The organism is Thermoflexibacter ruber, assembly GCF_900113045.1.
Lineage (GTDB): Bacteria > Bacteroidota > Bacteroidia > Cytophagales > Thermoflexibacteraceae > Thermoflexibacter > Thermoflexibacter ruber.
Window position 1 is genome coordinate 115343 of record NZ_FONY01000003.1, and the last position, 57671, is coordinate 173013.

A 57671-nucleotide genomic window follows, 5' to 3' on the forward strand; every position below is an offset into this window, starting at 1 on the left:
TGATTTCTGCCCATGCTACTTTTATCAAATACATTAAAGTCAAAGAGTTAGAACATCGTTAATCAATATACAACTACTAATGCGTATCCTTCATACTTTCTCTGCTGATATTTTGGCAGGCTCGGTCTTTTATGCTATTTCCTTAGCAGAGAAGCATACCGCCGAAGGTCATCAAGTCTTTTTGCTTTCAGATAGAGATGACCTACCCACTTCTGTACCACAATTTGCCTTGCCTATTGGGAATCGCAACCATTTTCAGCGATTTAAAAATATCCAGTTTATCAAAAAAATTATCAAAGAAAAAGATATTCAAGTAGTGCATGCTCATTCCAGAGCGGCAAGTTGGGTGAGTTATTTCGCTGTCTTAGGCACAAAAATTCCCCTGATTTCGACTATCCATGGCAGGCAACATATCCACGCCTCCGTCAAACTCTTTGATATTTATGGAGATAGACTGATAGCTATTTGTGAAAACTTACGTACTCACCTTATTAATGAAATAAAAATAAAGCCTGAAAAAATTTCCTTGCTAGCAAATGGTTTTGACTTGGATAATTTGGAAGCCTTCACGCAAGCCTATCAAATGCCTACTACGCCTTTCGAGGAGAGCGAACATAAGCCTCGCAAAGCAAAAGTAATTTCTTGGATAGGCAGACTCAACGGTGGGAAAGGTGAGATAGCCACTGAACTTTTACACCAAGTATTTCCGAAACTTTTAGAAAAATGTAATCTTCTAAATATTAATCTAATAGGAGGGAAACTTCATGAATTGCCTCTGCAAGGACAAAAGCAATTTCACCTCTTGAATGAAAAATTTGGCAATAGGGTGCGAGAAGTAGGCTTTATTAGCGATGTGCCTGCTTGGGTAAAAGGTTCTGATTTAGTCATAGGAGCGGGCAGAGTAGCGATTGAGGCATTGTATTTGCAGACCCCTTTGCTTGCTTTGGGAGAGGCTACTTGTCATGGCATCGTAGAGGAAAGTAATTTGCAGGAATGTTTAGCTTCTAACTTTGGTGATATTCTCCCCACCAAGCAAGCCCACAAGCACGACTACGATTGGATTTTCTCCGAACTCAGCACCTTTTTATATCCTCAAAACTACGAATCACGAACATCAAATATCAAACATCAAACATCGAACAACCAACATCTCATCAAAGACTGCTACGACATTAGAAAAATAGCTACTAATGTATTGGAAATTTATAAATCTGAAATAGCCAGAAAAGCACACCCTCGCTTTATCCCTATTTTGATGTACCATAAAATTCCCGACCAGCCCATAGCTTCGCCAAATAAAATTTTTGTAACGAAAAAGAATTTTGAAAAACATCTTCATTTTTTTAAGCTAAGAGGTTTAAAACCAATTACTTTTAAGGATTACAGAGATTTTAGAGAGGGCAAAATAGCGGCTACTGTTTTTCCTAAAAAACCTATTATCCTCACTTTTGACGACGGCTATGCGGATAACTACACCAACCTGTTGCCGCTCATGGAAAGGTACGGATACAAGGGAGTTTTATATTTGTTAGGAGATTTTGATGTCCGCTACAATTTTTGGGATGCAGACCAAGGCGACCACAAGGACGAAATCATGAGCAAAGAGCAAAAGCAAACTTTTGTAGCAAAGGGCTGGGAAATAGGCTCGCATACGCTTACCCATAGGCATTTGTCGCAACTTTGTGAGGTAGAGGTTTTTAATGAAATATCCCAAGCCAAAGCAAATTTGGAAAAAGAGTTACAAACAGAAATCATATCTTTTGCGTATCCTTATGGAGATTTGAGTGAAATGGTAAAGACCCAAGTCAGAAAATCAGGGCATTTGTTTGGCATTGCTACGGACTCAGGAGGTATGCACATCGAAGACGACCTTTTCCAAATCTTCCGAGTCAATATGTTCCCAGAGGAAAGTATTTTCCAACTGTATAAGAAAACATCATCTTGGTACAGAAGCTATTACAAGAAGAAAAGAGGGAGGTGAAATTGATTTAAATATATTTTATAAGTTTCTCTGATGCTAATATGGATTCATGCCTGATAGGCTTACAAAATTATCAGGTGTAAAATGTTTTTAATGCTTTTTTGCTATTTTTGTCTAAAATAAGTGGTAAAAAATACTATGGATACAGCCACAAGAGAATACCTACTTGCCAAAAAAGAAAAAGTAAGTAAACAATTTAAAAAGGTTATGCAAGAACTGTATGGGGAAAGATTGGCAAAAGTCATCTTATATGGCTCTTATGCCCGTGGCGACTTCCATGAAGAGTCGGACATAGACTTTTTGGTGGTGTTGAATGATGAATCAATAAATACATTTAGAGAAGTAAAGTTTGTAAATGAGCAAATTAACAAAATAGTCTTAGAATGGAGTATGGCTATCTCTTTTGTTCCTATGAATATAAAAAGATTTGAAAAAGCTAAAACACCATTATTGCATTTTATCAGGAAAGAAGGTAAAATTTTATGAAAGGAGAGGTAGCAAAAATTATGGCTCGTGCAGAAGATTTTTTAGTAGATGCGCAAGAAAACTATAAGATTGAGTGATATTTAGCAGTAGTAAATCGTGCTTATTATGCTATTTTTACCTCTGTTCAGGCATTACTTTTTCATGTTGATATTTTTCCAAAAACACATCAAGGTACGATGATTAAATTTAATGAGTTATTCATAAAAACTAACTTAATAGATTATCAGTACAGTCTTATTATCAATGAAGTATTTGAGGCAAGGCAGAACGCAGATTATGATTTTGAAGCACATATCTCTCCTAAAGAAGCAAAAGAACTGTTAGTAAAAGCGGAATTATTCCTAACAATGACCAAACAATATTTTGAAAATCAAAAAGAGTATTAGATTGCTATTTTCTTATTTTTGGTACAGAAGCTATTACAAGAGGAAAAGAGGGAGGTAAGAGATATAAATAAACCTTGCAAGATTTTTAATCCTTGCAAGGTGTAAAGCATTATTAGAAAATAAACAGCTATCTAATATATTGATTGATTATGTTTTCAAACAATTCTTGCTTGCCGCTAATTGGCTTAGGTTCGTTGGCAATCGCATGGTTTCGCAAGTCTTCTAAGGTCAGTTTTCCTTCCTCGAACTCCTTGCCTTTGCCACTGTCAAAAGAGGCATAGCGTTCCTGTCTCAGCTTTCTATAAGGAGATTTTTCCAAAATATTATGAGCAATCAGCAAAGCTCTTGCAAAAGCGTCCATGCCTCCAATGTGTGCATAGAACAAATCTTCTAAATCTGTGGAGTTTCGGCGGGTCTTAGCATCAAAGTTAATACCTCCGTTTTTAAAGCCGCCTGCTTCCAAGATGATGAGCATTGCCTCTGTAAGTTCAAACAAGTTAGTAGGGAATTGGTCGGTATCCCAGCCGTTTTGCTCATCGCCTCGGTTGGCATCTATGCTATCTAACATTCCTGCATCTGCAGCAACTTGCAATTCGTGGGCAAAGGTATGGTTAGCCAAAGTAGCATGGTTGGTTTCCAAGTTGAGTTTGAAGTCCTTGTCCAATCCATATTCTTTCAAGAAACCAATCACCGTAGCGGCATCATAGTCGTATTGGTGTTTGGTAGGTTCACAAGGTTTAGGCTCTACTAAAAATGTACCTGTGAAGCCATTTTTTCTGCCGTAGTCCCGTGCCATTTGCAAGAAGCGTCCCAAATGCTCTATTTCTCGCTTCATATTGGTATTGAGCAAAGACAAGTAGCCTTCTCTGCCTCCCCAAAATACATAACACGTCCCGCCTAATTCTACGGTAATGTCAATCATGTTTTTCACTTGCGCTCCTGCATAGGCTAATACATTGAAATCAGGATTGGTCGCCGCACCATTCATGTAGCGGGGGTGTGAGAATAAGTTAGCAGTTCCCCAAAGTAGTTTTACACCAGAGGCTTCTTGCTTTTCTTTGGCGTAATCTGTCATAATTCTCATTCTACGCTCCAATTCTAAGTAGCTTCCTCCTTCCTCTACCACATCTACATCGTGAAAGCAATAAAAAGGAATCCCCATTTTAGAAGCAAACTCAAAAGCGGCATCCATGCGGTCTTTGGCAAGTTCTACTGGGTCAGCCTTTACCGCCCACGGAAAGTTTTTTGTACCTACTCCAAAAGGGTCTGCTCCTGTGCCACAGAAAGAGTGCCAGTAGGCTACGGCAAAGCGCAAATGCTCTTTCATGGTTTTACCACCTACTACCTTGTTCTCGTCATAGTATTTGAATGCCAAAGGGTTGTCAGATTCTGCACCTTCATATTTCACTTTTTCTACGAAAGGGAAATAGACTTTATTTCCCAGAGTTACCTTGATAGCCATAAATTTAATATGTTAAGATTAAATAAATAATATTGTTAAAAAATATTAAACAATCGTTTGCATTGACTTTCTTTTAAAAAGCACTAAAACAAAATGTAGTGCTTTTGCTTCAAAAGGCATCAAAAATGCCTTCTGAACATTTCTCTCCGTAAAAGTAAAAGAAAAAAAATAAGGTGCAAAATTTTATGTTTGAATTTCAAATTAGAAAAGAGGGTAAAGTAATTTTTTACTAAATTATTTAGATATGCACCTGCATTGTTTTAGTTGAATGTGGACTATATTTCTCTAAAATTTTGTATTTTTGATAAAAATTACAATTCTATGCAAAAAGCAACTTTTAAACAATGTAATTTAGACCTTTTTATTAAATTTATTGTGGGAGATTAAATAGTTTAACTTTTTTATGTGTTCTTTTAATTCTATAGGAATGACCGCTTTGTAGTAAATCATAAGAAACAATTATCAAAGTCTCATGAGGGACATAACTAATGGATTATCAATTTTATGTGCCGTCCCTAATGGGACTTTGATAAACCTATTTGATTACTATTCACTACAAAGCTGTCGTGCCTACGGCACTGAATAAAAAAAAACGTTTTAATTTGATTATGTACTTAAAAAGTAAATATGAAATACATTTTAACTCTTGACCAAGGCACAACAAGTTGCAGGACTATCATTTACAATGACTTAGGAAAAACTATTGCTACCTCACAGTCAGAATATACGCAAATCTACCCCCAAGCAGGCTGGGTTGAGCATAATGCAGTAGAAATTTGGAATACCCAACTCCAAACTATCAAAGAGGCTGTCAGCCAAGCCAAGATTAGCTATACTGATATTGCAGCTATAGGCATTACTAACCAAAGAGAAACAACAGTAGTATGGGACAAAGACACAGGACAACCTCTTGGCAATGCAATAGTTTGGCAAGATAGACGCACTGCGGACATTTGCGACCAGCTCAAAGCAGAAAAAGGCATGATAGACTACGTAAGGCAAAATACAGGTCTGGTCATTGATGCTTATTTCTCTGCTACTAAAATCAAATGGATACTCGACCATTACCCTAATGCTCACAAAAAAGCAGAAAAAGGAGAGCTACTATTTGGAACGATAGATACTTGGCTTATCTGGCAACTTACTAAGGGCAAAGAACACGTCACTGACTACTCTAATGCCTCTCGTACCATGCTTTATAATATCGTAAAACTGGATTGGGACGGTAAAATGCTTGACGCACTCAAAATACCTAAAAGTATGTTACCCAAAGTAAAACCCTCCGCAGGATTTTTTGGGAAAACAGATAAAAGTATTTTTGACGGAGTAGAAATACCGATTACGGGGGTAGCAGGCGACCAACAAGCCGCACTTTTTGGGCAGGCTTGTTTCCAAGAAGGTATGGCAAAAAATACCTACGGCACAGGTTGTTTTATGCTGATGAACACTGGAAATCGCTTGTTCAACTCTCAATCAGGCTTAATCAGTACGATTGCATGGGGGATTGATGGGCAAATAGAATATGCCTTAGAAGGTAGTGTTTTCATTGCTGGCTCGGCAGTAAAATGGCTCAGAGATGGTTTAAAAATCATAGAACAAGCCCAAGACTCGGAGTATTTTGCAAAGAAAGTAAAATCTGCCGAGGGAGTATATGTAGTACCTGCCTTTGCTGGCTTAGGCACGCCCTATTGGGATATGTATGCACGTGGAGCGATTTTTGGACTGACTCAAGGTACGACCAAAAATCATCTTATCAGGGCGACTTTGGACTCTTTGGCTTATCAGACCAAAGATGTGCTAATGGCAATGCAAAAAGATACACATATTCAGTTGAAAGCCTTGCGTGTTGATGGCGGAGCTTCTGTCAATAACTTGCTTATGCAGTTCCAATCCGATATTTTAGGAACGGAAGTACAAAGACCTATGGACATAGAAAGCACGGCAAGAGGAGCAGCGTATTTGGCAGGAATAGGCGCAAAAATTTGGACAAAAGAACAAATTGCCGAACTTTGGGATATGGATAGGAGTTTTAAGCCTAAACTCAAACAACATGAAGTCGACAAAATCTACAAAGGCTGGCAGGAAGCAGTAAAACGTAGCATGGGGTGGACCAAAGAAGTGTGAAATTACAAAACTTTTAATCCTTGTTTTGATATTGAAAGCATTTTTATATACCTGTATCACTTTATTCTTGTTCTCTTCCTGTTCAGGTATCAAATACTTGAAAGAAAGAGAATATTTTTTAGAAGCTCAAAGTATTAAGGGCAACAAAGCTGTTCCTACTGAGGAGTTAGAAACATTTTTTAGACAAAAGCCCAATCGTAAACTTCCTTTGCTTGGTGAGCCTTATGTCGTTGCCTATTATTGGGGTAAAAAGAAGTATGACAAAAAAGTAGAGGAGTGGAAAAAAGCGTTAGATAGCTTAGAAAAAGAGTATGCTCGCTTGACTACCCTCAAAGACTCCATAGAGATAGAGCGGGGAGAAATCAGAGATAGGACATTAGAAAAAAAACGAGTCAAAAAGGAAAAGCAAATCAATGAATTAAAAGAAAGAATAGAAAAAGGAAACTGGCTGATGCGTTCTGTGGGAGATGCACCTACTTTTTTTGACAGTACGCTCATGGTCAAAACAGCCTCTCAAATGCAACTTTTTCTCAAACAAAAAGGCTTTTTCAAAGCTAAAGTAAAGCCTTCTTTTGCCGTAAAAAATAAAAGAGCTACTATCACCTATCATGTTGAGGAAAATACACCTAAAACCATTGGTAGGTTTGTTTTAGAAAGCCAAGATACAAGCTTGTTATACTTAGTAAAGCAAGACTCGCTAAATATGCTAATCAAGCAAGGAATGAGATTTGACGAGGGCAAACTCAGCGATGAGCGCGACCGACTAAGTAGAATGTTGCAAAATAAGGGATATATGAGTTTTAGCAAACAGTTTATCTATTTTGATGTAGATACGGTCAATGCTGGAATAGATTCTTTAGATATACGTATGGTCATCTTACCTAACGAACAGGACAGAGGGCATATCCAGTATAAAATTGCAGAAGTCAATATGATTACAGATGTAGGAGTAGAAAGCGAAGAGGGAAACAGGCGTAAGAATATTAGGTCGGAGCGAGAAAAAGAAGAATATAAAGGGATTTATTATCTTGCCTACAAGCATAAGTATTCTAAAAAGTTACTAAACTCAAGAATTAGAATACGACCCCATCAGATTTATACTCGTACAGACATAGAAGATACTCAGCGTGCCTTAGCAAGTTTAGATGTTTTCAAATTTGTAAATGTCAAACCCGACACAATCAACAATCAAGTCATTACTAATATATTTGCCAGCCCTGCTCCTATCAATGATGTGAGCATAGAAACAGGACTGAACATGGTACAAACCTTCCCAGGTCCTTTTATTGGTGTTACATTAAAGAATAGAAATACATTTAATGCTTGCGAAACTTTGGAAATACGAGGTAGATTTTCCTTAGAGGCACAGGCAGGTGTAATAGGCACAGGGCGAGGATACGTCGGGCAGGAGGCAAGCATCAATGCTACGCTCAATTTTCCTAAACTTTTATTTTTTGGAGAAAAATTTAATAATCGCGTAGGTGCATACCTCCCTCGTACTAAATTTTCCTTAGGTTATACAGATATTGACCGACCTGAGTACAGCCGCACTAATTTTAGAACTACACTCACTTATGATTGGACAAACAAGAAAAACTCTACTTTTTCTTTGAATCTTTTTGATATTACCGTAGTCAATACAGAAAGAGTAACCGATGCGTTTGTAAAATATATGCTAAACATTGCCTCTGGAGGCAATACTCTATTGAAAAGTTTTGACCGTCTATTTATTTCTAATATTTCTTTTAATTATACTTATTCTCAAAACAATAACTTTTATCTCAGGGGGTTAGCTGAACTTGGAGGTACTACGCTGAACCTACTGAATAAACAGTTTTTCAAAGAAGGTGAAATATTTGGACTGACAGCTTTTAGGTATGTCAAGTTTAATGCGGAACTTCGCCGTTACGTGCCTTTGCAAAGAAATAATGAGAGCAACTTGGTATTCCGCGCCAATGTAGGTGTAATTACTCCTTATGGAAAAATAGGGGGACAGCCCAATACTATTTTGCCTTATGAAAAATATTTTTTTACAGGAGGAACAAATAGCATCAGAGCATGGCGACCCAGACGTTTGGGACCGGGTAGTTTTGCTCAAATTAATGATAATGGTGAACTCTCAGATGCCATAGAGCAACCGGGCGAGCTACTACTGGAAATGAATATGGAATGGAGAAAAAAGTTATTTGGTTTTGTGCATGGGGCTTTCTTCGTAGATGCAGGCAATACGTGGATGATTACACAAAACTCACGGCAAGGTTCTCAATTCTTGTTACAAAATTTTTGGCGTGAGATTGCTGTCGGTACGGGACTTGGTTTGCGATTTGATTTTTCTTTAGTGATTATGCGCTTTGATTTTGGCATCAAAGTCTGGAATCCTGCCCTGCCCCTCAATCAAAGGTTTGTACTTACCCAATGGACTCCCAAAGAAACTACCTTTAACTTAGGAATCGGGTATCCTTTTTAGAGTGAGTTCCATTCATAGCAAAAAAGCCTATAAGGTCTGTTGCCTTATAGGTCTAAGTGCTTTTTATCTAACTCTTCATTTCTATTCGGTCTAAACGAGCCTCCAAAGAAGTCAATTTGGACAAAATATCGCTACCACTTTCGTTTTCCAACCATGAAGATAGTTTCCAAGTTACTTTCCAAATTTCCAAAATCTCATCATGTCGGAGATTAAAAGCAGGGTGTCTTTGGAAATTATCAGAAAGACAAGTAATGTAATTAGGATTTTCTTTGTTAGCAATACGCTTGATTTGCAAGCCATTAGGCTCAGAAGCGATTACGCATATATCTCCATTTTTGAGATAATCCCACTCTGTTCTATCACAGCGATAGCAAAAAACATAGTCCCCATCATGCAAAGTAGGCATCATACTATCCCCACTTACTTGGAGGGCATAATATTGCTTACCACTGAGCAAAGAGGAAGGTAGCTGTACAGCATCTAACTGCTCAAAATACTCTTGTGATTGATAGCCACTCAAAAAATTAGCCGCTGCACGGCGGTTTATCAGAGGTATCGTTTTGTTGCCCGCTAAGTCTTGGGTAGTTACTATCCATCTTTCTTGTGGCGTTTTGTTGCTTTCGCTTTTGAGCATCTCTCCTCTGCCTGTAAGTAGCCAATCTACGTTTACATCAGGATAATAATTAGCAATTTTGTTAAGTACCTCAAACCCGGGTTTGCTTTGTTGTTTTCCTTTTGTATAATTATTGATAACCGCAGGTTTTACGCCCAAAGAATCTGCGAATCTTTTTTCATTGCCATCTGCGAAATAGTCTATAATCGCAGTAAGCCTTTGACTAACAACATTTTGATTCATATATCTTATCTTTTTTTATATTAAAAATGTTGAATTCCTATCTTTAAAGAAGTCAAAAATAAAAATTAATTTAATATGAAAATATTTATTGAATTACGCTTGCTTTTATCAATTAATATTTATTAACTTTGTTACAGCAAAATAAATTAATATTTATTTATTTTCCAAATATAATTAGCAGAAATTTAAGAAATTAACGAAAGTTTCTTTTTTAATTTTTAAAAATTTATCTTTTTATCAATATTTAATCTCTATGGAAACTTTAAAAAATGATGTATTTTTCCAAAATTTTGTGGAAGAATTAGGAGATAAGCAGGTATTACTTATCAATAAAAATAAAAAAAATATTTTGGTGTGTTATGACTTGTTGGAAGGTATGCAGACAAAAAAGCATTTACCGCAAAGTATAATAACTAAGGAGGTAAATGCTTTAACAGGAGAGTTTTATGCAAAAATAGAGCGTGAAAATATCCTTTAAAACTGACTGAGGAAATTGGTTAAAAGGCGAACTCCGTAGCCTGTGGCACTTCTCGCTGAAGAATAGGGATTGTCTGTAAATGCTACGCCTGCAATATCCAAATGTACCCAAGCAGGGTGTTTATCTATAAATTTTTCTAAGAACTTAGCGGCGGTAACTGCTCCCGCAGGACGTCCTCCTAAATTTTTGACATCTGCCATGTCTGACTTTATCTGCTTGTCGTACTCTTCCCAAAGGGGCAATCTCCAAACTTTTTCTCCTGTCTGCTCTCCTATTTTGCTAAGTTGGATTGCCAATTCATCATTGTTGGTAAACATACCCGCCGCATGATAACCTAAGGCAACCACACATGCCCCAGTCAAGGTCGCTAAGTCTATGATAACATCTGGCTCAAAGTTTTTCTTTATATAAGCCAATCCGTCAGCTAAAATCACTCGCCCTTCTGCATCGGTATCCTCTATCTCTACGCTTAGCCCTGAGTAGGTTTTTATGATGGAACCAGGATAGATGGCTTTCCCACTCAGCATATTGTCAGTAGCAGGAACAACTCCTATCACATGCACAGGCAGGGCTAAGCGTGCCGCCGCCTCTACCGCACCTATGACTGCTGCTGCCCCTGCCATGTCGCACTTCATTTGCCACATTCCTTCTGACGGTTTGATAGAGATGCCTCCTGTATCAAAAGTTACCCCTTTGCCCACTAAGCCTACTTTCTTGGTAGTTTGTTTTTCAGGTTTATACTCCATGATAATAAAAGTAGGAGGTGTATCACTGCCTTGATTAATTGCCAGCAAGCCTCCTAAGCCAATCGCTTTGATTTCTTCTAAGTGTAAAACTTTTACACTAAAATTATATGCTTTCCCTGCCTCCTCAGCAAACTCAGCTAATTTTAATGAATTAAGGATATTGGGAGGAAGATTTACCAAATCAAATACTTTTTGTTGGGTAGAGGCGAGAATCACCCCCCTTTTAATTGCTTGTTGGGTTAAAGAATTTAGATGAGTAGGAAAAACAAAAGACACATTTTGAGGGAACTTAGCAGGCTTTTCTTCTTGCTTAAATTTGGCTATTTGATAAGTGGCTAATTCTGCTCCATTTGCACAAGCCTCTACGGCTGTGGCTACTTCCTGCTCCACTGCCTTTTCTACAACATAGTCAAGGTGTATGATGACCTCTTCGCCTAATTTTTCTTTCTGCTTGTGAAATACAAGTCTGATAGCATTTCTCAAAGTTTCTGTTTTGAAATTGTCTCCTAAACCTAACAGCAAGATTTTTTCACTTAGCCCTGCTTGGCTACCGTAGATAAGTAAGGTTTCCTCATTGCTTGCTTTGAAGTCTTGTGCTACGGCACTTGGCAAGCCAAAATTGGTAGTAAGACTTTCCAAATTTAATACTAAATCCTTTGTAGTCAAAGGAATAATGAGGGTATGCTTTTTATCCGCTTTTTCTATTACTTGAAAGTTCATATTTTTAAATCAATAAAGAATAAAGTATTTTACAAATATAGGCACATTGCAGGAACTTGCTCTTGCTTTTGTGTAATTCTTTTTGCCATAGCGGATTAAGGATTTCTTACAAAATCGCTTTTCCCTCCTTTTTTTTCTAATAATTTGATTTCTTTGATGAGAATATCATGCGAAAAAGCCTTGCACATATCGTAAATCGTCAAAGCCGCAATGCTTGCCCCTGTGAGAGCCTCCATTTCTACTCCTGTTTTAGCCGTGATAGTTGCTGTACAGTGGATAATTACTTCATTTTGAGTACTAACTTGTATAGTAATATGGCAATTTTCCAAGCCTAAACTATGGCAAAGCGGAATCAACTCTCCTGTTTTTTTCGCTCCCATGATGCCTGCGATTATGGCTGTTTGGAAAACACTTCCTTTTTTAGTATGTATATCATTATTAACCAAATGCCGTAAAATATCATCATTCAAAACGACAATAGCTTGTGCTTTGGCTATTCGCTTGGTAGCTTTTTTCTCGCTCACATCTACCATGTTAGGATTACCTGATTCGTCTAAGTGGGAAAAACTCATCTTTGATATTATTTTTTTAACATATTTTTACTTTTATACAAAAATAACTCTTTTCCTCTGATTTTAAGTAATCCTTTTTAATTTTGAATCCGAAAAACGCAATTAATCATTTATTTGTCAGTTTTTAGAAAACAGCAACAAACCAATCAAAAAATGCAAGAATCCAAAAGTAGTATCACTTTTGAGGTAACAGGTGGTACACCCTTAAAAGGAGAAATTACTCCTCAAGGAGCAAAAAATGAGGCTTTACAAATTCTATGTGCCGTTTTACTTACTCCCGAGACAGTAACTATTCATAACATACCCAATATCAGAGATGTGAATAAATTGATAGAACTTTTAACGGACTTGGGGGTAGAAGTCAAAAAAATAAGTGCAGATACTTATAGCTTTACAGCAAAACATGTAAATCTCAATTTTTTAGAAACCCCTGATTTCAAGCAAAAGGCAGCGGCTTTGCGTGGCTCTATTATGATTTTAGGTCCTCTTTTGGCTCGCTTTGGCAAGGCAAAAATGCCCAAACCGGGAGGCGACAAGATAGGACGACGAAGGCTGGATACGCACTTTCTTGGTTTCCAGAGATTAGGGGCAAGGTTTAACTATGATGCCGACGATAATTTTTATGAAATAGATGCCTCTCAGCTACAAGGTTGCTATATCCTTCTGGACGAGGCATCAGTAACAGGAACAGCCAATGTAGTGATGACGGCTGTATTGGCAAAAGGGAAAACAACTATTTATAATGCCGCTTGCGAGCCTTATCTCCAACAACTTTGCCTTATGTTGAACCGCATGGGTGCAAAAATTTCTGGGGTCGGCTCTAATTTGCTACACATAGAAGGGGTAGAGAGTTTAGGAGGAACTGAGCATACGATGTTACCTGATATGATTGAAATAGGTAGTTTTATTGGCATGGCGGCGATGACTGCCTCTGAAATCACGATTAAAAATGCACGCATAGACCAATTAGGTCTGATTCCTACGATTTTCCAACGCTTAGGAATCCAACTGGAGTTTCGCAATGATGACATCTATATTCCTGCTCAGGAGCATTACGAGATTGAAAAGTTCATAGATGGCTCTATTTTGACCATTGCCGATGCCCCTTGGCCTGGATTTACGCCAGACTTGCTTAGCATAGTTTTAGTAACTGCTACCCAAGCCAAAGGCACAGTACTTATTCATCAAAAAATGTTTGAAAGTCGTTTGTTTTTCGTAGATAAACTAATAGACATGGGTGCGCAGATTATTCTTTGCGACCCTCACAGAGCCACGGTCATTGGCTTAGACAGAACCTATCCGCTAAGGGCAATCTCTATGACCTCTCCCGACATTCGCGCAGGGGTTTCTCTGCTGATTGCCGCTATGTCAGCTAATGGCACGAGCATCATTCGCAATGCCGAGCAAATAGATAGAGGTTATCAAGAAATAGATACAAGGTTAAATGCCTTAGGTGCAAAAATTAAAAGGATATAGCTTGAAAGGCGAATTTAATTAGTTCAACTTTTTTGTGCGTTCTTTTAATTCCTACGGCACTGAATAAAAAAACGTTTTAATTTGCTCAATTACTTATAATCCCTCATTTGATTCATAAAACCCACAGCAGTTAGCAATGATTTGCAACTACTGTGGGTTTACACATAATTCCTACTAATAAATGTCCAATCCCACCAAGTCCTGCACATCTATCATGCCTATGGGCTTGCCGTTCTCTGCGACTACGATATTGTCTATTTCTTTCTTTTTAAAAATCTGATGCGCCTCTTGGAGCAGAGCAGAAGGGCTGATGGTAATAGGAAGATTGAATTGGAAGTCAGTGAGTTTCTTTTGCAATACGCTTTCACCCTGCTCTTGCAAGTTTCTTCTCAAATCTCCGTCAGTGAATACGCCAATAAGTTTTTGGTTTTCATCTATTATCGAAACCGCTCCAAATCCATGCTTGCTCATTTCTACCAAAGCGTCTAAAATCGTATCCGACAGGGAAATAGTGGGGTTGGCAGATTTCATTACTTCGCTTACTTTCATAGTCATCAGCTTAGTATGCTCTATGAATTGCTGAGTCCCAAGCGTAGTAAAGTTATTCTCTGTCAAGGCTTTCATCACCTTCCAAGGCACTGTACAAGTATGTACGCCTATATTGATAGCGTTTCTTACATGTTCGGCATGACGTACAGAAGAAAACATGATTTTAGAGTTGTAGCCGTAGTAATTTACTGCTTGTACGCACTGCTCTACCAAAGCAAGGGCATCATGTCCTTGGTCTTGCAAGCGACCGACCAATGGGCAAACGTAAGTTGCACCTGCGGCCATTGCCATATAAGCCTGTTGCAAGGTGTAAACCAAGTGAACATTGACCATCAAACCCTCATCTACTAATTTCTTGCAAGCCGCAACTCCATGCAAAGAAACAGGAATTTTAAATACAGTAGTTTTTGGGTCTAAACCCAAGCCCAACAAGCGATGTGCCTCATTGACAATTTCTTCCACACTTTCTCCTAAGGCTTCTATTTGCAGGATAGGCACCATCTTCGCCAATTTCAAAATCATGCCATCTATATCTGTTACACCTTCTCTGTGCATGAAAGTAGGCGTTGTCGTCAGTCCTGTCAAAAAGCCCAACTTGAATGCTTCCTCGATTTCTTTTATATCTACGGAGTCTAAATAAAGTTCCATGATTGGAGTAATAAATTATGAGTTGTAAGTTATAAGTTATTAAAAATGAATAACTGCTAAATAACCATTGACAATTAGATTTATCAATTAGTCATTATTGCTAAAAGTGCCGCAAAGTTAATGCGTATTTTTGAAAGATTAAATTTTGAAGGTGAAAGTTTTATCTTCCTTTACTTTGTATGCTGTACTCTCCATGCTTGGAGTATGCCGATAGCTGTTTTTACTTTGTCTTCAATAAATTGAAAATCTTTGCGTTGTAATACTTCTTTGGGAAAAAGTTGAGAACCCATGCCCACGCAGCTTACTCCTGCGCCAAACCATTCTTCTATGCTTTCTTGGGTAGGGCTAACTCCTCCTGTTACCATGACATTTGTCCAAGGCATGGGGGCTTTCAAAGCCTTCACAAAAGAAGGTTTAAATACTTCGCCGGGGAATACTTTGACTACTTCAGCTCCTAACTCCTCCGCTTTGGAGATTTCGCTTAGTGTGGCACAACCCGGTATCCATAAAATCTTTCTACGATTGCAAGTATAAGCCGTTTCAGGATGCAAAATAGGAGAAACTACAAAATTTGCTCCTAATTGAATATACAAGGCGGCAGTACTTGCGTCCATTATCGTACCTACCCCCATTATCATTTCAGGAAAGTTTTTTGTTGCATATTTGCTGAGTTCGGCAAAAACCTCATGGGCAAAATCATCTCTGTTAGTAAACTCAAAAATGCGAATTCCCCCTTGGTAACAGGCTTGTAATACGCCTTTACAGACCTCAATATCAGGGTGATAAAAAACAGGAATGATGCCTGTGGCTTCCATTTTTAAAAATACATCAATGCGTCTGAATCGTGCCATATATCTTGGATAATTAGTTTAGTGGAACAAAGGTAGAGAAATAATATCTTTTATTTACAAAATACCTAATTCAGACAACCTTTATTTTACACTTTCGTATAAGGAAATTTAAAAAAAATAATTATTTGTATAACCGTTTTCGCAAATAAAAATAGATATATATTTTTGATCAAAATCGCATAAACGAATATTAATAATATGTTAAATCAGCTTTTTTTATGATTAACTTTTCAAAAAAACTTACATTCTATTGAAAAAATCAAAACCTTTTTATTTAAAATATTGATTTTAAGCGCTTTAATTTTATATATTTTATTTTTAATAGATTTCAATAAAATTTGACAAAATAGAAGGGCAAATTAAATAGCTGTTTTTAAGCAACTTATGTTTTTAAGCTCTACTAAGCCTTACATGACAAAATCTTTACAAGCCTCCCCTCGATTTGCTTTGTATTAGAAAATTTGCAAATTTTGCAACGAAATATTTTAAATATTTCAAAAAATTATTCTTTAACTAAAACTTTTTTAAAAAGAATGAAAACAATCATGACTAAAGCCTTTATGTTAATCGCTGTATTAATGTTAGGCGTAGCAACTTTGGGTTCTGCAAATGGTGCATCTGTAGAAGAAACTGCGGCAGGTGATTTCAAATATGTAACTTATGTAGTGAAGAACAAGCAACAATTTGTATTCGCTTACGCAACTAAAAGCGTTCAAAGAGTATCTCTTGTTATTCGCGACATAGAAGGTAATGAATTACACAGAGATTTCTTCGTAGAAAAAGAAGTAGGTAGAGTGTATGACTTGAGCAAGTACGGTAACGGAACTTATATCTTAGAAGTGAAAACGGGTGATTTTTATGAGAGAAAAGAAATCGTTATCAACGTAGAGCCTTCTTTGGTTACAAGCGTAAATACTTTGGAAAATAAGAAAGTAGCTCTTACTTACAAAAACACTGCGGAATCTCCTGTATATATCTACATCAACAATGTAAACGGGGAAACTGTCTATGAAGAGTCTTCTGATTTGAAAAAATACAATCGCGTGTTTGACCTTGCTAACTTGCCTAATGGAGAATACGTTATCTTAGTAACAAATAACGAGAAAACTATTGGTCAAGTAGTAAAAATTAAGAAGTAAGGATTGGTTCAGGTTTAGTAATAAGGTGTAAAATCGCCTACTAAACAGTACTAACCTGAACCTTCTAATTTTTTTACACTTAATTGGTACTTACTGTCAGTGGAATATGAAAATGAAATTTTCCACTTTGAAAAAAGTCAAATTTCAGCGATGTCTAATTTACTAACTGTAAGCCTAAAAAAGAAGCCGCAATGCTCATCACAGCTATGGCAATAAGCATCAGAAAGCACTTAATAAGTACTAACCACCAAGCCTGTTTGTAGCAAGCAATAGAAGCGTAATAGTACCAACCCAACAGCACAGCTACATACCCCAAAATAACAAAAAAGCGAGAAGAAGTAGGCAAAGCAGTAAAAGCATAACCTTGAATAAATAGTGGAAGCACAAAAAGATTAGTTCCTGCAAGCAAGAAAAACAGCAAAATGGCATACCAAACTCCCTGAGCGCATAAGAAAAGTTGAATAATCAAATGCTCAGTCAGATATAACCTTTTAGTAAAATAAAGCACAAATACCAACAAGGTCAAATAAATAGGTGTACCATAAAATACTCCATAAAGAGCAACCCTACGCTCTATATCAGATTTGCTAACTACCCTTAGCTCATCATCATTGTGCCTAATCAGATTATCAACCGTATTGGTATAGCTAAAGGAACGATAAATACTATCCCTACCTACTTCTGAGTGTACTAACAAGCTAAGTTCTGCTGGGTTGCGTCGGTAACTTTCCCCATAAAGCGAATCTAAAAGATGCAATCTATTCTCAAAAACAGTACGGTCTTTGGCATAATTTGCTTCTATTCTTTTTTTCTCTACTGCCTCACTGTCCTCAAGAATACTAACATCTACCTGCTCCCATGAACCTGTGGCTATACTTACTGCAATAATCCCAATAGTCATAGCTGTCAAAAAATAAGACAAAGGAGGATAGTAAGGTTTTGTCTTCCCATTCAAATAGGCTACAATGGTACGACTTGGACGCAAGGCAAGGTGGACAAAATTTGTTATCAAACCTCTGTCATAAGATAATACAGCCAAAATCTCTCCCCAAATGTAATCAAAAGTAAACCTCCCTTGCTTGCGCTGTCCGCACTGAAGGCAATAGTTAGCATGAGTTTCATGTCCACAATTTGCGCATTTTCCTTCCAAACCAGCTTTGAAACCTTGTTTCGCACATTGCCAACTTACATAAACTCCTGCTACCAAGCCTCCGATAGCTACCAAGCCAATGAAAACCAAGTATATCACGCTTAGGCTTTGAGGAATTTCATTAGTTTTTGCAAGTAATTTATAAGTCCAAGAAACAAAAAGCACTACCCCCAAGCTCAAGCAAATCAGCCAAAGGGTCTGACTAAAAGTATATAGTTGAATAATCAAATGCTCCGTGAAAAGCAAGTTGCTTTTTCGGAAAATAAAAAAAGCTATCAAAGCAAAAAAGAAAGGTAATAGATACAAAATGCCATATTTGATTTTTTCAATATGCGCTTTTTCATCTTCTTTTTTGGACAGCATTTTCAGATTTTCTTGATGTTTTTTGCTGTCCAATAGCCAAAGATGTACTTTTTTGTGCAAGCTATCTCCCAAAGGTTGGGTAACGGCACTGTCCTCGTCCCGCAGACTGTCTAACTGCCTTGTCAGTTCACTGAGTTCTATTTGTTGAAGTTTTCTTTTTTTGTAATAGGCTGATTTTGTATCTTCTATTTCTTTTTCCACTGTTTTTACCTCAAAAACATAGTTTACTTTTTCTGCAAAGTGCTTGCCTATGTACTCCGCTCCAAAGACCAGCAAAAGAATCAAAATGGTAGTAGCCGTTAAAAAATAAGGCAGAGGAGGATAAAAAGTCTTGGTTTTGCCTTTGAGATAGTCGCTAAGGTTCTGGACAGGACGAGAAGTAAGATAGTAAAAGTTGTAGAAAAATCCTTTGTCATAGTTGAGCAGGGCAATCAGCTCGCCTAAAACATACGTAATAGTAAAACGACCTTGTTTGCGTTGCCCACAGTTTTCACAAAAAGCATCATGGGTTTCCCAACCACAATTTTCGCAATGATTGTCCTTTTTTTGAATGATTTGTTTGTTTTTAGCCATCTATCTACTCACTTTTTGACTCTTCCGACTTTTTAAGCATAGCGTAATTCATCAGTACGTTTCATGTGTTATCACATGAAAAGCTAAGTTTTGCACTAAAATTGTTAATGAATCACTTTTTTAAGCAAAACTAATAGAATAGCTGTAAAAATCAAATTTCTAATTTTTAAAGAAAACAAAGCGAACCTACCTCTTAATCACCTTAAAAGCCATATTCCTACCATGCCCTTGCATAATTGCCAAATTTATCCAAGAGAGGGCAAAATATTCCAAGAGTTGTACCTTGTCATCGCCTCCAAAGTCCCAACAAGTGCTAAATCCTGCATCGAGGGCTAATTGCTTGGCTATTTCTTTGCCCTTTGATGAACTCCCCGCTACGAACATATCTATGCCTTCTCCATGATAAATGGGGTTTTGCATATTTTCAAAACCTGTAGAGTTAAAACACTTTACTATTTCGCTTTCAGGCAGATAGCTTTTCAAAGCCTCAAAGGAATTGTTAAATCCATTGGGCTTAGTGCGTACAGAGTTCATCGCATCTATGATGAACTTTCCTTTGACAAACTCTCTGATTTGCTCTGCAATAGACTGACTCGCTTGTGGCACTGCTGCAATCAAAATAACTTCCGCTTCTTTGCTACTTTCTGCAATAGTATGCAGGCTTGTTTGAGGATTCTCTAAGAGGTGCTTATCCTCGAACTTAGCTAAGTCCCTCGTGCCAAGTAAAATTTGGTGTCCCGCTTTTGCCCATCTTGTAGCCAAAGCCCCACCTACATTTCCTGTTCCTATAATACTGATTTTCATATTTTTATACTATTTACATTAATGCTCCGTCCAAAGGTGCTATGATGCTTGGTAATTCTATTTCTCCCAATGTTTCTCTCAAATCTCTTTCTATCGTATTGCAAATCGAGGTCATAGGCACATCAGTACGCAAATTTTCAAAAGGAGCTTCGTTTACCTCGCCTACTTTGGCGATTGTCCCGAAAACAAAGCTGATGAAAACAGAAATAGGAATCATCATGCTGGTAATTCCTAATTTGTGAAAATCTCCAATCAAACAAAAAGGTAATAGAATCATAAAAGCATACAAAAATAATAAGGTAAAAAAGTGATACTGACGCAGTAAAGGCGTATTTTTTATCCTTTCACAACCGCCTTGATAGTTTGCCAAAGCCAATAACTGCCCTTCCATTTGAAAGCTATCAAACCCTCCTAAAGTCCCGTCTGCCATAGCAGTATAAATCTGTCTGCCCATCATGATTTGCAAGTAGTTAGGCTTGTTTTGGCTTGCCATAAGTTCCTTAAACTCGCGTTCTGATAAAAAAGGTTTGATTTCCTGCCAATTTTCTTGCTTTCTCAAATGCAATCGCAAGGCATGCACCCAAGCAATTTGCTTGTAAATCAATGATTTTTTAAAGTTTTCACTCCTATCTTTTTGATAATTGGCTTGGTGCGAATGACTATCCGTAAAAGTTACGACCAAGCGAGCCAATACCCGACTCGAATTGACAATACCTGCCCAAAGTTGGCGAGCTTCCCACCACCGTCCATAAGAGGAATTGTTGCGGAAGCCTAAAAATATCGCCAATGCACCACCCAAAGTTGCTGCAATGGAAAAAGGCAAAGCCATGCCTTGTATCTCTAAATGAACGAATAAAACCCATACCAAAATAGCTAAAGCGGTAGAAAAAAGTAGCTCATATCGCATATAGCTGACTACTTTTCGCGGGTCAAAAATTTTTCTTAAAAGCATATTTTTATTTTTTAAATTGGTAAGAAAACCCAAAAGTCAAAATGCTGTCTTGATTTTTTTGCCTTTCTGCTACAATGCTCTCATAGGTATAAATGAAATTACTTGAAAAACCCAACCCCTTCCAAAGCGGAATGTCTAAACCTACTTCTGCTTGCCACCGCAAATTATTGCTCTGCTCTACAGAAGGTTGGGCGTAAAAGTCGTAATGAAAAATTAACTTTCTGCGGGCTAACTGATGCCTTCCGAAAAGCCAAAAAGTAGTGCGCCAAGTCTGGATAAATTGATTTCCATTGTATTGGCTTGCGTTGAAAGTTGTTTTGACAAAGTCTGAACTTTCATAAATCCCTGATAGAGCTACTTTTAGCAAGTGCTTTTGATGCCTTATCACCTGCCAAGTAAGTCCAAGCCCTACGAAATAGCGAAAATCAATCTCTCGCCTAAAATTGGTGGAAAGAAAAGCTATCGCAAATGGGTAAACTTGGGCTTGTGGATTCAAGTAAAGAAAATTTCTGCTAAAAATATCTTCGTCAGCCTGCCTTTTAAAAAACTCTTGGTACAAGTACGAATTTTGACTTTTAAAAACTACCTTTTTCACTGGGGCAAAAGATACATCAGCTCTGCCCCGCCATGCCAACATTTCTACATTTCCTGTCTGCCAATTCCCCGAAAGAGAAAGCCTTGCTTGAAAAAGCATAGTATCGCTCTCATTGATTTGAGCAAAAGCAAAAGAAGGGAGAAGTAAGGTTATAACCAGTAGTTTTTTCATCTTAAGTAAATTTTTACTACAAAATTTTTGCATTTTCTTGTGAATCTTGTGTTCTTGTGGTTAAAAACAATATCTACCACAAGAACACAAATAGCACAAGGCTTTTGTGTTTTAGTAATCAACATCAAACCCCCAAAGCCTCAATCATCAACTTTGCCGCTGCCGCCCCACTAAACTGCTGTTGCCCTGTAATCAAGTTGCCATCTCGCACAGCAAAAGCCCTGAACATTCCCCCTGTGATAAAGTTGGTATTTGCTATTTTCTTGGCTTCTTCCTCAATCCAAAAAGGTTGAATTTTTTGCCCTACGAAGTTATCAGCAAATTTTTCCTCGTCATCTGCAAAGCCTGTCCATGTTTTTCCCTCTACCAAAAGTTTTCCATCGGAAGTTTTTGCCTTTAACAACACACAAGTAGCGTGGCAAACGATGCCTACTGCTTTCTTAGCTTCATAAAAAGCCACCACTAAACGATGTAATTTTTCATTGTCTATGAAAGTGTACATAGGACTTTGCCCACCTGTGAGGAAAATGCCGTCGTAGTCTGTTACTTTGATTTGGTCGATAGAAGGCGTATTTTCTACCAATTTAGCATGATGAGCCGATTTTTTAAAGCCTAAGGAAATCAAATCGTGAGCAGAGTAGCCGCTTGCATCCTCGGGGTCAGAAAAGCCATCAGCCACCAAAGTCCCACCTTCTGGAGAGTAAATATCTACTTGGTAGCCTTTTTCCACAAATTCCCAATAAGGGTGAGTCAGTTCTGCCCACCAAAAGCCAATATGCCAGCCTGTTTGCTTGCTCACAGAAGCATTGGCAGCGATTAGCGCAATTTTCTTAGGTTTTTCACTATTCAAAACATTCAATGATGCACTCATAGTAATTGTTATTTTAAATTTTTTAATGAAATATATGTACAAATATAAATGATATATTATCTTTGCACAAGTACATACTGTAAAGTACTATACTTACTTTTTAGATAGTAATATGCTTACTTTGAAGTAAGAATTTTGAAAGAATGAGTAAAACAAAGATGAGGTTAAAAGTTAAAATAAGTTAAATTTTAAAAATACTATGCCTAAGTTTGAATTTGGTGGAAAAGAGTATAACAACCCTGTGGAATTAGCCTTAGATGTAATCGGGGGGAAATACAAAATGCCTATCCTTTGGCGATTGAAAGACAAGGTTTGGCGTTATGGTGAATTGAAAAAAGATTTAGGAAAAATTACCCACAAAATGCTTACCGAGCAGTTGCGGGAATTAGAAAGCGATGGGCTTATTCATAGGAAGGTCTATCCTGAAATTCCTCCCAAAGTGGAATATTTTATCACAGAACTTGGGCAAAAAGCCATTCCTGCTATAGAAACGCTCAGAAAATTTGGGCATGACTTTTACGTGATTAAAAATGCGCAACCAAAAATAGAGAATAAAGACGATTAAACCATCTCCTTACTTGATTAGTCTAAATTAAAAAACCTTAAATTCCAATATGAAAGAAATACTTTTGATGCTGTTAATGGTATGTTTGTTTGTCAGTTGCAAAAAACAAGTAGCCGATGAGCCTACTCCCCAGAATAATACTCTCTATTTTCCCCCTTCTAACTCAGATACTTGGGAAAGCATTACCCCGCAGTCATTAGGCTGGAATACCAATGAAATTAATAGCCTATATTCCTTCTTGGAGCAGAAAAATACAAGAGCTTTTTTAGTGCTAAAAGATGGGAAAATAGTGTTAGAAAAATATTTTGGCAATGACATTCAAAACCGTCCTTTTACCAACAAAAGTCTTTGGTACTGGGCTTCGGCGGGCAAAACGCTGACCGCTTTTTTAGTAGGTAAAGCCCAAGAGGAAGGCTTTTTAAAAATTTCAGATAGAACTTCTCAATACTTAGGCAGGGGGTGGACAAGGCTGACTAATCAGCAAGAAGATGCTATTACTATTCGTCATCAGCTCACTATGACCTCTGGACTCAACGATAATGTAGCAGATAGGGACTGTACCAGACCCGAGTGCTTGCAATACCTCGCTCCTGCGGGGAGTAGGTGGGCGTATCACAATGCTCCTTATACACTTTTGGAAAAGGTGGTCAGTACGGCAACGAAACAATCCTTCAACAACTACTTCAACAAAGTTTTAGGAAATAAAATAGGCATGGAAGGCTCTTGGCTAAGTATAGACTTTAATAATGTCTATTTCAGTCCTCCTCGTGCTATGGCGAGGTTTGGTCTATTGATTTTAAATAAAGGAAAATGGGATAAAGAAGTCATTATGCAAGACCAAGAATTTTTTACCCAAATGATTAATACCTCTCAAAATCTCAATTTGTCTTACGGCTATCTATGGTGGCTCAATGGAAAAACAAGCACTATGATACCTTACCTTCAGACTGTTTTCCCTCGTTCTCTTACTCAAAACGCCCCTATGGACATGTTTGCCGCTATGGGAAAAAATGGACAATTGCTCAACATTGTACCAAGTAAAAATTTGATAATGATTCGCATGGGAGAAAACCCTGATGTGGGAGATGTGCCTTTCACTATCCAAGAAGAAATTTGGGAAAGGCTCAATAAAATCATAAAATAAGTGCAAAACTTCGTTTCATTCATCATAATTTATCCTTATGGAATGAACTCGTCTTGGCAGCCATACTTGCATTTGTGTTTTGCCACGATTGCACCAAGTATAATAAGGAATAGCTGTAATTTTCTTTTTTTCAGGTTTTAAACCTTGCCCGTCAGGAGTAGGTTTAAAAGTAATGGCTTCTGTCTGCAAGGCAATGATAGGTTCGTGAAGTATCTGCTGTTTACTCTCTGTAAACTTAGCATTATCAGGCAGATAGAAGTCCCACGCTTTGCCGTTATTGTCTATGCCCTCCACACAGTAAATCAAAGCCCCTCTTTGCAAAGCTACTCGGTCTTTATTTTGGCTTACTTCTTCTCTTGCAATTACTCTCCTTACGTCCATAGGCAAAGAAAAACTTACCTCATCTCTTGCCTCCCATTGCCTTTCTATCACAGCGTACCCTTTTTCAACTTTTACTTCTACTTTCTTTCCATTGACAAAAAAAGAAATATTAGATTGGTAGTTAGTCAAATATTTGTACAAATTTCCTGAAACAGGCTCGCCATCCGCCCAACTTGGAATACGAATATAAAGAGCAAATCTATTTTGAGTAGAAGGCGAAAGAGAAATTTTTACTTTCCCTTCCAAAGGAAAATTAGTTTGCATACTTACACTTACCTCATTATCAGCTAATTTTATTTTTGCATCGCTACTAACAAATAAGTTTACCCAAATTCCATTGGCAGATTTAGCATAAATATAGTCCCCCAAAGAAGCCACCAAACGAGCAATATTAGAAGGGCAGCAAGCCGTTCCAAACCATTCTTTTCTCTCGTGAGTTGCATTAGAAGCAAGCGGATTGCCATAGAAAAAGCGGTCGCCACTTAAAGAAAGTCCATCTAATGCTCCGTTGTAAAGGCTTCTTTCTAAGACATCTATGTATTTGCTTTCTCCTGTCAGCGCGTTCATGCGTTGATTCCAAAATACCATACCTACCGAAGCACAAGTTTCGCAATAGGCAGACTCGTTAGGCAGGTCGTAGTCTTGGCTAAATCCTTCATTACGCCCAGACGAGCCAATGCCTCCCGTTACATACATATTCCTATGCACTACATCTTCCCAAACCGTTTTCATTGCCTTCATGTAGCCTGTATCTCCTGTATTTACAGCTACATCTGCTGCGCCTGTATAGAGATACATCGCCCTAACTGCGTGTCCTGTGATTTCTTTTTGCTCTTTGACAGGTACGGCATCTTGGCAGTAGGCTGGGTCTTTCCAGCTATCCCAAATTACTCCTTTGCCAAAACCTCTCCCTCTTTGTGCTAAGAACCAATCTGCCAATTTTAAATGTCTTTCCTCTTGACTTACTTTATACAATTTGACCAAAGCCAATTCAATTTCTTGATGTCCTGATACCCATGGACGGTTGGCAAGCCTGAAAGTGCTATCTATGTGATTTGCAAAACGAATGGCTACGTCTAAAAGTTTTCGCTTGCCTGTGGTATTGTAATAAGCGACTGCCGCCTCTATCAAATGCCCTGCACAATAGTCTTCGTGCTTTTCCATATCTGTCCAGCGATTTTCTAATTCATTAAGTGTATAGTAGGTATTCAAGTAGCCATCTGGGAGTTGGGCGGCGGCGATTTTGTCAATCCACTCATCAGCTTTCTTCTCTAATGCAGGGTCAGGGTGAGTTTTCAAAGCATAAGCAATGGCTTCCAAAGCCTTATATACATCAGAATCATCGTAATAAATCCCTTCATGTTTTTCTCCTTGCTTGCGAGCTACTTTTTCAAAATTGCGAATACGTGGGGTTTTTACCTCAGTTTGCAAAATGCAAGTTTGCAAGGTAGTGGTAGCAACTTTTTCCATTTTAGGCTTCCAAAAGGCATCTGTAATGCTGACCTCAGAAAAGCCTATAGGTGTAAGGACTTGCTGGTTTTGCCCTTGCAAAGTACGGGTAATAGAAAGTAGAAATATAAAAATATATAACTGTTTCATAATGTTTATGAACTTAGATGAATGACTAAAAAATGCACAAGCAATATAGTAAGAATTTACTTTGATAGCCTACCGCCAAAAAGATAGCACCAAATCGGTTAAAATTGTAAAATTTTCAGCATAAATTTCTATCTTTTCTTTATCATTGTAAGAAAGCATGCCTGCTTTTTTGCTATGCAATTATTTTAATCAATTTACTTAACCCATCAACTTTCAATAACATGCTTATAATCAAATATTTAGTTTCATTATTTGTTTTTACTTGTTTATCTTTTCAAGAAAAAGATGAACTTGCAGGGGCTTGGCGCCAAAAACATAGCAACAACGAAGAAACAGTGAAAATCTATGCTGATGGCTATTTCATGTTTGCCAGATTTGACAAGGAAGGTAAAAAGTTTGTAGCGGCCGGCGGCGGGACTTACTCGCTCCAAGGCAAGGAATACAAGGAAAACATAGAGTTTTTTACTATGGATTCTACGCAAGTAGGGCAGACGTGGGACTACAAAGTATCTTCTTTGAAAGACAAAAAATTGGTGCTTGAGGGTAAAAAAGGCAAAGAAAACTGGGAACGCATAGACGGAAGCCAAACCGTGCTTACAGGAAATTGGCGAATCACGGCAAGGGCAAATGCTCAAGGTGAAATGAGTCCCATACAACGCTCTGCACGCAAGACCTTGAAAATTCTTTCGGGTACACGTTTCCAATGGGCGGCTATCAACACGGAAACCAAACAGTTTTTTGGCATGGGAGGAGGCACTTATACCGCAAAAGATGGCAAATACACAGAAAATATTGAAGTATTTTCCAGAGATAATTCGCGTGTAGGAGCAAGTTTGACTTTTGACTATGAAGTACAAGGTAATGATTGGGTACATTCTGGCTTGAGTTCCAGAGGCGACAAAATCAAAGAGGTTTGGTCAAGAGAAAAGTAAAAAAAGCTCTCAAAACTACAAATTTTTAGCTTATGAAACAGTTTTATTTACTTATCTATGTATTGCTTTTTACTTCCTTTGTCTTTGCCCAAGAAGTCGTCAATAACAAACGTGCTTCCTCAGGCAAAGAGCGAGTGAAAGCCTTTCAAACGCATGAAAAACTTTTAGCTTCTTCCCCTTACAAAAATATCACTTGGAGATTGGTAGGACCTAATACGCGAAGTGGTCGTAGTACTGACGTGTGGGGGATTGCTGGTAAGCCTAATATCATGTATGCCGCTTTTGCTACTGGAGGTTTTTGGAAAACAGAAGATGCGGGCAGTTCTTGGATTCCCCTTTTTGATAAACAGGGTACGCAAGCCATAGGCAACTTTGCCCTCGCTCCTTCTAACCCTGACATTATCTACTTAGGTACAGGCGAAGCAAATATTTTCCGCGCTTCTTTGGCAGGAATGGGCATTTACAAAAGCACTGACGGTGGGAAGTCATGGCAACATTTGGGCTTAGAAAATACAGGAACGATTGCACGTATCATCGTACACCCCCAAAATCCAGATATTGTCTATGTCGCCGCAAGTGGCAATGAGTGGTCTTATAATTCAGAAAGAGGGGTTTATCAAAGCACAAATGGTGGAAAATCTTGGAAAAAGATTCTTTATGTAGATGAAAAAACAGGCTGCATAGATTTGGTCATAGACCCCTCTGATGCCAACACTTTGTATGCTTCTATGTGGAACAGAATCCGCAAACGTTGGTCTGACCCTGTTCCCGAAGACGGCGATTACATCTATAAAAGTACAGACGGAGGGAAAACTTGGCGAATCATCAATAAAGGTTTACCCGATACTAAGTACACAGGAAGAATAGGTTTAGCTGTAGCCCCATCTAAGCCCAATGTAGTTTATGCCTTTATAGACAATCACTTAGAAAAACGTAAACCCAAAGAAGGAGAAACAGATTCTTACGAAAGACCCGTTGAAAAAATAGTCATAGGGGCAGAGGTGTGGAAAAGTGAAGACAAAGGCGAGTCTTGGACGAAACAAGGAGAAGTTCATGATTTTCTAACCCCGTTCTCAGGTACTTATGGTTGGGTATTTGGGCAAATCCGTGTATTGCCTACCGATGCGAACACCATCTTTGTATTAGGAGTACAAATGGCAAAATCTACCGATGGAGGCAAAACTTGGAAAGTACTCCAGCCTACTGACAAAGAAAGCGATTGGATACACGGGGATAATCACGGACTTTGGATAGACCCTACTAATCCTGAACGAATGATTTTAGGGAATGACGGAGGGGTGAGCGTAACTTATAATGGTGGTGCAAAGTGGAAAAATTTTTTTGATAAGATTCTCACTACTCAGTTTTATACCATTACTTACGATATGCAACAACCTTTCAATATTTTCGGCTCAGTCCAAGACGAAGGAAGCATGGGCGGAAGTATAGAAAACACCTTTGGTAAGCCTCAGAACCCCAACGTCAAGGCTTGGGACTTTACACCAGGAGGTGAAGGTACGCAAATTTGCATAGACCCAATAGAGCCAAATATTGTCTATTCATCAAGTTTTTACGGCAGGCTGATGCGAAGCGACATGACCAAAAGTCGTAGAAATTGGAGTACACGCATACACCCGCCCAAAGCAAGCGATGAGGAATCTCATCGTGGAGAATGGTTAGCGGGGACTTTGCTCTCGCCTCACGATAGAAAAACTGTTTATCATGGCATGCAATACTTGTTCAAATCTGAAAATCAGGGAGATAGCTGGAAAAGAATTAGTCCGGATTTAAGTTATAACAACAAACAAAAATTTGGTAAATATCCTTATCTTATCTACCACCAAGCTATCACGGCTATTGATGAATCTTTTTTGAAAAAAGGCTTACTTTATGTAGGTACTGACGACGGCAGAGTTTGGCTAACTGAAAATGATGGAGCAGACTGGACAGAAATCACTAAGGGACTACCTTCCAATGCTCATGTAGCTAAAATTCAGGCTTCTCGCTTCAACGAGGGACGTGTCTATGTCGCCCTAAGTGATAGGCGCGAAGACAACATTACTCCATATATTTTTGTATCTGAGGACAGAGGGAAAACCTGGACAAATATAGGCAAAAGACTGCCTCAAGCCCCTACCAATGTTATTATAGAAGATTTGGACAACGAGCAGGTACTTTATTGCGGTACAGATATGGGAATTTATATGAGCAAGGACAAGGGCAAAACTTGGGTAGCTATCCAAGCCAATCTCCCCGCCTCTGTATCTGTCCAAGATATGTTTATCCACCCAAGGGATAAAAAGTTGGTAATTGCTACCTACGGCAGAGGAGTATATGTATTGGATAGCTTAGAGGTTTTAAAGTGAAATAATGTCAAAAGCGTTGTTAGCTAATTAGGGGCGTATTCTTTCATTGGTAAAAAAAGAGAAAGTAATTAATTTTAGGCATTGTTAGCTATTTTAGACTCTAAACCCCATCACCAAAATATCATCTATCTGCTTATGGTCTTTTCCTTTCCATGCTTCTATGGTTTGGTCAAGTAACTGTTTTTGTGCTTGTATTGGTTCAGAATGTAGGCTAAAAAGCAGTTCTCTGAATCGCTTAACCATGAATTTTTTGCCATGCTCTCCTCCAAATTGGTCTTGAAAGCCGTCAGAATACATATATGTCATGGTAGGAATAGAAATATCTATGGTATGTTTAGTAAAAAGGTGATTTTCTTTGGTATCGCCTCCTATGGCACGCTTGTCTGCTTTGATTTCACGCAGTTCATTATTTTGCACAATGCAGATAGGGTTCATTGCTCCTGCAAATTCCATGAATTTTTTGTATTGGTCTATGACACAAATCGCCATGTCCATGCCATCTTTGGCATCAGCCTCTCCTTTACGAAGAGCTTGCTTAATTCCCTTGTCTAACTCACTCAAAATCAAATCAGGAGAAATAATGCCTTTTTCTAATACAATTTGATTGAGTAAGGAATCGCCTATCATGCTCATAAATGCACCAGGCACTCCATGCCCTGTGCAATCCACTACTGCAATGACACAAAGTTTCTCAGAGATAGGGGCAAACCAATAAAAATCCCCACTTACGATGTCTCTCGGCTTATAAAGAATAAAAGATTCAGGTAAGTACTGTTGAATGAGGCTTGTAGGAGGTAAAATTGCTTCTTGGATTCGCTTGGCATAGGTAATACTGGCTTTGATGTTGTTATAGGCTAAGTCTAATTCCTGAGTTTTTAGGGCAAGCGTATCTCTCTGAGATTTAAGTTCTTCTTGGGTTTGTTCTAACTCAGTGTTTTTTACCTCAATTTCGTCTTTTTGTTGGGCAAGCAACTTATTCTTTTTTCGTACATTAAAGAGAGCATAAATGGCTATTAAGGTAGAGATAAGGATAAAAAGCAGCACAGCATAGAGAAAATTATTTTCTTCTGCTTGTTGGAGTGCCTCCAAAGTTTGAATCTTTTTTTCTTGCTCTAACTGAGCTATTTGTCTTTGCCTTTCTTTGTCTGCCGCCTTATTTTTTTCTATTTCTAAATCTTGTTTTACTTTTTCTTTTTCTAATTCTGCAATAGCTAATTTATCTTTTTCTGCTTCTCTTTGCTGTTTTAAAATCTCCAATTCTTTCAAGGCAAGTGCGGCTCTGGCTTGTGCTTGTTGCTTTTCAGCTTTTTCTTTTTCCTCATCTGCTCTTAGCTTTTCTGCTTCTTTTTCCATTGCCAACCTTTGCCTTTCTATCTCGCCTTTTATCTGCTGGATTTCTGCTTTTCGGGCTTCTTCGTTAGCAATTTCATCACTGATGTTTTTTTCATTCCTTTCTACTAAAAACTGCTGTTGGAGGAGTTCCTGTTGGGCTATTCTCTCGGATAATTCCAAAGAATCTCTGATAGCGGCATATTTTTTATAAAAAGAAAGGGCATTTTGGAAATCTTCTTTTACTTGCAAAATATTGGACTTGGTTTCATAAACAGCTTGTAAGAGGTAAGGATTTCTTAAGTTTTCTGCTATTTCCACAGAAGATTCATTATAATTTTCTGCATTATAAAGGTCTTTGCTATTGAGATAGACTACAGCAATGAGGTCTTGAATTTTGCAGATTTCGTGTATATCCTTTTGTTTTTGAGCAATTTGTAAGGCTTGCAAAAGATTATCAAGTGCATTCGTGTAATTCCCTATATTTTGATTGACTACACCGATATTGACTAAGGTAATGACTTGTTCTTTCAAACTTTCTTTGAGTGTTCTTTGAAGTACAAGGGTTTGACTGAGAAAATCTAAGGCTTTGGTATAGTTTTTCAAATATCGATGAATGTAGCCAAGATTATTAAGTGAAGTTAGTTCTTCTCCTTTATCTTTGGCTTGGCGAGCCAAGTTAAGTATCTCTATATTACTTTCTAATGCTTTTTCGTATTGGTTGAGTTTTTTATACGCATTGGCTATTTGCCGTAAGTTTCTAATAATGGCTGGGTAATTGTTTTCAGTGCGATATGTTTTTAAAGCTTTGTTATAATAACTAATCGCTTCCTCATATTTTCTCGATTCCAATAGCTCATCTGCAATCTGTTCGTTGGTATTGGCTTTTTCATCAAGTTCATTGGATTTTTTGAAATAAGTCAAAGCGTTTTCATGTAGGTTGCCTTCCTCATAGATTTGTCCTATTTCTATATAGATAGGAGCTAATTTTTCTTTTATTTCAGGACGTTTTTCTTGCTCTTTTTCAAGAATTTTTATCGCTTGTAGATAATTTCTTAGAGCAGTTGGCAAGTCTTTTTCTACTTTAGCAGCGCGAGCAGTGGTCAGTAGGCTATCTGAGTTTTGTGCAAAAATAGATTGGACTATTGAAATGTACAATAGCACAAAAAAAGAGAAAATATATTTTAGAAATGCTTTACTCATTCCATTTTAAAGGAAATACCTATTTGAATATTTCTGCCTAACTGAGGGGTATATTTCATATCTACATCAAAACCTGTGGCGTTTAAACCACCATATTGAGCATCAAAAACATTAATAATTTTAAGAAAACTACTTATATTTTTGTTGAATGTATAACGAGCCGTCATGTCTAAAGTATAATACCCTTTGATGAAATTTTTAAACAGCTCTCTACCGATGTCGAGGTCTGTGTCTATGTATTTCCTATACCAGCCACTCATGGCTACGTTATCAAAATTCAAGTATAATTTTTTCAGCGGATTTAAGGAAATATTCCACTGCAAAGTATGTCTTGGTACTTGGCGGTATTCATTGAGTCGTCCTGTCAAATCTCCTCCTAAATCTTCAAAACCAAACTGATAGGTATAAGCAAAGTTGGTATTTAGCCCTATGGCAGGAATCAAATCTCTGGCGCGTAAAGCTACTTGGAAACCTGTCAGTGCTGCTAAGGTGCTTGCTTCATTCCGATAACTCCTAACCAAACCTCCTGTCGCTTTAGGGTATTCAGTACGATTTATCGTATCTAAGAATGCTACAATCAAGTTGGAAACGGAATTAACAAAGCCTGATACGTCTAAATAGGTATTGGTATTAATCGCGTATCGTAGCCCAAAATCAATCGCTCCTAATTCCTCAGGAGCCAAGTTAGGACTTGGAACTACTTGATAACTAATAGAATCATTAAACTTTCCGTAAGTTCCTGTAGTAAAATCAATTTCTCTATCAGGGAAAGCCACAGAGTTATAAGAAATGGAGAGAGCAGGTGCTTTGAAAGCATATCCTCCTGACAATCTGAGAGAAGTTTTATTAGTTAGCTTATACATTACTGCGATGCGGTTATAACTTTGGTCAGAATAATTAGAGGGATTGTCATAACGCCAACCAAAGACAATATTCCAACGCTTCGAGCTATAATATCCTTGAATAAATGCCCCAAAATTATTAAAACTCGTAGGATTGATACCAAAATTACCAAGTAGAGGGTCTGGCGGTGGTCTGTGGCCAGTAAAAGGCTTATAATCAGATGGGTTAAAAGGAGAAGCTAAATCATTTGTTTGTGGCAAGGCACTCGATAGCTTGTAGGAAACTCCTCCTGTCAATTCTATTTTCTTACTCAAATTGTAATTTACAACTGCTTCTCCAAAAATATCGTCTGAGGCTTGGTAAATATAGCTTTTACCCTCATTGCTATAATTAGTTGCCAAAGACGAATACTTGTCATACCTTTCTTTCAAATACATAAGGTTAGAAGTAAAAGTAAATTTATCCCAAGAAGTTGTATAATTCAATGAAGTGATTTGCATTTTTTGTCCTATTCTATTTTCAGGGTTTTGATATCCAAAATAAAAAGGTCGCCTACCAATAGAAGAGTGGTCTTCACGGTACATTTCATTAAAAGAAAGCTGTAAACCTCTGTAATTCAAGCTAAAACCTAATAAATAACTTTCTTGTGGAAGTTCGTTAAGAGGTGCATTTACATAGCCATCTTTGCTATAATATGGAGATTGTAAAGCGAGAAAAAGCCCTAATTCTTTATCAAATCTTGGGTCGTTCACTATTGCTTGTAACTCTGCATCGCTCAAATTTTCAAGTTCTTCTATTTGTCTTAAAGGGCTATAAAGTTTCTTATACTCTCCATGCTTGATATTTTGGTCTGCTCTTACTCCTCTATTTGCATAAATATTGTAATGAATCACATTTTTATTCTTACCTAATTTTCCACCAGCCATAAAATTAACATGACGGTACCCATACTGACCTGCCAGCGCATTGGCTTGAGCAAAAGTAGAGCTTTGTGTACTTTTTGTAATGATGTTAATGACTCCTGCCATAGCATCTGCTCCATATACCGCAGAAGAGGGTCCATAAATTACTTCTATCCTATCTACTTGTGCAATAGGTAACTGCTCTCCAATGCTTAAAGCACTATTTGAGGAAGGCTGGATGGGAAGATTGTTAAGTAAAATTTTAGTATAAACATTGCCCTCTAAGCCGCGCAATAGGAAAGCCTCTCCGAATATCCCACTACCCGGTTTGGAAACCCTGATACCTGGTACCATTTTTAGAACGTCCACCAAAGTAGTATAGCCATTTTTCAAAATATCTTCTTGGGTAATTACATAGACTGTAATAGGTAAATCTTCTAATTTTTTGACTGAGCGGCTTGCCCCTACTATTTTTTCTTCAGTAATCGCCTTGCCTTGAATCAACTCGTCTATCCCAAGTCTATCCATTTTTGCAAAAATGCTATCGCCTTGATTACTGCTATTTTGAGCAAAAATCAAAGTGTAGAAAAAAATAAATTTTGTTAAAAGTATGATTTTTAATTTCATTGCTTGTTATTTTTCCTCTAAAAAAACTTGAAAATATAACATAGCATAGTAGTTGTAATCAATCAGAAAGGAAGTAAATATTTTTATATCAAAATATAGACGGTACAAGATAGCAAAAGGTTGATAAATCGCACAAATATTTTAACTTTTAATAATCAATATTGCTTCTTACTCCTCGTATCCTCTGTATTACTCTTTCACTATCTTCCTGATTATCTTGCCTTTGTTTGTAATTACTTCTACAAAATACAATCCCCGTGCTTGATTTTCTAAATCTATCTGATACTTTGCTGGACTTATAGACTTAATTTTTTCATTGTAATATTTCCCAAGTGCGTTGAATAATTGGATTTTACTTGCTTTTTCCTCTCCTAATTCAAGGTAGAAAATAGCAGTAGAAGGATTTGGATAAATGCTGATTTCACCTTCATAAATATTTTCTTCTGCACTTACTACGTTTACAATGAGTGAGTTAGAAATGCTACGGCAACCGTTTACGTCTGTAACCCTCACTTTGTACGTGCCTACCTCTACGGGCGAGTACGTGCCTTGAGTAGCTTCGGGAATAATCCTATCGTTCAAGAACCATTCATAGTTGCTTATCTGTCTGCCTGCCGTTACGATGGCTTGCAAGGTAAGCTGATTTTGCACTAAATTAACCGAATATTCAGGAAGCACGCTAATCCTTAGCTCATCAGAAAGCAAGCTACAACCGTCCCTTGTAAAGATTTGTACCCGATAGCTCCCTGCATCTTGGGCTAAGATATTGTTTCTGTTGCTATTGCTGATTTGAATACCGTTAAAAAACCACTGGTAAGCACTGATATTGGCATTTTCAGGAGTAGTAAGTCGAGCATTAACAGGCTCTAAGCCACAAAAAACGCTCGCTCCTTCTATACTGATAAGGGGCTTACTTCCTGCTTGCACTTGACCGCAATCCGCTATGACTATTATGCTGTTGCTTTGTAAGGTCAAAGCAGGTACTAAACTATTATTGACTTGCAATATATAAGTACCCACATCTTGTACGGTAAGGCTCGGAATAGTAAATGTAGCACTATTAGCCCCCGCAATAGGTACGTTATTTTTGAACCATTGGTACTGATTAGCTGTACCTGTGGTTTCTATTTTCAAAGTAAGAGGCGAACCCACTTGGACAATGAGTTCTTGGGGTTGCCCAATTTTACCCTGAGGAGAGTAGATAATGTTTACGCTGCGCTGCCCCACTGCCCACCAGTTTCGCAAGGGTTCTAAGCTACCAAACTCTAAGAAATTGTCATAAGTAGTAAACAAAGTAAGATTTTGCAAATTGGTCATACCATTGGGCAAGACTTTAATGAAATTGTCGTGCATAAGCAAGGTCTCCAAAGAAAGCAAATTGACTATGCTTTGAGGCACTGCGACTAAGTTATTATTTGAAATATCCAAATATTTGAGTTTGCTTAACTTACCAATAGCATCGGGAAGAGTTTTCAACTCATTTCCTTGTAGGCTCAACAGTTCCAAATTTGGCGAATCTCCTATGTTATCGCTGAGTTTCTCTAAATTGTTATGTTGTAAAAATAAGTTTTTCAAATTAGGAAGTTTAGCAAAATCAATGTCTATTTCTGTAAATTGATTGTAAGCTAACCAAAGAGTAACCAAATTGGTAAGTGAATTAATTTCACTACCAATTTTGCCAGAGAGTAGGTTATTACTCAAATCTAAGTATTCTAAATTGTTGAGATTTTTAAGATTTATGGGAATTTGTCCTGTAATCTTGTTTCCAGAGAGATTGATGTATCTCAAACTTTTACTTATCAAAATGCCGTCAATCATTACTGCATCAGAGAGTTTTCCTACCAGATTGTTGGTAGGCAAAGACAATGCAATGACGTTACCGTCTTCGTCTAATTCTACTCCTTTCCAAGTAGTTACAGGTTTTTCTAAGTCCCAAGGCTCTATCCAATCTTTGCCTCCCATATCATTAAAAAATTTGACTAAGGCAGAGTAGTCTTGTGGGGAGGGTGCAGAGGCGGCAATTTTTTGAGCAATTCCCTCTTCTACAGGGTCTTTACCTTGTTTAGTTACTGTATTAGCAAATTCTATGTCATCAAACTTTACACTGTTGATTTTGATTTCATTGCCTTGCTTTGCCTCTGCGGATATGTTCACGGAAAGCAAAATATAACCTTTGCCATTTCTTGAGAATTTTACTTGCTCTGCTAATCTCGATAAATCAAAAATCAGAGGCGAACCCGATGCGATACGCCGAGCAGTGAGCAAGATTCTATCTTTTTCATCTAATTCTTCATCATTGGACAACCATAATGTAAACCCTGTTTCCTTTAAATCTGCTAATTGGTAGCTTCCTGCCGTAGTAAACTTGAGAGAGCCTAATACAGATTCGCCTCCTGTACTGAAAAATTCTAAGCGATAAAGCAAGTGATTGTTTTTATCAGGAGGCACGATTCGAGAAATCAAAGGAACATTCTGAATATTGACTACAGGAATCACTGTAAATGGTAAGGAATTAGAAACTCCGCCGCCGGGCGAAGGATTTGTTACTGAAATAGGGAAAGTTCCTGCTTCAAAAAGTCGGTTATCAGGGACTTCAGCAGTCAAGGTAGTAGCGTTGATGAAAGTAGTAACAAGCGGTTGCCCAAACCACAAAGCCCGCGTTTCTCTGATAAAACCATTCCCATTCAGTTGCATAACAAAGCCTCTATCCCCTACCGTTTTTAAGTTAGGTGAAATAGAAGTGAGTGAGGGCAAAGGCGAGAGTGTGCGGAACTCGCCTGACAATGGATTGATTTTATTATAAGCCGTATTATTTCCACTACCATTAAAAGCAAAAATATCAACTATATAGACAGTAGCGGGAAGCAGACCTGTCAAATTAAATGAGGTATTAGCACCAGAAAAAACTACCACTTGACCACCAAAAAACCGCGTTCCTACTGTGTATTCTGCTCCATCAGCAGGCGATTGAGGTACATCTGTAGGTCTGCGAATTACTGCTAAGTAACCTTCTGCGGCAGGATTAGCAGGAGTAAAGGAAACTGTAGCGGTGGAGGTGGTAATATTAAAAAAGGTAATGCCTGTTGGCTGGCTTTGAGGAGCAGTTGACAAAGTAGAAATAAAAGCAGGATTACCCATAGCAGGGGCAGTGTTGTAGATAGTAGAAGTACCTGTACCATTATATTCGAATACATGGAAATAGTATTGAGTTTCTGGAACAAGGTTATTGGCTGTAGCAATATTTCCACTTCCGTTGTAAATGACAAGTCCTGTACCAATGTTCTGCCCTACAAGATAATCTGAACCATTGGTAGGTGGGGTAAAAAATGGGCTTGCACTCATCACCACTAACCTATTTTGACCGTTGCCATTTGTCCAGCGTAAGCCAATGCTATTAGAAGTAACAGAAGTAAATTGAATATTTGATGCCTGAACACTCGGCATTGAGGACGAGAAAGCCACTACAAACTCACGATGCGTCGCCGTAACGGCAGGAGTGGGGGGACTCATGAATTTGTTAGAAGGCATAGTAAAGCCAAAGTTAGTAGGCACAAGAGGCACACTCCAAGCAGGGTCGGCGTTGTTGTCCCTTTCTAAGAAAACGGCACTAAATTCCTGCGGAGTTCCATTAATATTGGGGTTTGCATCGTATTTATAAGTAATGTCCACATTGGGAGCATTCACTTTAAAAACACCAAAATACCTGCTTGTTTCCATCAGAGTTGCCCCAGTAGGAAGTAAGGTAACGTTAGGGGCTTCCCGGACCTTGTAAACATGAACACCTTGACCTGCGGTTAAGGGTGTAGCAAAATTTGCTGTAAATTGGTCTGTATCCACTACACTTGCTAATACTCCTCCGTCGTATTGATTGACACTAATGTCCCCCAAAGCCGCTCCAGAAGTAATCCAAGTAGGGCTATTGACCAATGTACCATCAAAGCCATTTTTCCAATCATAGGTGCTTATTCCTGTACCTTCATCAAGTCTGTAATAACTTATTAAACCTAATTCTGAGCCAGTAAGTTTTTGACACATGGTGTTTCTGATGTCTATAGCACTACGTACTACACTCCAAATCCTGACTTCGTCTATCTGCCCCTGAAAGAAGTTAGTAGAAGAAAGCAATGAAGCACCAATTCTCGCATTATCAGTCCCATTAGGAATAATAATTAGGGGGGTTATGCCTGTGTTTTGTAACACCCCATTTTGGTATATTTGCAAGAGGTATGAGCCATCATAGGTAACTGCTATATGAGTCCACTCATCATTGGGAATGGGTACCAAAGTAGTAATACCACCCGTACTGATACCATTCCCTACAAGAATCCCCGCCCTGCGTGTAGTCCCACTAACATCAAAGCGATAAGCAACATTAGTATTATTTATGCCTTTTCCCAAAATAGTATGCTGCTGTGCGGCAATAGTGGCAGGCATTTTTATCCATGCTTCTAAGGTAAAGGGGGTACCTGCCAAATCTAAGGTATCATTACTTCCTAAATCTACATATTGATTTGTACCATTAAAAGTCAAAGCATTTCCTGACCCGGGTCGCAAAGGTAAGGTTACATTTCTCCTTCCGGCAATGAACTCGAGCCTACTTGTAAGTCCTGGTAGAGAAATTGTATTGGCAGTAGTATTGAGATTGCCAGCATTAGAGGCTATATCCCATACTGTTCCTACATTATTGGCTCTTCTACCTAACCTTAGTTCATTTTCTGTAGCAGTTCCCGTATTTTGCAAAGGCTTTCCTGTATAATCATAAGTAATATTCACAGAAGGGACATTAACCAAAAATACACCAAAATACTCTGTTGGGAAAATGGAAGTTAATCCACTGAAAGTCAAAGTATTTGGTACATCTGTAACCTTATAAATTTGCACTCCCCTGTCTAAACCTCCTGTGCCAAAGAAAGCAGAAAAATCAGGAAAACTCACCGTACCAGGAGTTACATATCTATGGTTGCTTACATCGCCTAAAGCAGCCCCAGAAATTAGCCTAACTGCCCCATTGAAAATGCCTTCACTCTTACTACCTATGGCTCTATTTTCAGTTTTGATACCTGTAAGTTCATCAAAGCGATAGTAAGCAAGCAGATTGGTTTCGTTCCCGATTAATTTTTGACACATAAAATTACGAATCTGAACCGTAGAACGAGCCATCTTCCAAATGCGCAATTCGTCTATTTCTCCATTGAATACGTCTGTAGGTGGTTCGTTAGGGTCATCAGTAGGACTACCAACTGTTCCACGCGTAGCACCTATGCGTAAGAAACCATTATTGGAGAAATCAATAGTATTTACTCCACCAATCAGCGGAATACCATTGATATAAAAAGTAATATTTCCAGTAGCATCTCTACTTACCGCTACGTGAGTCCATTGATTCGCAGGCACAGGAGAACCTCCAGTAGCGATAGTAGCGGGAGATGCCCCATCAGAAATATCTAAATGCAAGTCGCCAGAAGATACATAAAATCGCCAGTATTTTTCATCAAAGTAGTTAAATGTCAGTTCGTTGCTATGAGCAATGGTTCTATCTACTCCACCATCGTCTTTAATCCATGCTTCTATGGTAAATGTACCCGTGCCAAAAGTAGTATCGAGCGGTTTATCACTTTGTATGTATGAGGTACTTCCGTCAAATAGTACAGCCCTATGCGACCCGGGTGCAGGAGGAACGACTACTGTTCTTATATTAGAAAAATTAGGTGCGCCTGTGTTACGCACTCTGTAATAATAGGTAGCACCAGCAGAAGGCACATTGATAGAGGCAGAAGTACCTGTAAGATTTGGAAGAAGTGTAGCCCCTGTAAAAGCTAAGTTATTAGCAAACTCTACATCATAGGTAGCTGCTCCTGTACTTGTCCAGTTGGCAAAAAAGCCCGCAGTAGTTACGTTGGTAGCGGCGAGGGCTATCGGAGGGGCGAGTGCGTACAAAGAAACAATGACTCCACCCGCACTGTATTGAGAAGTAACAAAGTCAGGTTTCCCGTTTTTATCAAAATCGCCAACAGCTACCTTTTGAATGTTCCCTGCACCGAAAGGCGATAAATCTACAGGAATAATAGTGAAGCTACTGCCTGAATTATCACCCAGCAAGAGCCTTAATTGGTCTGTATAACCATTAGCAATGATTAAATCGTCTATGCCATCAGCATCTAAATCTGCAATGCTCATTCCTGTACTGGCAAAAGCTCCCGTAGAAACCGTCTGTGGAGAAAAGTTAAAATCTCCATCTCCTAAAAGAATGATTACTCCCGCAGAATACTGTAAAATACCGATGTCTATATGGTTATCACCATTAAAATCTCCTATTACTAACTCCCTTACATTGAATGCGCCTGTATGGATAGCACTGCCTAAGGTCAAGTTTCCACTGCCGTCATTGGTCAAAGCTCTTAGGTTGCTATTAATCATTACTGCGGCATCTAAATCACCATCTTCATCAAAATCTCCTGTAACAATTTCAGTAGGTGAGTTACCTGCCCCAGGGTTAATAGTAGTAGAGGAAAAAGACGTTCCAGTACCGTTATTAAGCAAAATATTAATGAAGTTGGTCATGGGAGCAAAACCTGCATTGGTAATGATGAGGTCTATATCTCCGTCTTTATCAAAATCACCAGTGGCTAATCCTGCGGGGATAGAACCATCCGTAGAGATATAAGTAGGCATAAAAGATGTTCCTGTACCGTCATTTAAAAGAATAGCTAACTCATCATCATCATTTATCACTGCAATATCTAAATCTCCATCACTATCAAAGTCAGCAAGTTGATTTTTCCCTGCGAAAGGGGTAGAACCGCTACCCGCAGGGAAGCTATTTTGTGTAGGGAAGTTACCATTCCCATCGCCTAACAGTACGGTTACAGTAAAGTCATTCCTATTGGAAACTACTATATCAGCATTACCGTCATTGTTCATATCGCCAACGCTTAATTCATCAGCCCCATCTCTTGTACTAATAAAAGGCAAATGAGCATAGTTTTCCTGTGCAATACTCAAAAAAGGAGTATGAAGTAAATTAAACAATGGAGTAGAGGAAGTAAGCGAGCTTGCTTGCAAGTTATTAGCATTATTTCTTACTACAATCGGGAAAATAGAAGCTACTCCCGCAGGAACGTTCACCGTAATTTGTGTACCTGTGGCATTCGCATTTGCAGTTAATTTGACTGCGCCAAAATAGACATCGTTAGGAGCGTTAGGATTAAATCCACTTCCATTAATGGTAATTGGAGTACCTATTGCGCCTTCCGTAGGAGAAATAGAAGTAATAGCAGGTGGAGGGAAAGGTACAATAAAAGCATTGGAAAAAGGAGAGGTATTGTTTGTAAGGCTCGTTGCTGTGGCAGTAACCCTATCCCCTACGGCAAAAGTTCCCGGGAATGTCCAAGTAGTGCCTATGGTGGTCGCTGTTCCTAAGAATACTCTACCTTGGTTAGTCGTGCCTGTTTGCGGATTATCCTTGAATACTTCTACTGTATCTCCCGCTTGGCAAGTCCCACTTGCCAAGGTTGGCGTAACAGAGGTAATAAATGGAGCAACCTTCCCTGCATTCCCACCTCCCACAAGTGCAATACCTCCGCCTGTATTTCCAAAAATACTATTTCCTGAGATTCTATTTCCTTCGGAGCCAAAACTTCCATTTTCTATTAAAACCCCTACTCCGCTGTTATTGGCAATGATATTAGCTTCTCCTGCTCCTGTACCGCCTATGAGTGTGTTATTAGTCGCAGAAAATATATTCCCTGTTACTGTAATCCCGTTGCCGTTGTTAGGAATACTTCCTGTGCCATCTGCTCTTGTTCCTATTCTGTTCCCGCGCACTACCGTATTATTGGCAGAATTTTGGATATATACCCCTCCTTCAAAACCATTCCCACTGATAAGATTATTTAAAATTTGATTGCCTGTTCCTGCCGAAGTTGCTACTACTCCTCTTTGACCATTAGGCACTGCGACTGTGCCTGAAACGTCTGTCCCTATATAATTCCCTTGAACAAGATTATTTATACCAGCCACTACTATCCCTTGAAAAATAGTATTGCTAATTACATTGAACTTTTTAGGGTCTATCGTTCCTGACCAGCCTAATACATTGTTAGTACCCCCTATTTCTACTCCATTCATGTTGGCGGGTGCAGTGCTACCATCGGCTAAAAAACCTATGTAGCAACCCTCAATAGCATTATTTGCACTTGTCCCTTTAATACCAATAGCATTTTGAGAACCCCATGCAGAAGGCACGCTAAATATAGATAGCCCTTTAATCAAACTATTGTTGGTATTATTAATGGTTAAAGCATTATGCAGAGGCAGAGGAAAAGTAGGTGAACCTATGCCAACCGCATTAATTTCTATTCTTAATTGGGCATTATTACCTGCATTAAAGGCACTAATATTGGGTATAGAACCAAAGGCTGAGTAACCATCTATGATAATAGACTGTGTAATATCAGATAAAGGAGAAGTAAGAGTAATAGTACTTATAGTAGTAGGAATATCTTGTTGAATACTAAAGTCTATGTAATCAGTATCTGTATCTGTGTTAGCTTCATTGATAGCCCAACGCAAAGAACCAGCAGATCCGTCATCAAGAGTATTGGTGGTGCGCAATGCCCAAAGTGCATCATAGGAGTCTGGTGAGGCTGTTATCCCCAAGTACCCATTTACCCCGCTCGTTCCCAGATTAGTCAGTACTTGTCCTGTGCTTTCATCTAAATTAAAATAATGTAAGGCTCCATTAGGTGTAGATGAGCCCATATCCGTCTGTATAGCAGTTGCTGTCAGTACCGAAGTATAAACCCTGATATCATCTATTTCTCCAGCTCTTGTAAAGCCATTAAAACTTCCAAATTGGTAATTTCCTGTAGAGTTAATCGTACCTGAGGCTGGTAGTGAACCTATTAAAATACCATTGACGTATAAGACAGTAGCACTACCATTATAGGTTGCCGCAATGTGTATCCATCGTTTTAAAGGTACAGTATAGCCAGTAAAGAGATTCATTATCCTGCCTCCATCATACCCTACACTTAGCCTAATGTTACTTCCTACTCTTTCTACCCAAAATGCTGTCTGAGTGCCATTAGGATTGATGGCAAGCACGGCATCGCCTGCATTAGTGAGAGATTTATACCAAAACTCTACCGTAATAGTTGAGGTAGTAGGTACAGGAGGAATAGTTACCATACCATCATTCAACTCGTCAAAATATACACCCCTGTTGCCTAAGGGCTGAGTAGGTGGGGGAGGTGTATAGCCGACTACGGCAAAGCGCACAGGGCTGCCACTCCCCGCAAAAAAGGGAGCAGGGGTAGTGAAAGTAGTACCCGTAGAGGGTGGATTATTGTAAACTTGTCCTGTAGTTACCCAAGTCGCGCCTCCGTCATCGCTCCTTATCAAGGGGTCTCCATCGTTCAATACTCCATTTACATTGGCTGGTACTTGCCAATCCATAAAAATATTGGCATTTGTACCTACAGGCTTTAATACTTCCCACACCACTTTGGTATTGGAAGAGGTACTAAGCGGAGGGAAAGTAGTTGCAGAAATAGCCTTTACACTATGATTGCCCGCAGGAGGAGTAGCCCCATAAGAAAAAGCAAAAAGATTGTAACCTTCTGTGTCTGTGCCTACAGGGAAATAATGAGTTCCGGGAACGCTCAAATTAGTACGCACTAAATTAGCATTGTTTACTCCTGTTTTTGTTCTTACATAGCTCAAGCTACTATACCCTGTAATTGACACTCCTGCCCCTTGCACAGTCAAATCGTTGCCATTGGTTAAAACAACTATACCATTCATGAGCGAAAGATTATTGGCAACTATAGTAGGGTTATTAAGCGTTACAGTAGAGGTTAGCGATTGGTTAATACTTAGGTTGTGAAAAATGCTCGCTCCTGTAACAGTTTGGGCGGCAGCTCCATTAAAAGTAACTGTGGTATTGTTTGTAGTTGCATCGAAATTAGCCACACCTGCATTATTGATAAAATTTCCTGCAATGCTAATATTTCCCAATAAGGTTTTCATATTTGCATTGGTCAGGGTCAGCCTTCCATAACCTCCAGAAGAAGGAGCAAAAATATTTTGAGCAGCAATACCATTGTAATTAATAAGGCTATTGGGTTGAGCATTGAGCGTACCTGTAAAAGAGCTATTTTGTTGTACTATATTCATAGTTGCCGTATTCCCCAATATTAGCGTGCCTGTTCCTTGCAATGCCCCAACCGTAATCGTGTTATTTCCTGCATCAAGCGTTCCACTTTGCAAGTTAAGCACGTTAGGTAAGGTGGCATCTGGGTTTAAGGGAGAGTTAAGAGTTACCGTGCCAGAAGGTTTATTCACAGCTATTTCAAGGGTGGAGTTTACCGACGTACCAAAAGTTAAACCAAGTCCATTGACGCTTTGATTATTTGTACCTACAAAAACAAATTTGGCAGTAGCAGGGACAGTTGTTCCTACACTTAAAAAGCCTGTTGTAGTACGATTAAAGTTACCTTTCAAATACACCTCTCCTAATATGGCTTGGCTACGTACCAGACCTAAATTGCCAGAGGTACCAATTTTAGAAAAATCCCCATCTATATTTAAAATGATGCTTGCATTATTGCCCGCAATATCAAAACTTCCACCAGAGTGTATAAAGTCCCCAAGAATATTTACTGTCCCGCCTCCTAAAGTACCTACATTATAGAAAGATAAACCTGTTCCTGCGCCTGTCCCTGCAATTTCAAAATTGCCTTGAATAGTTAGGGTATTGGAACTACCTGATAAAAAAATACTTGTGTTGATAGTAGAAGAAGTACTATTCCAAGTAAGATTTCCCAAAGTCTGTCCTGAAAAACCAGTAGGCGAAGTATTGATAATGCCTGTAACAATGCAATTAGAAGCCGCTGCCCAAGTAGCGGTAGGAATTGCCCCCCCATTGCGAGCATGATTATATACAGAACCATTGGCAAAAGTAAGCCCATCTGGGAATATGCCTGTTGTTTGGCGATTGATAGTTCCGTTGATAGTGGTCGTAGCAGGGCTGGCTAAGTTAAAATTACCTGCTACCAAGTTAATGACAGAACCTGCTGAAGTGATTAAAGTTTGGATAGGGTTAGTATTGCCATTGTTAAGGGTAAGTGTACCAGCTACATTAATGGTATTACTCGTTCCGATGTTTGCCGCAGTAGCTACGGAAACAGTATGCCCACTTTTAATATTTACAGTTGCATTAGCTACCCCTGCAGGATTACAAATACAATCAGGACCGCCGTCTGTACTTGACCAATTCCCGTTGGCGTTCCAAGAGGCATTGCCAATAGTATAAAAAGTTGGAGGAGGAGTATATCTATTGACCTTAATAGCTGAACCGTCAGTAGAGGCAACAAAATCTATAAATCCATCACCATTAAAATCTGCTGCATCAAATCTGGCACTTCCTGTGCCAGAAGCACTCGCAGAGGTCATCACTATTGGTGTGTTTAGTCCAGAACCGTTATTTAAAAAAATCATAGGATTCCTACTTGCATCGTACCTTACAGAAAGTACATCGTGCAAGCCATCTCCATTCAAATCTACGGTAATACTTCCTCTTGGGTCAGTAGCACTAATAGTAGAAGGCATACCTAATGCCCCGGTATTGTTTTGCATCAAAGTCAAAGCACTCCCAAAGTAAGGACTAACTACCATATCAGGATAGGTATCGCTCCCAAGAAAATACCCTAATGCTGCATTTGCCGCAGAAGTGCCTGCTCCATAGGCAGTACCAGCATCAAAGCCTCCTGCCCCATTGCCTAAAAAGCGTACTACCTGATTAGGGCTATATGCACAAGAAAGGAAATCTAAGTTTCCGTTTTTATCAAAATCTCCTATCGCAATGCTCTCAGAATCATTTGAGCCACCAATCTGTGTAGGCGTACCAAAGGTCATTCCCCCTGTATTAAGTGTCAAATGCGCCCTACCACGCCCATTCGTAATAATATCAAGTCTGCCATCATTGTTATAATCTGCCAAATAAATTTCTCTTGCGGTATCTGTATTGGTAAAAGAAGTAAGTACTGTAAACACGCCTGTACCATCATTTCGCAAGATATGAATTTGATTAGAACCAACATTATATGTATTAGCCACCAAATCTAAGTCCCCATCATTATCTATATCGCCCGCTTTGATACTAAAAATAGAACGCGAATTGGCATTTCCATAGTAAACGGGTGCATCAAAGCCCGAACCGTTATTTATCAGTATCCCTATGTTATCCATAGGGGAAGTATCATTAATCCCTACGGCAATATCAGGTCGCCCATCTCCATTAAAATCCCCGATAGCTACTGCTTCGCCTGTACCAGCCACAGTAATATTTTGTTGGACGAAAGAAGAAGACGTAATACTAATCGGAGTACTGTAGATTACTGTAAAATAGGCGGCATTAGTTCCTGTTACCTTCAAAGAAGAGGCTTGTAGGTTGGTTATCAAATTCACCACAGTAATAGGAGCGACAGAGGTAGCCCCTGCGGGAACAGTTACTGTGAGCGAAGTTGCTGTTCCTGCGGAGGAAGTTGCTCGCGCTCCACCAAAATACACTACATTATTGGTATGTGGCACTGCAAAGCCCGAGCCATTAATGGTTACAGTAGAACCAAAATTCCCTGAAACTGGAGAAAAAGAGGAGATAATAGGTTGGGCAAATGAGATACCTCCATTAAAAATAAAAAGTAGAACAAAGAAGTAAAAAGTGAAAAGGTAAAGAGAATGTTTCATGACTTACTTGGTTGTATGACAAAATACCACTAAAATGAAAATTTGAAATGCTTTGTAATTTTCATTTTTTAACGTAAAAAGCATACCAAAGTTAAGAAAAATTAGCCCAATTTAGCTGAAATTGTATAGATTTAATATTTCTCTCATGCACTCGCCAATTCCTTCAACAATCTTTTCTTAAACTTATGATAGTCCACCGTAATAGTATGTCTTGGTGTTTTATCTTGCTGATAGTCAGGATTTTTTAAGTCTTTTTTTATCAATTCTTCTATATTTTTAGGTCTTTGCCACTTTCCTGTGATTTCCCTTGCCATGATTTTGGATTGCAACTCTGCGGCAGGCCATATACAGCCCAAAGGTTGGAAAAGCCCAATGAAATATAGGTTTTTAATTGTAGGGTGCAACATTCGCAAATAAAGCGGGACTTCCCCTTCTGAATAATCAATGAAATCCTTATCAAAGAATGGGTGAGCAATAATGTAACCTGTACACGCAATAATGGTATCGTACTCTGCACTTGTGCCATCTATAAAATGCACCGTTTTTCCGTCCAAACGTTTAATATCTTTCTTAGGGTGAATTTTCCCGTGTCGGATAAAATACATCAACTCGTCGTTGATAGTAGGATGGGTATAGCCGATAGGGTGAGTAGGTTTTTGCAATCCGTAGCGTTCCCAACTCCCAAATTTGAGCCAAATGCTAAACTGTGAAAGCCTCTGCCACAACCACTTAGGCAGAAAGCGAATCCTACTACTTACTACATCAGTAGGCTCGCCGTAGAGAAACTTTGGCACAATCCAGTACCCTTTGCGCCAGCTCAAATCTGTTCTTTGCGAAAAGCGACTTGTTTCTACAGCTACATCACAAGCAGAGTTTCCCCCACCAATGACTAAAACTCTTTCGTTTTTGAAGTCTGCAAACCGCTTAACCTGATGTGAGTGAATAAACTTTCCTGTAAAACTTCCTTCGTATTCAGGCATTCTGGGCTTCCAATGATGCCCATTAGCAACTACCAAATAATCAAAAACTGCTGTTTTTTCTATGCCATTTTTGAGGCTCGTTACCAGCCACTTCCCTTCTGTGTTGAGTTCAGCATGAGTTACTTCTGTTTCAAATTCTATGTACTTGTATAAGCCAAAATGCTTGGCGTAACTTTGAAAATACTTTGCCAACTGCCAATGCGAAGGATAATCAGGGTAGTCCGCAGGGAAAGGGAAGTCTGCATATTCCGAAAGTGTTTTAGAGCTGATAATGTGTGTAGTTTCAAATACGCTGGAGTGCGAAGTATTCTCAGAAAATACCCAATTTCCTCCGACTTCCTTGCCGTAATCGTAAACGGTGATGTCCAAACCTTCATCTAATAGATTTTTTGCCGCAGTGATGCCTGAGGGTCCCGCCCCTATGATACATATTTTTTGCATGGTTTGTGCTTTTCTACTTTTTTACCTACTTTTCAATCTTTATTTTTTTAGGTATTGATGCTCTTAAAATGGTGTCAAGTTTTATAAAAATTAAGTACATGAGCAAAAATAACCACCCCCTCCCCAACCCTTCAGTTGCACTGCGCCCTCTTAAGAAGGGAGTCAAGTATTTGATTATCAAGAAGTATTTCCCTTTTGGGGAAAGATTTAGACAGGGGCAGAAAAATATTATAATTTGTTGAATCACTTACTTCCAAATCAAAAAATATCCGATATTTCCACTGTGGTTTGAAAAACTTGAGTTAGCTTAGCAAATCAGACCTACAAGCAGGAAATAAAAAATTACACCAATTCTTTCTCTCTTTTTTCTTTGTTCTGTTTCTCCTTCAAGTTTTTAAACTCCTGATAGCGTCTTACCGTAGCAATGCCAAAACCAATAGAAACTAAAATTACCCCTGTCCAAAGTATATTGATGAAGGGCATCTCTATGGCTTTGAGAATAATCCAATCTTGCTGAGTAGTGCTTGCAGAAAAAATAAACTTCGCTGGCTCGTTAGTACCTTCGGTGGGCGGTTTTATTTCTTCTATAGCTACCCTAATACCCAATGCCACGTTTGTATCAGGTTGTTTTTGTACGGCACTTTGCTGTAAATTAATCAAGTAAGCTGGCTTTAAGGTATAGTCCTTATCTCTTCCTAAGATGCGGATATTGGCATACACCACAGCATCAGCATTTTGCGTTCTTTCCCCTTGATAGACATTATCAAAAATAGCGATGTAATCATTGACTATAAAGGTATCCCCTACCACCAAATTATATTTTTCGGGTTCAGACCATTTTTTTTCTTCTTCTGGGTCAGGGATATTGGTTACGTGGGTGTATAAGTCTGCCCTCCAATAGCGGCTAATGTCAGGGCTGACTACTGTTCCCATTTGAGGATTAATTTGTACTCTTGGGTAAAGCGTAAATACTTGACCATCATCTTTTTTGTATTCTATTTCATAGTAGGTATTTTCGTTAAATACTTGCAAAGTGTCGCCTTTGGTGAAATAGGTTTTTCCCTTGTAAACCAAATCCTGACTCGTAATCATGCGATGAGGCTCTGCGGTTGCTCTTAGCACTTCTTGGTCAATGTAGGTGGGAAATTCTTTAGACTCCATGCGCGTACCTTTGTAGGTAAGGGTATAGTCCTTCATCTTTTGAGGTTTGTGCCTAAAAAGCAAGAGGTTTTCCTTGTTCATTTCGTCAGGGAAGTTTTTGTTATAGACAAAACCTGTATTGTTGAGAGAGATTACTTTGGAGTAACCCGCCGAGGCTAAAATTCCTAACAGCATAAGGGCAACGCCAATATGAGCCACTGAGCCACCTACCAGTTTGACATTAGACTTTGCTAACTTTATCAAAATAGATAAATTAGAAATCAAAGAATATAAGCAAACCGTTAGTAAAATAATATGTTTCCAATCTTTGATTTCTGTAATAAGGATAAAAACAGAAGAAGTAAGCATAGTTAAAATCAGCGGTACACTGATTGCTTTCCAAAGGCTATCTTTGTCCATGCGTTTCCAAAAGAAAAACTGCCCTGTGCCTGAAAGCAAGGCAATAAATACCCCTGCCCAAAGTTGGAACTTGCTGTAAAACTGCACTTGGTCGGCGGGGGGAGCGACTTTGGAGGAGATACCTAAGGCAGAGAGTAAACTGTTGTAGGCAGGAATAGAAGTAGCGACAATGACCTGAAATGCCGCCAAACTTAAAACTGTAGCCCCTATAAAAATCCAAAACTCTCGTGAGTAGGTGCTTACTTCCTCCTCTGCCGTAGGAATGTCCTTCCATGCTTTAGCTAAATAAAATACAGCTACACCTAAAAAAGCAAGCAAGTAAACCAACAATTGTCCTGAAAGTCCTAAGTCAGTGAAGGAGTGAACCGAAGCCTCGCCCAGGACGCCGCTGCGAGTCAAGAAAGTAGAATACAAAATCAAAATGAAAGTAGTAACAGTCAAGATAAAGGAGGCTTTGAGTGCAATGTTGCTTTTTTGGAAGGTAATCATTACGTGAATACTTGCTACCAAAATGAGCCAAGGTACATACACCGCATTTTCCACAGGGTCCCAATTCCAATAACCGCCAAAATTCAAGGTTTCATACGCCCAGTATCCGCCCATCATAATGCCTACTCCTAAAACTAATGCTCCAAAATGCGACCAAGGCAAGGCTGGGCGTACCCAGTCTCTGTATTTTTTTTCTCTCAAACCTGCTATTGCAAAGGCAAAAGGTACTAAGGTAAGGGCAAAACCCAAGAACAAAGTAGGTGGGTGAATGACCATCCAGTAATTCTGCAAAAGAGGATTCAGTCCTGTGCCGTCTTTGGGAATAAAATCCGGGTTGATTTGGAAAGCCTCATCGTTAGGAAATACCTCTCTGAGCAACAAAAAAGGCGAACTGCCAATTTTCATTTCTCCAAAAAGTACCACACCCAAAATCATAGAAGTTAAAAAAGCCTGCACCAAAGCAAAAATCTGCATGACCGATGCCTCCCAATGCTTGCTTGTATGTATAAGTAAAATGCCAATGAGTACGTGCCAAAAAGCCCACAAAAGAAAACTGCCCTCTTGCCCTTCCCAGAAGCAGGAAATCATGTAGTGTGTAGGTAAATTGTTAGATGAATGACTCCAAGCATAGTGGTATTCGTAATAGTGATTGTAAATGATATAAAACAAAGCAGCTATAACCCCCACTACGGCAAGTCCATGCACATAAAAAGCCCCTCTGGCAAACTTTATCCAGCTAATTTGTTCACTATCAATAGAATTACTTACTTTATGATAAGCATATACGGCTATCAGTGCGGTAACAAAAGCAGTAATGACGAAGAAATGTCCTAAGTTCCCTACGAATGTATGTAACATGAGTAATAATAAATTATAACTTACTAATTATGAATGACTAATCACTATTTCATTACATCAATAATCATTTGTCATTAGTAATTGTTTTGATGTTTTCGCAAAGATAGGAAGTAAAAAGGAAATATAGTTGCCGTAGCTGTTTTTTTGTTGTTACAAGCTTTTGATAGCCTCTACGGGAGTTTGTAGGGCTATTTTGAAAGTATGAAAACCGATGATAAATACAGTAATAAAGACAATAATAGAACCTGAGTAAGCAAAAATATCAGGGGTGAGTTGGATACGGTAAGGGAAGCTACTGAGCCAAATGTGCATGAGGATAAAGCCCAAAGGGGCAGCTACTAAGATACTGACAAAGACCAATCTTATTAGCTTTTGAGATAAGAAGAATACAATTTCCAAAGTAGTCGCTCCTATGGCTCTACGGATACCTACGTCTTTTCTTTGTTTTTCCACAATAAAAGAAGCTAAGCCAAAGAAACCCATGCAAGCAATAAAAATGGCGGCTACAGAAAACTGTAAAGAAATCTCACTCCATTTTTGTTCTTTCATGTATAGCTTATTGAGCTTATCTTCTAAGAAAAAGTAATCTAAGGCGTGATTAGGGTTTACTTTTTTCCATACATTTTGTAAGGTTACAATCGCCTCTTCACTTCGGTTTTTATCTATTTTAATAGCAACATATTTTAAGTGTAGCCTTTGAGTACGCCTATCTGCCAAATCAATGACAAAAGGTTGCAGAGGGGTATGCAGAGAGGCAATGTGAAAATCTTTCACTACTCCAATAATTTTTTCTGCCCCTTCTTCTCCGCTCCTAAATTCCTGTCCTATAGCATCTTGGGGAGTAACGTAACCTAAGTACTTGACCATAGATTCATTAATGATGACTGCATTTTCTTCATCATCCTCGAAATAGGTCAAGAAATCTTCTTCCCGTATGTAGCTATTATTTTGGTAGCTTTCTAAAAGTTTAGTTTTGTCTATGAAATCTCGTCCAGCGACTATCTCGATATTGAATGTCTGAAGGAAATCATGTGCAACAGTAATAGTAGGGTAGTAGGCGGCTTTGTTAATTGAAGTTCTATATTCATGCGTTTGGTAATTATTTCCTAAGACCTCTTCTGTGCTTGTAACAGAAAGAATAGAAGGGTGCTGTAGCAGATTGCGTTTGATGTCATCATATAGCAAAACGCTGGACGAGCCTCCTATGGATACGATGAGTACATAGTCTTTATCAAAACCCAACTTAGCATTTTTCATATAATTTAGCTGCCTAATACTCACAAAAGTACTTACTAACATTAAAATGGCTATCACGAATTGTACTACCACTAAGACACTGCGGAAGCGAGGTTCAGTAATGCCAGACAGTACGCTGCCCCTATACATTTTGGTAGGGTCAAAAGAAGCCAAATAAATGGCAGGATAAATTCCTGATAACAAGCCAATAAAAAGTCCCGTAAAGAGTACGTATTTGATGATATTCCAATCGTTTTTGATATAATTGCTGATAGGACTTCCTGACAAGTCGCTCAAGTGTGGAGAGGCTAATTCTACCACAATAAAAGCAAAAACTAAGGCAACGGCACTCATTAAGACCGACTCTACTAAAAACTGCTTAATCAATTCTTCTTTGTCGGCTCCAATCATTTTACGAACTACCACCTCTCTGGCTCTTAAAAATGCCCTTGCATTGGAAAGATTCATAAAATTGATGCTGGCAATGACCAAGATAAGTATGGCTGTTACCCAAAAAATATAAACATATTTAATATCTCCATTAGGAGAAATTTCATAGTCCAGGTTAGATTTGAGGTGTATATCTGTGAGGGCTTGTAAAGAGAGCGTTACATTGTCCTTCATTTTATCCTCGAAATATTTTTGGACAAAAGTAGGGAACTGTGCCTCCAACTCACTTGCAAAACTTTTATCTCTCAGCACAATATAAGTCCAACAAGGATTCCATACCCAACGATTCATAATAGGTTCTGGAATGGTGCTTTCCAAAGTAGAAAACGAAGCAATAAAGTCAAACTGCAAGTGAGAAGGTTTATTAGTAGTTTCAAAAACACCTGTAACTATCAAGGGGATTCTGTTCCAAAAGATAATTTTCTTTCCCAGAGGATTTTCTTTTCCAAAATATTTTTTTGCTATTATTTCGCTAATGATAACAGTATGAGGCTTTGAAAGAGCAAATTCTGCATCACCCTGAGCAAGAGGAAAATTAAAAACTTCTAAAAATGTAGAATCTGCAAAGAAAAATTTACTTTCATTATATGTTTTATTCTGGTAACTAATAGAAAGAGAAGGCATTTGATAGTTAAAAAGACGTACACTTTTTTCTATCCATTTTGGATAGTCTTTTTGAAGTGTTGAGGCGGTAGGAAAGGGAACGCTTGCGGAGTGTTCACCAACGCCGTGTTGGTCTATAGTTTCTACTACTCTGAATATGCGGTCTTTGAAAGGGTGAAATTGGTCGTAGCTTGTTTCGTGTTTGATGAGCAAGAAAAGTACTGTAGAGGAAGCAATGCCAAATGCTAACCCTAAAATATTGATGAGCGAGTAAAGTTTATGCTTGAGCAAGTTTCTCGCTGTAATAAGTAAGTAACTTCTAAACACGTATAAATGTTAAAAATTAAAAGCTGTATTGATTTACTTTTCCTGTAACTATGTGACCATCAAATAGTTGTATGATTCTATTAGCAAACTCCGCATTGGCAGTAGAGTGAGTAACCATGACTACCGTAGTTCCTGCTTCATTAAGTTCGGACAGTATTTCCATGACCTCTTGTCCGTGCTTAGAATCTAAGTTTCCCGTTGGCTCATCAGCAAAAAGCACCAAAGGACTCGCTACAATTGCCCTTGCAACTGCTACCCTTTGTTGATGTCCTCCAGACAATTGCATAGGGAAAAACCGTTGCTTATGGGCTACATCTAAACGTTCCATAACTGCTCTTACTCTCTGCGCTCTTTCTGAGGGAGGCATACGGAGATAAACTAAAGGCAGTTCAATATTCTCATATACCGAAAGTTCTTCTATTAGATTAAAATTTTGAAATACAAAACCTATATATTTTCTCCTAAATTCCGCTCTTTTTCTATCGCTCATTTTTGAAGTGGACTGCTCCATAAAAAAAACTTCCCCTCTTGTGGGCAAATCCATTAGTGAAATCAAATTTAAAAGCGTGGACTTACCACAGCCCGAAGGTCCCATGATGCTAACAAACTCCCCCTGCTCTATCTCAAGATTTACCTTGTTTAGTGCCACAGTGTCCACGTCGAAACTTGTGTAAATTTTCTCTACATTGACTGTCTTTATTATCTTCATTCAGTATTTCTCTTAAACCTTTGATGATTTCACTATAATATTCAATTCATTAGGTTTTTATGATAAGTTAATTTGACGATGTAACTATTTCAAATAGTTTTACGTATATTCTTGACAAAAAAAATACCACCAAATACATTAGACTGATTATCAGCTTTATAAGCTAAGTTAGAAATAAGGATTTGTATTTTTCTGTTCGCTCTTATACAAAAGAGTGTACGAAAATGAACAAATTTGATAATATTCTATGTTATTCTCACAAAAATAGATTTTTTATTCATCATTCACAACCAATAATTCATTAAAACAACCTTTCAGTTTCTCATCTTGGCTAATTTTGTGTTAAAATATAAGGAAAGTCAAATTTTCTGAACTACCTTTGCAACAAGGTTACACTAACCAAATTTAATCAAAATGAAACAGACAATATCCATTTTTCTTGCTTTGGTGGTGCTTTTTTCACCACTCCAAAAGATGTGGCTTGTCGTTTCTTTCCAACTCAACCAAGAATACATTGCTAAATATCTTTGTGAAAACAAAGCTAAGCCCAAGTTGCAATGTAAAGGTCAGTGTCAGTTGAAAAAGCAACTGAAAAAAGTAGAAAAAGAAGAAGAACAACAGTTGCCTACTTCACAAAAAGGGAAAGTAGAGATTACGCTTTTCTATGCCCTTGTGCCTACTTTTGATTTTTGCTTTTTTGACCAAACCTCTGCCGTTTTCTACCCTGAGTTGAACGACCATTCTAAGCCACTTGTCGTTATTTCTGACATTTTCCAACCGCCTCGAGCTTAGCCACGAATTGCACGAATTTTCACGAATTATTCATTGTAAGGTGTGAGCCACGAATTGCACGAATTATTCATTGTAAGGTGTGAGCCACGAATTGCACGAATTTTCACGAATTTGTATAAGTCAGACTTTTATTATCTGATTTATAACTTGTTGTTTATCAAAATTTTATTTTGTTTTTTTTCATTATCGTTTTCTTAAAAAACGATGGCTAAATCTTATTTTCAAAAATTTTAAACAGTAAAAATCATGAACTTTAAATATTCTTTTTTAGCAATTTTAATAGTTATTTGCTCATTTTTGAGTTGTACTAAGGCACAAGTAGAGCCTGAAATAGACCCTAATAGGAAAGGGGAGATTACCTTAAATTTTGACAATATTGCAGGCACAAAAGACCTCAAACTTGGTGAAAACTACACCAATGCCGCAGGCGAACAGTTCAATTTGGATATGTTCCAATACTACATCAGCAACATCAAATTAAAAACAGAAGACTGTAGGGAATATGTAGTTCCGCAAGATGAAAGCTACTTTTTGGTAAAGGAAGAAGATACTAAATCTCAGTTGATTACACTCAAAAATGTTCCAGAAGGCAACTACAATTCTGTAACTTTTACTATTGGGGTGGATAGTCTCCGCAATACGATGGACGTAAGTAAGCGTACAGGGGTTTTAGATATAGGCAATGCAGGTATGGCAAAAGGAATGTACTGGTCTTGGAACTCAGGATACATTTTTGTAAAAGCAGAAGGCATCTCGTCGCAAGCACCCGCAGGACCTGATGGGCAAAGAAAATTCCGTTATCATATTGGAGGCTTTGGTGGATATAGTTCCAAGACTATCAATAATATCAAAACCAAGACCTTAGACTTAGGCAGAGATAGGGCAAAGGTTCGACAAGGCAAAAATCCCGAAGTGCATATTATAGTAGATGTACTAAAAATGTTTTCTGGTGCTACCAATATCAGTTTTGCTACCCACCCAACCGTGATGTTTTCACCTTTTTCAGTCAATATTGCAGCTAACTATGTAAATATGTTTGAGTATCACCATGTGCATAATGAGCAGTAGATAATAAATCGCCCTATAAACCTAAAAAATTTATAGGGTATAAAAAATATCAAAGTAAAGCCATGAAAATCAACAACTTATTTTTTATTGTTATTCTATTCTTTCTGTTTGCTTGTGGGAGCGCAAGCCAAGAAACATCTTTGGAAGACCACAGCCAGCACGGAAGCGAAGTTCCCCAAAAGAATTTAGCTGATGTGCTTAATGGCATGGCAAGTTACATAGACAGTGTAAATGCTGAATTAAAGCCTGATAATTTCAAGGGTAGCCCAAGACGAGAAACTATAGGAAATATTGGAGATTTAGCAATTACTATCAACTATGGTTCACCGGGAGTAAAAGGTCGCAATATTTGGGGTGGTTTGGTGGGCTACGACCAAGTTTGGGTAACAGGAGCGCATATGGCTACGATGATTAATTTTAGCAAAGATGTGCTGATTGAGGGGCAGAAAATTACTGCGGGAACGTATGCTTTTTTTACCATTACTAAGCCAGAAGAATGGACAATCATTCTGAACAAGAACTATCAACAGCACTTAACTGATGACTACAAAGAAGCAGAGGACATACTGCGGTTAAAAGTGAAGCCAGAAACAAGCGAAAAAATATTGCAAAGGCTTCAATATGAGGTGCTGACGGAAGATAGTAGCACAGGAATAATTACCATGACTTGGGAGAAAATAAAAATTGCTTTGGAAGTAAAAGCAGTGTAAATCATTAAAATAAAGATACTTATGAAAAATAAACTTTTACTCATTGCTTTTTTGGTTTTTGCTTTTATTTCCTGCCAAAATCAAAATATAGAGCCAGAAGTACAGTTTTATGTTCCTAAAAACTTCCCCCAACCCGTATATGATTTGTCAAAAAATCCTGTTACTACAGCGGTTTTTGCACTGGGAAAGGCTCTTTTTTACGACGGCATCTTGAGTAGAGATGGCACTATTAGCTGTGGGAGTTGTCATCAGCAGCAGTCAGGGTTTACCCAACATGGACATGATTTAAGTCATGGCATTGATGACTTGCTTACACTTCGCAACTCTTTGCCTATTCAGAATTTGGCTTGGCAGAAGGAGTTTTTCTGGGACGGTGGTGTATTTGATTTG

35 protein-coding genes and 1 pseudogene (2 of these 36 running past the window's edge) are annotated in these 57671 nt (G+C 38.4%); 17 read left to right on the top strand and 19 right to left on the bottom strand.

Going from position 1 to position 57671, the window contains the following annotated elements:
- From BM141_RS02485 to BM141_RS02500, 4 genes and pseudogenes are all read left to right on the top strand, one after another.
- Positions 1–62: the 3' portion of a glycosyltransferase family 2 protein gene (locus BM141_RS02485; RefSeq protein WP_091539458.1), read on the top strand. It extends 691 nt beyond the left edge of the window; only the last 62 of its 753 coding nucleotides appear in the window; its start codon lies off the left edge, out of view; the stop codon is at positions 60–62.
- Between the two features lie 17 nt (positions 63–79).
- Positions 80–1981, top strand: a complete 1902-nt coding sequence (locus BM141_RS02490) for a polysaccharide deacetylase family protein (protein ID WP_091539462.1) — start codon at positions 80–82, stop codon at positions 1979–1981.
- A 138-nt stretch (positions 1982–2119) separates the two neighbouring features.
- Positions 2120–2467, top strand: coding sequence for a nucleotidyltransferase domain-containing protein (locus tag BM141_RS02495; protein ID WP_091539464.1), 348 nt, complete (start codon positions 2120–2122; stop codon positions 2465–2467).
- A gap of 89 nt (positions 2468–2556) precedes the next feature.
- Positions 2557–2853: pseudogene (locus BM141_RS02500) on the top strand (HEPN domain-containing protein); the annotation flags it as partial.
- Positions 2854–2980: 127 nt separating this feature from the next.
- Here BM141_RS02500 and xylA read toward each other — a convergent pair.
- On the bottom strand, positions 2981–4315 hold the full coding sequence (gene xylA / locus BM141_RS02505; RefSeq protein ID WP_091539470.1) for a xylose isomerase: 1335 nt from the start codon (positions 4313–4315) through the stop codon (positions 2981–2983).
- A gap of 627 nt (positions 4316–4942) precedes the next feature.
- Between xylA and glpK the strand changes: the two genes are divergently transcribed.
- Both glpK and tamL read left to right on the top strand, forming a co-directional pair.
- Positions 4943–6439, top strand: coding sequence for a glycerol kinase GlpK (glpK, locus tag BM141_RS02510; RefSeq protein WP_091539472.1), 1497 nt, complete (start codon positions 4943–4945; stop codon positions 6437–6439).
- Between the two features lie 31 nt (positions 6440–6470).
- A complete protein-coding gene (tamL, locus tag BM141_RS02515) occupies positions 6471–8906 on the top strand; it encodes a translocation and assembly module lipoprotein TamL (protein WP_177217240.1) in 2436 nt (811 codons plus the stop codon).
- 67 nt (positions 8907–8973) lie between these two features.
- On the opposite strand, the gene BM141_RS02520 is transcribed toward tamL, so the two are convergent.
- Positions 8974–9762 (bottom strand): LexA family transcriptional regulator, encoded by a 789-nt coding sequence (locus BM141_RS02520; RefSeq protein ID WP_091539481.1) that lies wholly within the window; start codon positions 9760–9762, stop codon positions 8974–8976.
- A gap of 253 nt (positions 9763–10015) precedes the next feature.
- Between BM141_RS02520 and BM141_RS02525 the strand changes: the two genes are divergently transcribed.
- Positions 10016–10240, top strand: coding sequence for a hypothetical protein (locus BM141_RS02525; protein ID WP_091539483.1), 225 nt, complete (start codon positions 10016–10018; stop codon positions 10238–10240).
- Here BM141_RS02525 and BM141_RS02530 read toward each other — a convergent pair.
- Both BM141_RS02530 and moaC read right to left on the bottom strand, forming a co-directional pair.
- Positions 10237–11706: a leucyl aminopeptidase gene (locus BM141_RS02530; RefSeq protein WP_091539486.1), complete on the bottom strand. Its 1470-nt coding sequence runs from the start codon at positions 11704–11706 to the stop codon at positions 10237–10239. The two genes, BM141_RS02525 and BM141_RS02530, sit on opposite strands and share 4 nt — an antisense overlap.
- A 95-nt stretch (positions 11707–11801) precedes the next feature.
- Positions 11802–12278, bottom strand: a complete 477-nt coding sequence (gene moaC / locus BM141_RS02535) for a cyclic pyranopterin monophosphate synthase MoaC (RefSeq protein ID WP_091539488.1) — start codon at positions 12276–12278, stop codon at positions 11802–11804.
- Positions 12279–12431: 153 nt separating this feature from the next.
- Between moaC and murA the strand changes: the two genes are divergently transcribed.
- The gene (gene murA, locus BM141_RS02540) at positions 12432–13754 is read left to right on the top strand and encodes a UDP-N-acetylglucosamine 1-carboxyvinyltransferase (RefSeq protein WP_091539693.1); all 1323 of its coding nucleotides are present in this window, start codon (positions 12432–12434) and stop codon (positions 13752–13754) included.
- 174 nt (positions 13755–13928) lie between these two features.
- Here the strand turns inward: murA and BM141_RS02545 are convergent, their stop codons facing one another.
- Both BM141_RS02545 and BM141_RS02550 read right to left on the bottom strand, forming a co-directional pair.
- Positions 13929–14951 carry a transaldolase family protein gene (locus BM141_RS02545; protein WP_091539491.1) on the bottom strand — a complete coding sequence of 341 codons (1023 nt, stop codon included), beginning with the start codon at positions 14949–14951 and terminating at the stop codon, positions 13929–13931.
- A 170-nt stretch (positions 14952–15121) separates the two neighbouring features.
- On the bottom strand, positions 15122–15802 hold the full coding sequence (locus BM141_RS02550; protein ID WP_091539493.1) for a bifunctional 4-hydroxy-2-oxoglutarate aldolase/2-dehydro-3-deoxy-phosphogluconate aldolase: 681 nt from the start codon (positions 15800–15802) through the stop codon (positions 15122–15124).
- 533 nt (positions 15803–16335) lie between these two features.
- Here BM141_RS02550 and BM141_RS02555 point away from each other — a divergent pair.
- On the top strand, positions 16336–16941 hold the full coding sequence (locus BM141_RS02555; RefSeq protein WP_143090771.1) for a T9SS type A sorting domain-containing protein: 606 nt from the start codon (positions 16336–16338) through the stop codon (positions 16939–16941).
- Positions 16942–17095: 154 nt separating this feature from the next.
- Here BM141_RS02555 and BM141_RS02560 read toward each other — a convergent pair whose 3' ends face one another.
- The 5 genes from BM141_RS02560 to BM141_RS02580 form a co-directional block, all read right to left on the bottom strand.
- Positions 17096–19027 carry a DUF3667 domain-containing protein gene (locus BM141_RS02560; RefSeq protein ID WP_091539500.1) on the bottom strand — a complete coding sequence of 644 codons (1932 nt, stop codon included), beginning with the start codon at positions 19025–19027 and terminating at the stop codon, positions 17096–17098.
- 186 nt (positions 19028–19213) lie between these two features.
- Positions 19214–19831, bottom strand: coding sequence for an NADPH-dependent F420 reductase (locus BM141_RS02565; protein ID WP_091539503.1), 618 nt, complete (start codon positions 19829–19831; stop codon positions 19214–19216).
- 13 nt (positions 19832–19844) lie between these two features.
- On the bottom strand, positions 19845–20783 hold the full coding sequence (locus tag BM141_RS02570) for a bestrophin family protein (RefSeq protein WP_091539695.1): 939 nt from the start codon (positions 20781–20783) through the stop codon (positions 19845–19847).
- 4 nt (positions 20784–20787) lie between these two features.
- Positions 20788–21549, bottom strand: coding sequence for a DUF481 domain-containing protein (locus BM141_RS02575; protein WP_091539699.1), 762 nt, complete (start codon positions 21547–21549; stop codon positions 20788–20790).
- A 124-nt stretch (positions 21550–21673) separates the two neighbouring features.
- Positions 21674–22420, bottom strand: coding sequence for a type 1 glutamine amidotransferase domain-containing protein (locus tag BM141_RS02580; RefSeq protein ID WP_091539507.1), 747 nt, complete (start codon positions 22418–22420; stop codon positions 21674–21676).
- A gap of 199 nt (positions 22421–22619) precedes the next feature.
- Between BM141_RS02580 and BM141_RS02585 the strand changes: the two genes are divergently transcribed.
- Both BM141_RS02585 and BM141_RS02590 read left to right on the top strand, forming a co-directional pair.
- Positions 22620–22985 (top strand): winged helix-turn-helix transcriptional regulator, encoded by a 366-nt coding sequence (locus tag BM141_RS02585; protein ID WP_091539511.1) that lies wholly within the window; start codon positions 22620–22622, stop codon positions 22983–22985.
- A 49-nt stretch (positions 22986–23034) separates the two neighbouring features.
- Positions 23035–24129, top strand: a complete 1095-nt coding sequence (locus BM141_RS02590; RefSeq protein ID WP_091539514.1) for a serine hydrolase domain-containing protein — start codon at positions 23035–23037, stop codon at positions 24127–24129.
- Between the two features lie 15 nt (positions 24130–24144).
- Here the strand turns inward: BM141_RS02590 and BM141_RS02595 are convergent, their stop codons facing one another.
- Entirely contained in the window at positions 24145–26109 is a 1965-nt protein-coding gene (locus BM141_RS02595) for a glycoside hydrolase family 127 protein (RefSeq protein WP_091539518.1), read from the bottom strand.
- Between the two features lie 221 nt (positions 26110–26330).
- On the opposite strand from BM141_RS02595, the gene BM141_RS02600 reads away from it, so the two are divergent.
- Both BM141_RS02600 and BM141_RS02605 read left to right on the top strand, forming a co-directional pair.
- Complete coding sequence (locus BM141_RS02600) at positions 26331–27041, top strand: membrane or secreted protein (protein WP_245763967.1); 711 nt, start codon at positions 26331–26333, stop codon at positions 27039–27041.
- Between the two features lie 32 nt (positions 27042–27073).
- The gene (locus BM141_RS02605) at positions 27074–29407 is read left to right on the top strand and encodes a WD40/YVTN/BNR-like repeat-containing protein (RefSeq protein ID WP_091539521.1); all 2334 of its coding nucleotides are present in this window, start codon (positions 27074–27076) and stop codon (positions 29405–29407) included.
- A 93-nt stretch (positions 29408–29500) separates the two neighbouring features.
- Here BM141_RS02605 and BM141_RS02610 read toward each other — a convergent pair whose 3' ends face one another.
- From BM141_RS02610 to BM141_RS02645, 7 genes are all read right to left on the bottom strand, one after another.
- Positions 29501–31939 carry a tetratricopeptide repeat protein gene (locus BM141_RS02610; RefSeq protein WP_091539525.1) on the bottom strand — a complete coding sequence of 813 codons (2439 nt, stop codon included), beginning with the start codon at positions 31937–31939 and terminating at the stop codon, positions 29501–29503.
- Positions 31936–34311, bottom strand: coding sequence for a TonB-dependent receptor plug domain-containing protein (locus BM141_RS02615; RefSeq protein ID WP_091539529.1), 2376 nt, complete (start codon positions 34309–34311; stop codon positions 31936–31938). Before BM141_RS02615 ends, BM141_RS02610 begins: the two co-directional genes overlap by 4 nt.
- Positions 34312–34500: 189 nt before the next feature.
- Positions 34501–47058, bottom strand: a complete 12558-nt coding sequence (locus BM141_RS02620; RefSeq protein WP_091539535.1) for a LamG-like jellyroll fold domain-containing protein — start codon at positions 47056–47058, stop codon at positions 34501–34503.
- Between the two features lie 143 nt (positions 47059–47201).
- Positions 47202–48479, bottom strand: a complete 1278-nt coding sequence (locus BM141_RS02625; protein WP_091539538.1) for a flavin-containing monooxygenase — start codon at positions 48477–48479, stop codon at positions 47202–47204.
- Between the two features lie 342 nt (positions 48480–48821).
- On the bottom strand, positions 48822–51386 hold the full coding sequence (gene ccsA / locus BM141_RS02635) for a cytochrome c biogenesis protein CcsA (RefSeq protein ID WP_091539546.1): 2565 nt from the start codon (positions 51384–51386) through the stop codon (positions 48822–48824).
- Between the two features lie 150 nt (positions 51387–51536).
- Positions 51537–54002 (bottom strand): ABC transporter permease, encoded by a 2466-nt coding sequence (locus BM141_RS02640; protein WP_091539550.1) that lies wholly within the window; start codon positions 54000–54002, stop codon positions 51537–51539.
- Between the two features lie 16 nt (positions 54003–54018).
- The gene (locus tag BM141_RS02645) at positions 54019–54705 is read right to left on the bottom strand and encodes an ABC transporter ATP-binding protein (protein ID WP_091539707.1); all 687 of its coding nucleotides are present in this window, start codon (positions 54703–54705) and stop codon (positions 54019–54021) included.
- Between the two features lie 420 nt (positions 54706–55125).
- On the opposite strand from BM141_RS02645, the gene BM141_RS02650 reads away from it, so the two are divergent.
- The 4 genes from BM141_RS02650 to BM141_RS02665 form a co-directional block, all read left to right on the top strand.
- The gene (locus BM141_RS02650; RefSeq protein ID WP_091539554.1) at positions 55126–55503 is read left to right on the top strand and encodes a hypothetical protein; all 378 of its coding nucleotides are present in this window, start codon (positions 55126–55128) and stop codon (positions 55501–55503) included.
- A gap of 246 nt (positions 55504–55749) precedes the next feature.
- Positions 55750–56571, top strand: coding sequence for an MbnP family protein (locus BM141_RS02655; RefSeq protein ID WP_091539556.1), 822 nt, complete (start codon positions 55750–55752; stop codon positions 56569–56571).
- Positions 56572–56633: 62 nt separating this feature from the next.
- Positions 56634–57281: a DUF2911 domain-containing protein gene (locus BM141_RS02660; protein WP_091539559.1), complete on the top strand. Its 648-nt coding sequence runs from the start codon at positions 56634–56636 to the stop codon at positions 57279–57281.
- A 21-nt stretch (positions 57282–57302) separates the two neighbouring features.
- Positions 57303–57671, top strand: the 5' portion of a protein-coding gene (locus tag BM141_RS02665; RefSeq protein ID WP_091539564.1) for a cytochrome-c peroxidase. The gene runs 645 nt beyond the window's last position; 369 of the gene's 1014 nt are visible here — the first part of the coding sequence; its start codon is at positions 57303–57305; its stop codon lies beyond the right edge, outside the window.

Bases quoted from the DNA above. Each gene is read 5' to 3' on its own strand.
- BM141_RS02610 (WP_091539525.1), bottom strand. From the start codon at position 31,939: ATGAGTAAAGCATTTCTAAAATATATTTTCTCTTTTTTTGTGCTATTG.
- BM141_RS02555 (WP_143090771.1), top strand. From the start codon at position 16,336: ATGAAAACAATCATGACTAAAGCCTTTATGTTAATCGCTGTATTAATG.
- BM141_RS02585 (WP_091539511.1), top strand. From the start codon at position 22,620: ATGCCTAAGTTTGAATTTGGTGGAAAAGAGTATAACAACCCTGTGGAA.
- BM141_RS02520 (WP_091539481.1), bottom strand. From the start codon at position 9,762: ATGAATCAAAATGTTGTTAGTCAAAGGCTTACTGCGATTATAGACTAT.
- BM141_RS02565 (WP_091539503.1), bottom strand. From the start codon at position 19,831: ATGAAAATCAGTATTATAGGAACAGGAAATGTAGGTGGGGCTTTGGCT.
- murA (WP_091539693.1), top strand. From the start codon at position 12,432: ATGCAAGAATCCAAAAGTAGTATCACTTTTGAGGTAACAGGTGGTACA.
- BM141_RS02545 (WP_091539491.1), bottom strand. From the start codon at position 14,951: ATGGAACTTTATTTAGACTCCGTAGATATAAAAGAAATCGAGGAAGCA.
- BM141_RS02560 (WP_091539500.1), bottom strand. From the start codon at position 19,027: ATGGCTAAAAACAAACAAATCATTCAAAAAAAGGACAATCATTGCGAA.
- xylA (WP_091539470.1), bottom strand. From the start codon at position 4,315: ATGGCTATCAAGGTAACTCTGGGAAATAAAGTCTATTTCCCTTTCGTA.
- BM141_RS02490 (WP_091539462.1), top strand. From the start codon at position 80: ATGCGTATCCTTCATACTTTCTCTGCTGATATTTTGGCAGGCTCGGTC.
- BM141_RS02575 (WP_091539699.1), bottom strand. From the start codon at position 21,549: ATGAAAAAACTACTGGTTATAACCTTACTTCTCCCTTCTTTTGCTTTT.
- ccsA (WP_091539546.1), bottom strand. From the start codon at position 51,386: ATGTTACATACATTCGTAGGGAACTTAGGACATTTCTTCGTCATTACT.
- BM141_RS02620 (WP_091539535.1), bottom strand. From the start codon at position 47,058: ATGAAACATTCTCTTTACCTTTTCACTTTTTACTTCTTTGTTCTACTT.
- BM141_RS02590 (WP_091539514.1), top strand. From the start codon at position 23,035: ATGAAAGAAATACTTTTGATGCTGTTAATGGTATGTTTGTTTGTCAGT.
- glpK (WP_091539472.1), top strand. From the start codon at position 4,943: ATGAAATACATTTTAACTCTTGACCAAGGCACAACAAGTTGCAGGACT.
- BM141_RS02580 (WP_091539507.1), bottom strand. From the start codon at position 22,420: ATGAGTGCATCATTGAATGTTTTGAATAGTGAAAAACCTAAGAAAATT.
- BM141_RS02615 (WP_091539529.1), bottom strand. From the start codon at position 34,311: ATGAAATTAAAAATCATACTTTTAACAAAATTTATTTTTTTCTACACT.
- BM141_RS02525 (WP_091539483.1), top strand. From the start codon at position 10,016: ATGGAAACTTTAAAAAATGATGTATTTTTCCAAAATTTTGTGGAAGAA.
- BM141_RS02600 (WP_245763967.1), top strand. From the start codon at position 26,331: ATGCTTATAATCAAATATTTAGTTTCATTATTTGTTTTTACTTGTTTA.
- BM141_RS02530 (WP_091539486.1), bottom strand. From the start codon at position 11,706: ATGAACTTTCAAGTAATAGAAAAAGCGGATAAAAAGCATACCCTCATT.
- BM141_RS02650 (WP_091539554.1), top strand. From the start codon at position 55,126: ATGAAACAGACAATATCCATTTTTCTTGCTTTGGTGGTGCTTTTTTCA.
- BM141_RS02570 (WP_091539695.1), bottom strand. From the start codon at position 20,783: ATGCTTTTAAGAAAAATTTTTGACCCGCGAAAAGTAGTCAGCTATATG.
- BM141_RS02495 (WP_091539464.1), top strand. From the start codon at position 2,120: ATGGATACAGCCACAAGAGAATACCTACTTGCCAAAAAAGAAAAAGTA.
- BM141_RS02660 (WP_091539559.1), top strand. From the start codon at position 56,634: ATGAAAATCAACAACTTATTTTTTATTGTTATTCTATTCTTTCTGTTT.
- BM141_RS02655 (WP_091539556.1), top strand. From the start codon at position 55,750: ATGAACTTTAAATATTCTTTTTTAGCAATTTTAATAGTTATTTGCTCA.
- BM141_RS02550 (WP_091539493.1), bottom strand. From the start codon at position 15,802: ATGGCACGATTCAGACGCATTGATGTATTTTTAAAAATGGAAGCCACA.
- moaC (WP_091539488.1), bottom strand. From the start codon at position 12,278: ATGAGTTTTTCCCACTTAGACGAATCAGGTAATCCTAACATGGTAGAT.
- BM141_RS02595 (WP_091539518.1), bottom strand. From the start codon at position 26,109: ATGAAACAGTTATATATTTTTATATTTCTACTTTCTATTACCCGTACT.
- BM141_RS02605 (WP_091539521.1), top strand. From the start codon at position 27,074: ATGAAACAGTTTTATTTACTTATCTATGTATTGCTTTTTACTTCCTTT.
- BM141_RS02625 (WP_091539538.1), bottom strand. From the start codon at position 48,479: ATGCAAAAAATATGTATCATAGGGGCGGGACCCTCAGGCATCACTGCG.